Genomic DNA, 57,671 nt, shown 5'->3' with positions numbered 1-57,671 from the left:
TCCGGTGGCGTTCAATTCGTATGCAGCTATCACAGATATTATTGATGATGGGAAGAACGGATTGTTGGTTCCTCCGTTCTCGCATAAGGAGTTTGCCCGGAAGTTGGGCTCATTGATGAAAGATGAAGAACTGCGCAGGGAGATGTCAAAAAATTGTGTGCAGTATGTGAGGCGCTTTGACATACAGAATGTGGCGGACGAGTGGGAAAATGCCTTTGACCGACTGAAATCAACAGCTCGTCAATGATGCCTTTTCAGTATCCGGTGAGCGAATGCACGTATGCCCGGAGTGAAAAGATAGAGCAACGAGCAGGTCAATATCCCATAAGTGGAAATCAGAATCATTCCATAGAGAATCCAATGTGTAAAAGAGCTTTCCGGTGTAAAGTCATTGCTTGGATAGAGATGGTAGCATACTATTCCCGGCAGCAGTATAATCAGCAGATGCTTGATGTAGCCCATCCAATAGTGAAGAACGGGTATTTTGAATCCTTGCGAATAAAGAAAGTAAGGTTTCCAAATGACTATGATGAGAAATAGACTGGTTATGTTGCCCATCAAAATTCCCGGCAGTCCCCAAAAATGTCCGGCAATGATGGCAACAGTCAGGTTGATGATTACTTCCGCAATGGGAGCCCAAGTATCTTGAAATAAACCATACCCATAGGTAAATTGGTCTATGGCACCTCGGGTGTAGCTGATGAACGAGTTGATGATAATCAGATACAGAATATGTTGGGGCAATACGTATTCACTTCCTAGCCATAATGAAATAAAAGCGCCGGTCAGTCGAATCAGGGCAAATGAAATGGTTCCGGCTATCAAGAAACGGATACCCATCAACTCCCAGAATACTTGCTGGATACGTTTGGAATCACCTTCGGCTATCAGGTTACCTACTCCTGCATTGGTACTCCCTAATAGGTTGCTGATAAATATACTTATCTTATCAATAATGAGCGTATAGTTCCCATAGTAAGCCACAGTTTTGAGTGAGACGAAGGCATATACCAGAAAGGGAGTGGTTTGGAACTGTACGAAACTGCCCAGTTTATGGACAAAGAGCTGTTTGGTATACCGGGTTACTTCCGGATATTTCTTGAAAAGCAGCTTTCCTTGTTTCACTTCGCTTTTCAGCCAAGGGTATACCTGGTTGACTTTCCAGTTCAGGATAATGGAATAGACAATGCCCAGCAGAAGTTCCAGGCTAATCCATAGGTAATAGTTGCCCGTATAATAGACTAATCCCATTTGCAGACAAGTCTTTATCAGTACGGCACTTTGAAAATAGGCTGTCACTACATAGTTCTTCTGGTCTGCTCCCAAAAGGGTTTGCTTGTAATTGGCAAAATATCCTATTAGTGAAGTGGTCAGATACGAGAAAAATGCAAAATAGATGACGCCTAAATCAAAGACATTATTGGGGAATATCAAGGGCAGGAAGCATGCCAAGGCACATCCTGCACTTAGAATGATAAAACCGATACGGCGGTAGATGAAACCGAAAACGGAAATTATTTCATTGATTTTCTTTTCATCGTGTTCAAAGAGGGGTTTATACAGAACGTAGCCGATGGCTGTGCTGATACCCAATTCTGCAAGGTTCAGAAAACCCAAGAGATTGTTCAGTGTACCTATCAGCCCCATAAAGTCTGCGCCCAATGCATCCAGAAAGATTTTTCTGGAAAAAAATGATAGGGCTAAACTCAGGAAATAAAAAATGAGATTAACCCGCGCATTGAGCAATGATTTTTTAAGGCGTGACTCCTGAGGCATAAGTTTTTTGTTATTACCAGCAAAAGTACACAAAAAAATAGTATGCTCCCTTTTTTTGTGTATTTTTGTAGGTAAATGGTTGAATAATGAATTTATGGAGAAATGGCTGAGTTTTATTGTTCCGGTATACAATGTGGAAGATTATCTGTCTGAATGTGTAGATAGCTTGTTGAATCAGGATGTTCCGTCAGAGCTATATGAGATAATACTCTATGATGACGGGTCTACTGACGGAAGTCTGCGGATAGCACAGAAATATGGGGCTGATTATGCTAATATCCGTGTTTTTACCCATCTTAATTCCGGAGCGGCTGAAACTCGGAATGAAGCCATTGAAAAGGCGGTCGGCAAATACATCTGGTTTGTTGACAGCGATGATTTCATTGCTCCCGGCTTGTTGTCTCGTTTTTATGAGAAGACCCGCGAAAGCCATTTGGACATGCTGATATTCAATAATGTGGCTTTTGAAGACGGCAAATGCAGGCGTTTTGTCGGATTTGACGTACCTGAATCACCGATAAAGACGGGGATAGAGCTCTATCAGGATTTCTATTACAATCCGGTACTGACCAATCGCTTGATACTCCGTGACCTGCTGATAAAGCACCGTTTGCGTTATATTCCAGGGAATAAGGCAGAGGATTGTGTGCTGAATCCTCTTTGTTTTTATCATGCCAATGCTGTCTGTTCACTTCCGGTCGATGCTTATTATTATCGGATGCGTAGTCAGTCGGTGTCTCATCATGTTGATAATCAGAAAAGAATTATAGAGTCTTTATTGGAAGGGCTCGAAAACCACAGTGACTATGTGAAAGAACATCCGGCCCCTGATTTCTGGATGAGGGTTTGTGTACACGATATACGACGGGTACACATTTGGCTGGATACAGCTTGTGATAATAGAAAAGAGAAAGGCGAGTTCATTGGCCGGGAGAGATTGGCTCTAAGGTCGGCGTTAGAGCGATTGCCTTTCCGGTTGTCCATTGATTATGCTGTCTTATGTCTGGCTTCGCTTTCCCCTCTGTTGATACTGGATGTGCAACGTTTTTTACGTACAATGAAACGATGGATAAAAAGATGAATACTCTTCCGCTTATAACGCTGGGCATACCTATTTATAATGCTGCGGGTCTTATAGAGCGTACATTATTGTCTGCCCTTAACCAAACGTATCCGAACATTGAATTTATTTTTGTCGATGATAAAGGGGATAGTATGGATATAGTTCGCAGGGTAGCCGGGGAACATCCACGCGGAAGTGCTGTCCGTATTATCGACCAAGTGGTCAATCAGGGTACGGGGGCGGCACGTAATACCATTGTCGAGAAGGCGACGGGGGAATATCTGTTTACAATGGATTGCGACGATGTGCTTATACCGGAGTGCATTGAATTGCTGTATAATAAGATGCAGGAACATCCAGTGGATTTTGTGGCGGCATCCTTCGTCCGGCGTGATTTGGAAGGAAAAGTGTATCCCGGTGGATGCCAGTACGAGGATACTCTAATTACTGATGGAGATTATGCAGTGGCTAAATATCGTTACGGACGGGGGCAGAATATCTTTGTAGCTACTTGGAACAAGCTTTATCGGACGGATTTTCTGCGCAAAAATGAGGTTCGTTGTATTCCTCATTATCTGATTGATGACCCTTGGTTTACGTATCAAGTGATATTGCGGGCCCGTTCTTGCCGCTTGTTGCCGGATTGTACACTGTTCTTTACTTATAATCCTCAATCGGTCACCAGTTTGAAAGAGCTGCAAGGGTATTCAGAGTTTTTGACAGAACAATATATTGGTACGCAGTTGTTGAAGTCCGGGTATATACACTCTTTGACCGGCGAGTCTTTCTATAACGGACTGATGTTGGACATCATGAAAATGAGCCTTTATCATGCCAACCGGGTATATGCTTCTGCATGTATTTCGCCGGAGAAGAAGCGGCAATATCTGGAAAATCTTTTATCCCGCCATTTTTCTTATCCGTCACATTGGCATTTGGATAAAAATTTGATGAAGCTGCTTCCTTTTCTTCTGTTCTATATGATGCCTATGGCCGCTAAAAAGTGGTTGGTTGGCTTCATGGTCAATATAAATCTGAAGGATAAGGTGAAGCGCTGGCTTCATTTTTAGCAAGTGGCATTGTTGTTCATCTATTAATAGACGGATTCACTGTCCTTTATCGGCATGTAGTAGGGAACCAGGTATTTGATGAATCCTTCGGCCACTTCCTTGTTAGGGAATCCCAGCCGATAGATGTTGAATTCTTCGTCATATTCCTTTATCGTGAGGTAGCCGCTTTGGTAAATCACGGCAATGGGATTATCCTTGAACGACTCCACGTCTGTCAGTGTCTCTGCAGTCACTCCTTCACTCGTAAGGTCGGGCAGACAGAAGTTGTTGTCTTTCAGCAGTTTCACAAGGTAGGTGGGGGTGCCGGTCTCGAACCAGTAGCTGCCGAACTCCAGGGAACGGAAGGTATTCAGCAGGCTGAAGGGGTTATACAGATTGGTTCCGTTCTGGCGGAAGCGGTAGCCGTCGTACCGTTCTTTCAGTCGCAGGCAGACCTCGTCGTAGGTGATACCGTAGTTTTCGGCTATCTGGTGCAGCGGTTCTTCAAAATAGGTGTGTATCTCCTTGTCGGTCATTCCGCAGAGCGTCTGGAACTGTCGGTCCATGGAGAGGTCTATCAAGTTGTTCAGGTCGCTGAACACACTGACCTTTCCGAATTTCGTCCCCCCCGTCAGGAATCCGAAGCGGATATACCGGTCCTGCGTTTTCATTACGGAGTAGAAGGCTTTGAGTGTGTTGCGATATTCATTTTGCAGCTCTTCGTCACCAATGGCCTGGAGCATGGGTTTGTCGTATTCGTCCACGAGAATGACCACGCGCTGGCCGGTCTGCTCGTAGGCGCGGCGGATGATTCCCTTGAAACGCAGTTCGGGGTTGACTTCGCTGGGGACAGTTCCGTAGATGCTTTCCCACTGGCAGAGGGTATCGTTCAATACATTGATAAGGCTGTTCTTTTCATCGTATTTGCTTGTGTTTAAATCCAAATGCAGTACCGGATATTTCGTCCATTCTTTTTCGAGCCGTTCCATTTCCAGTCCCTTGAATAGTTCCTGCTGTCCGTTGAAGTAGGCTTCCAGTGTGCTGATGAGCAGACTCTTTCCGAATCTCCGTGGGCGGCTCAAGAAGTAGTAGTTACTTGTATTGACCAATTGGTGAATCAATGCAGTTTTGTCTACATAGGTGTACTCACCAAGACGGATTTTCTCAAAACTCTGTATTCCAATAGGGTACTTCATACGGCTGATTTTTTTTGATGCGCTTTTTGCTTAATCAAAACAAATGTATGAATAAAAAATGAGGTGGCAAAGCTTTTGTCCTTATAGGGCGATTTTTCTCATAATCTTCAATTCCAGTCCTGTTCTGTTTTTGAAATCCTGTATATGGCAGTTATAATTTGCACTGAAAAATGGCCGTTGCCTATTACATATATAGGCCTTTACGGAACAAAAATTCTTGAATGAAGAGGTTCTACTTATATGTTCTACGGTTGCAGCCAGTTGTTCACAGCCTGTCTTTACCCAACCTCTATATTGTCTGTCCTTCAATTCTACAAAAATCAGCTCATCGTCATAATGGAGCAACCCGTCACACACCTGTTGGGTTTCTTCCTCTTTCCCGGTTTTCAGGACCAAGCAATGGTCTATTCCATAGAAACCTATTGGTTTTGAATTAGGATTATCGACAATTCCTATCCATTTGGATTTATCTGTCTCGTCAATATAAGCGGGATTCCTCGCCGGTGGAGTATCATCACATAGCCCGAATAGCTCTTTATTGGAAACACTTCTTCCGTTATTTTCCATATTTATCTTCAAGTTGCAATAGTTCCGTAAACAAATAGCCGCTTTCTGCCAGAAGTTCATTCAGATAGTTCTCATCAGAAGGAAGTCCACAGTAATCTGCCAATTTGGATACAGTTCCCCGATTATTTATCTCGTATATTACCAGGTCATCCGGAGATAAAAGAGATTTTATCGGGACGATTCTGTCCAATTCCTTCAAATCGCTTTCTGTTCCGGCAACTCCCATCGTTGTGTCAACTTGTTTAGCCTTGACAGCCAATGACAAATCATTTATGATGTACGGGCTGTGGGTGGTTATAACCAGCTTGTTTTCTGCTGAATAATTATTGAACTCCAATAAGCTATACAACATATTCCGCTGTGAAACCGGAAACAGATTTTGTTCCGGCTCTTCAACGATATTGATAAAAGCCGTTTTATTGAACTGTGAAGATACTGCCGACAGAGCAATCCTTCTCTGCTCGTCGGTCAGAGTCGTATCAGCCCAAATGGATTTGACGGCATCATTAAAGCGTTGGGATTCATTATGGCTCATTTTTTGCGGATTCTCAACCTGTCTTCTTACAGCATTGGCCAGATAGTAGGAAACCAGATAGAGAGGAACCAGTGACTGGAATCCACTCGATGCTTCCGACAGTTCCACCTGATAATCGTTTCCGGTCACATTTATCACGTCATGCTGCTTGTCATATTTTATTTCTGCATCATTAATCGGCAGAGACAGGCCATCCTTGATTTCATCCTTAGCATTATTGAACTCTGTAATATATTCCAGCAGCGAATCCGGCAAAGACTTGAACGACTTGGCTTCTTTTATGATACTGATAAAATTTCTCTCGGCAGGCACGTACATTATCTGTGGCAGGAAATACTTCCGAGACTGCTTTTCGGATATCTGAAAGTCACCTTTCTGATATTTCATTGAATAAGCCTCACCTTCATATTCTATTTCGGCAGCATCGCTGTGGGCATTGTTAAAAAAGTAATTTGCTATACGGTGGTATCCGCAATAGGTCTTTCTGAACTTTACTGCGGAAAAGTCACTTATTGCATAATCGCCTCTGACCAATGCCTTCTCTATCCAAGTGAAAGTGGAAATCAATTTGGCGACACAACTTTTACCGCTTCCTTGATTCCCGATGAATACAGAAACTTTCTTTATGTCTATCCAACCGTCATCATCCGGACAGCCTTGCCTGATGGGGCCGAAATTCTTTATTCTTATTTTTGCCATATATTAGGTATGAAACACATTTGATAGCAAAGATACTATATTTTATTAAAAGAGAGGGTGTATACCCTCTCTTTTCTTGGTTACCACTTCTCTTTTTTTACTTCAAAACACGGGCATTGTTTCGTCCATTCCATCGGTTCCACCTCTCCGTTGTTGTTCAGGTCGGGGCTGAGGTCGCGATGTCCCGCCACTTTTGCTTCTGGATAGTCCATCAGTAAAGCGCGGACCAGTACGCGGAGTGAATGCCGTTGCCATTCGGTGCGCGTGTCTTTGGGATTTCCATAGTGGTCCAATCCGCCTTCGTAGGCGATTCCGATAGAGTGGGCATTGTAGCCGCGGGCGTGGGCGCCGGCCCTCTCGACCGGGCGTGTGGTCAGGATTTGTCCGTCACGGCGGATGTAGAAATGATAGCCCGTGCCGTCAAATCCACGTCGGCGGTGCGCGGCTTCCAGAGCCTGCCCGGTAAAGGGACGGTCCTCGCACGTGGCGCTGCAATGTATCACAATCAAGTCGATTTTTCTCATTTTTTTCTACTGTTTGCCTTTGGGGGCTGTTCGCTAAAGGGAACCACCACTGTTCATGGCGTGTGCGCTGAATGCACCCAAAAGTGCCGAAGCTACAGCGATGATTACTTTCAGAATCTTGTCCCAGGCTGATGATTTTGTACTCATGATGTTTGATGTTTAATCCTTAATCCCTCTTTTTTATCCCAGCGGATTCTCCCCCTGGTCTCCGTCGGAACCTCCGCCATCGGGATTATTGCCGCCGGAACCTCCGCCGGTACTATCCTTGTCGGCAGTTACAAGCTCAAAGATGAGGTTGTTTGCTCCACCTTTGGTGGTGGCGTTGCTGTCGTTCACCAGCCGCAGGGTGTTGGCTACCTTGAAGCGGATATTGACGCGTTCGATGTTTTTCACGGTGCAGTCTTTGGCCAGTTCGGTGGCACGGCATTTAAAGGTGGTGTGGAAGATGCCGAAGCCGTCCAGACGGACACTGTTGCCGTCCGTCAGCGTCTGGCGCATCTGTCGTACGATGGCTTTGCCTACGTGCTCCACGTCTTCGGCCGACATGGCTCCCAGTGCTTCAATGTCTTGCGCGATACGGGCAAGGTCGAAGATTTTGGCATCTTGGGGCTTGCGTTTCAGGGTGTAGACCATGGGGGAGCTACTGTCCCCGATTTTCTTGTGGCGCTGTGTGCGCACTACTAATGCTGTTGACATGATGTTTGATGTTTAATGGTTAATGTTTCATTCCGAAAGGGGAAAGGAGGTGTCTCCGCGGCGATGGCCTCTGCTCCGTTTCGTTGATACAAAGATAGGACATGGGGCAGGGAGGAAGGGAGGTTGGGGGAGGTAGGAGGAGGTTGGGAGAGGATAAGGGAGGTTATTGTTTCTTTTGTTTTGGATTTGTGACAAATAGGAGGTATATTTGTATTCGCATAGATGTGCGTAAACTGAATAAAAAGACATGGAATATGTTGGAAAACAGTAATCAGGATATGTGCTGTTTTAGCTCGTTTTGATGAAGTGCGTGAAGTGGTGGTATATGCCAATCTTGAAAACGAGGCATTGCGTGAGCATATAGACAGAGTGGGGGTGAGGATTTATGTGAAAAGGGGGGGAACCTTCTAAGAAGGCTCCCCGAAGACATTAATCATAAGCTGCACTTGTGCGGGCGTGTACCGTCGGCAATAAGGGTTCATGCCCGTGGCAAGCAGGCGTTGTTCCAGCCCCGGGGCGGTGCGTATCCATTCGTTCAGCCGGTTGACGGCAGTCTGCTGGGCAATGCCCGGAAGGTAGTACATGGCCAGTTCGCCTTTCCCGTAACTGCGGACGGGGAAGCGAGGCTCTGCAAAGGAATCATTCTGTTTCATCATATTCTTTAAAGTTCAGGTTGTATGTTTTCTTTAATAGGGATAACACGTGATTGCACAGTTTGCACATGCTTGCACCTATTCTCTTCTTTCCGTCTTGTAAAGATACGGATTTTTACTCGAATAACCTGCCTTGTTCTTCATTATTTTTCAACCAATTCTCATTGTCGAACTGCGTGTTCACCGGTCCCAGTTGCTCTCCTTGGGGGGTGTGGATGACGTCTTCCTCGCAGGGCCAGTAGCGTCCGTTCAGGTGGTTGTAGACGAATTTGGCCTCGGTGTGGGCGCTGCCCAGGTGTTTGAAGCGGACTTTCTCGATGTAGATGGTGGCTATCTGTTTCGTGTCGTTACGGTCTACCACGAGGCAGAAGTCGGACATGTTGGCGAAGTTGGCGGAGCCGTTGATGTCGTTCATCTCGACACGGCGCCGGGTGCCGTCCTTTTCGTTGCGGTTCACCTTGCGGGGGTGGGCCACGAGGATGACGAGGCACTGGTTGCGGGTGGCGAAGCGTCCCAGCTTGTTCAGCGTGTCGGTGATGTAGTCCATTTCCGTCTGCCCCGGTTCCAGACGTTGTTCCAGGCGGTTCATGGGGTCGATGACGAGGATGCGCACCCCTTTGCGGCGCACCACCTGGCGGGCTTTCTCCAGGATGTGGTCGATGCCGTAGCTCCCGTCGTCGGGCAGGATGTGCGACACGTTGCGGTCCAGCCAGCCCACTGCCTGCCCGTAGACGGCTTCCGTCATGCCCGGTCCGGGGGTGAAGCGGTGGCCGGTCAGCTTCTCCGCCAGCTTGTGCAGATGGTAGGCGATGGGCATGTTTTCGGGGCTGAAGAAGGCGATTTTCCACTCGTGGCGCAGGCAGAGGCGCAGCACCAGCTCGTCGGTGAATTCGGACTTGCCGTCGCCGGGGCGTCCGGTCATCACCAGCAGGCGGCGGGGCTCGAAGGTGCAGTGTTCGTCGAAGTTGTCCCAGCCGGTGTCGGCACCCCGCTGCAGGCCGTTCTCGTAGAGGGAGCGCAGGTCGTCGCGGCAGTCTTCGGCGGTGAAGATGCCTTCCAGGGGCACTTCTTCGGCTTGCTCGATGCAGATGCGGAGGCTTTCGGCGCCGTATTTCACCAGATGCTCGTTGGCATCCTTGCAGCCCTCGCCGAAGTGCACGATGCGGCAGCGTTCCACTCCGATGCGGCGCGTGAGTTCCTGCCGGAGCGACTGCCCTGCCGGGTCCTCGTCTACGGCGATGTAGATGGTCTGCTTGTCTTCGAAGTGCGACTCCACGAAGCGGTCCAGCCACGTGAGGTTGCTCTGGGCGCCGGCGGGCACGGAGACGACGTCCTTGCGTCCGGCGGCGATGACGGCTGCCGCGTCGAACTCGCCTTCGGTGATGATGCACTCCGGGGTGCCCAGGATGCTGTCCACGTTGTAGGGGATGAGCTCGGCCCCCTTCACCATCATGAAGTGCTTCAGGGCGCTGCGGTACTTGGTGTTGACGAGCGTCCCGTTCTCGAAGTAGTTGAAGCAGATGCAGTTCTCCTCCTGGCTGCTCTCCGGGAGGCGCACCGTCTCTTCGGTGATGCGCAGGGTGCGCAGCAGCTCCTGCGGCAGGCAGCGGACGGTGGTCCAGTAGCGTTCCAGGTTCTCGGAGAGTTGCATCCGGGCAGGGTTGAAGGTGGGACGGCGGAAGTGCTGGGGCGGTGCGGTGGGCTTCCGGTGCATGTCGCGGCGTTGCTGCTTGAGGCGTTCTTCGGCGTCGTCGGGCACGTAGAGCTTGTAGCCGCAGTGGTGGCAGTAGCACAAGCCTTTGTCCAGGTCTACGGAGAGTGACTTGTTGCCTTTGTGTCCGCGGGTGTCGTTACATTGCGGGCAGATGATCTTGATTTTGCCGCTGATGCGGCCGCGGGTATCAATGCCGTGTTGATGGAAATTTCTCATATAGGTTTGCTTTAGTAGTTTTCTGATAATTTTTTAGACGCAGATTTTAGTTTCAGGGCAGCCTGAGGGGTTGAAATGCCACACTTAGCGGGTTGAAATGCCACACTTCACGGGGGTAAATGCCACACTTGGGACGTGCTGAGGTGTGGCATTCGGAACGTTGACATGTGGCATTCGGAACGCTGACGTGTGGCATTCCGGATGCCGGAGTGTGGCGTTTCAGCCGGGTTTCTGTTTCGGCTTTTTCGATGAAGGCGGCGGGGTTTGCGACGTCCACGAACGGGCAGTTTCGTTCCAGAAGGCGGTATTGTCCGGTCGGGGTGGCGCTCCGTCGGGGATGGGGCAGCCCAGGTAGGTGCGCCGTCCGTCCACAAGCAGCTCGTAGCGGTAGGGGTCGGGAGGTGCAGCGGCGGACTGCTGCTTTTCGAGGCCCTGCAACAGCATATGCAGTTCCTGCGAGGTGCGCTGGCCGGCCCTTACGAAGTTGACGAAATATTGTCGGGTGTCTTTCATGTTCAGCAGCACATTGCCGTTGTCGTGCAGTATGACGTGCTGCCTGAATACCTCCACAGCCTCTTTGATGTGCGTCTTCAGCAAACTGCCATAGCCGCTGTGCATGCAGGCCACGTCCAGCCAGGCACTTTCTTCGGTGAGTTTGTCTATCAGCGTATGCCAGGGTTCGATGGGAGCGGGTGTTGTTTGGGGTGATGAAAGTGCATCGGCAGCAGCAGCTTCTTTTTCTTCTGTTGTTGCTGTTGTTGTTTTATTAATATCTATAGTCTTCTTATTAGTATTTGTGGCGTTTTTAGCTAAATACTTGTTGTTTAGTGTATTGCTTGACAAATCAGACTGTTTTTTGCTTTTATTCCTCGATACTTTTTGCTGTTTTTCGTCATTTTTTGCTTTGGAATCCGGCTTTTCTTGAGTAGTTTTTTCCGTTTTTTCGCCTTTTTTGTGTAGGGGATTCAACTCTTTGGGCATAAAGTATCCGTCTTCGTCCAGTTCAAAAAGGTCGTATTCCAGGATGATTTTCTTAAGGTAGCATAAGGTAATTTTCTTGCTGTCGCAGTAGGCACGGAGATAATCCAGTTGCGCGCGCGGTTCTGGCAAGATTGACAGTTTTTCGATGATAATCCAGTAGGCACCCAGTCCTCTGAGTCCTTCGTTGTCTACCAAGTGTTTCATTCTGGGGTCGAACATTGACATTAAGGAGTGTTGGAAATAAAAATTCTTTTTCATATATATTTTTTTAGAGGGAAAAAGTAGTGCGTAAAGCGGGGCTGCTTGTTGTGGCGACGGCGTTTTCCGTAGTATTTTTCTCTATGTTTAGTGATGCAAAGGTAGGGATAATAGGATAAGCCTGCAAATGGACTTTTGTAGGCTTAATGTATGCTTTGGCGTGTCCAGAAGCTATTGTATGGGTGTTCTGGCCTTCGTCTGGGGAACTGAAGCCTACAATGGTGAAATATGTGATTTTTTTATAGAAAGTAGCCGGTGGAGCTCGCTCTTTAGGCGGCCTTCTACTTGTTACATTCGTAAACATTTGACTCACAGTGGCTATTACTCTCCGGACTTTGTTTTGTGCATACGTGTCATCTGCCTTATGTGGGCCAGACTGCGCAGTTCGCTTTGGGAGAAAGACGATTTTCCTTCCAACAAGCCGCCAATTGCCTCTGCAATGATTTCCAACTGATCCAATAATGGATTTCTACTGTGTGCAGTATTCTTTTCGATGCTTACTGCGTTTTGACCTCCGCTTTGGAGGGTCAAGGTTGTTTTTTTATGTTCATTATTAGTTAAAAAATATCTTGGCAAAGATACTTAATTATTGGTATTCTACCATTTACTATACGAAAAAGAAAAGTGCACGAAAAAAATGGGGGAGAATTTGTAAAACATCTATAAATCATTAACTTTGTACATGATTATTTAAATCAAATGGAAAAAAATATTTTGCAATCAAGAGTTATAGATGTACTGCGGTTTCCTATGATTGTTGGAGTCGTTCTGTGGCATTCTTTTTTTGAAGGTATTATGGGATTGGATATTCCGGATTCAGGGATACCGATATATCATACTACTTCTTTTTTTATATCACGTATTTTGGCTTCAGTGGCAGTTCCTTTATTTTTTTTTATTTCAGGGTATCTCTTTTTCTTTCGCACTGCCTTTTCTGTTGATGTCTATAAAAAGAAGCTAAAGTCAAGGATTAAAACCTTATTAATACCATATTTGTTTTGGAACTTTGTAGTACTTGTGGGACATTGGATTGTTACAGTTTTATCACCGGTACAATTGACATCAGGTGCTTATAAACAAGTGAGCGATTATACTGTTTGTGATTATCTGATTAGTTTTTGGAATATTAATGGAATGCCGGTAAATGGAGCTTTATGGTTTATACGTGATTTAATGGTCATGTTGGCCTTTTCTCCATTAGTATACTGGTGTCTTCGTTATTTTCGTTGGTATATATTGGTAGTGCTTGGTTGTATTTGGCTGGTAGGGGGAACTTTGGAGATTCCAAGAATGGATGCTGTCTTTTTCTTTTTTGTGGGAGCATGGTTTAGTATTACCGGACGTAACTTTGTTGCTGACTTTAAATCTTTTTTTCCTTGGGGAGTAGCCTTGTACTTTCTTTTTGCTATAGGTACAATTGGCGTAAGAGGAGCAGATGGATTTCTATATGTAGCCAATGCCGGCATATTATTGGGCATTGTATCGATTATAGCTTTGACTGCTTACTTTGTGGAACGGGAAAGATGGAAATCTTCTTATTTTTTGATAAGCTCTTGTTTTTTAGTGTATGCATGTCACCAGCTTCCCTTGAATATGTTCGTCCGTATTCTGTTTAAGTTTATGTCTCCCGTTTCTGATTGGCAATTTATGCTTATTTATATTGTTAGTCCTTTGGTGATTATTCTTGTTAATCTTTTGTTATACGCTTCGTTGAAAAAACTTTTTCCACATTTTACAGCCATTATTACAGGTGGAAGAGGTTGAATGAGAGCTTAATTTGTTGCGCATCCTTATCATAAAACGCCGTAGCCACGGGAATGTTTCTCCCGACTTCAGGTTGTAGTACAACGATTTGGATTCATAAATCATCTGGAACGTTTCCGTACAGAGTACCGGTTTCTTGGTTAGGCGGTTGATTTCGACAGCTTGTGTCATGGAACTTTCTACAAACAGCATGTTGTCTGTGGATGAACCGTATTCTTTGGCTTTGAAGGAGGCGTGGCAATTCGCCCGTTGGCGTGCAGCCATATCCGGCAGGTTCAGCATGACGAGCTTATTGTATTTTACATGGTTCTTCTGGAGCCAGGCTTCCGTCTCCGGACGGTATTTCTCCAAGCGTGAAGTGACCAGTGTGCCGATGGTGACTTTGGGAATGAATAGCGGAGGAGCGTTCAGCAGGAAATGACGGTACTTCTCGCCGTCGTCGTTCTCTTCCGGAGTGGGGTCTGCGCAAAGCACGCCGTCAATGTCCATACACGTTTTTTGCAGGATGGAGTGGTTCATTATGTTCCATTGGAAGAAACGGGGATAATCGACTATTTCGAAAAAATAGTCTACGGAATGGGAGTGTAGTGGGACTGCATAAATGACGCAATATTGGATGTTGTATAAATGTTCTATGTCCTTCAGGAGCTCGCGGCATTTCTTCATGGCTTTTCCCGTGGCTATGCTATCATCCACAACCAATACATTATGTATATTGTTCATGTTGAAAGTTTTCCCCCGTTCTCCGGTCTGATAGATATGCCCGTTGCGGAAAGAGTCTATGTCCGTGACCGGCAGGTTCAGGTAGAGCGCCAGCAGGTTGGCGGGAAACATGCCACTGCGGGGCACGCCGACAATGAGGTCGAAATCCCGTGGCAGAATGCTGAGATGTTGCAGGATGCAATGGTTTAGGTCGTCTATGTTACGATAGTTCATGTAGCTTTCTCCTTCAAAAAATTATCGATTATGTCGTATATTTTCTTTACACTGTGCCCCCAGCTGTGGGTCTCGGCAAAGGCTATGCGCTGTTTGGCAAGTTCTTCGTCATCGGCTTCGGTCACAGCACGGTCTATGGCCGAAAGCCATTCTTCCGGGGTGGTGGCCAGGTGCGTGTGATTTGCGAATATGTGGCGCATGGTGTGGGTACTGGTTGCGACAGTGGGTTTACCCATAGCCAGGTATTCGTCTATTTTCAATGGATAGTTACCGTCGGTAATGTCGTTCACCATTTGCGGGTTGATACAGACATCGTAGGCTGTGATGTAAGCGGGCAACTCGTCCACCTTTTTCTGCCCGGTGAAATACACATTTTTCAGGCTGTGGATGTGGTGTTGGCGAAAACCGTCGTCCTCCGGTCCGGTGAACACAAAATTGTAATCGGGACGCTGGCTTATTATTTGATAGAGCAGGTCTCCGTCAAGGCGGGTACTGTTTATCGTACCCATATATCCGATGATAGGGCGTGGAATGTCTTGCATGTCACCGGGTGTTTCGTATTTCTTGGCCGGATTGTACAGCTTTAGGTTTACGCCGGTTTCGATGGGGTAGGTATGGGGATTGTAGGCTTGCAACTCTGCGGCAAAACGGGTGGAGTTTGCCAGAACAAGGTCGGCCGAAGCAGCCAGTTCCGGTTCAAGACGGGTGCCGTGCCTGCGCCAGTAGGCTTCGCCTATGACGTAGTCGCGCCGGTAATAGATGCTAACAGACGGATGGATATACTCCTTCAGATAGCGGCTGCGGTAAATGTCTGTATCGATGAGGTGGATGTAATTTTTGAAGTCGAGCGCGGCAGCCTGCTCTACAATCCATCGGGCTATGCGGGCATTGTTTTTTCTGTTGACGATATTGAAAAGCGGTGCAGGCAGGAAGTTGGCCGAGAACAACATGAAAGGACAGTCCAGCACCCACATGTTGGCGTTGATTTGCCGGAGCGGTGAAGTCTCTCCCTTGATGACAGCCATGCGCCGGATGTAGGACGGAGATTGTCTGTTCCCTCTCAGCCGGATGGAAATGTCCATCGGAGTGTTGATGTAGAGCACTCGGTTCTGCTTTGAAATTTCCAATGCAGTATTCTTGATGGTACTACCTATTTCGATGTCCCATGTTTGCAGGCTGGTGATGATGAAGTCTCTCATGATGTTTGCCGGTTACTGGTGAATACAGTGATATATCTTTACATATTCTTCTGCAGTGTGTTTCCAGGAGAACAGTTTTACACGTTCCAGACTGTAATTTACTTGTTGCTGATAGAGTGTCGCATCATTTTCCAGGCGTAGCAAGGCATCTGCTATTTTTTGCGGTTCTTGAGGGTCGACTAAAATGGCACCTTTACCGGCTACTTCGGGCATTGCCGAAACGTTGCCCGTCACTACGGGAGTGCCGCAAGCCATAGCCTCCAGTATCGGAATCCCGAAACTTTCACGCAAGGAAGGATAGAGAAATGCAAATGCTGCATTATAAAGGGTTGCTAAATCTTTGTTGCCGATATATCCCGGATAATACAGATGTTCTTTTATCCCGGTGATTCCTTCTTGCTGAAGAAGCTGGTCGATATATTCTTCTTTTAAATCGGCAATGAGAAGGGGGCGTTTCGTTTGGGATGCTTTCAGATACAACGCGTATGCTTTCAGGGTACGTGCCGCATTCTTTTTGGGGTCTGTATTTCCAAGAAAGAAAAGAAAGTCTGGGTGCGGTATGTATTTCTGCACAATACTCTCATCGGGTGTTTCCTGCATCGTAAAGTAAGCGCTGTAGCCGTTGTAAACGGCTTTAATGACTTCTTTGGGAAGTTGCAGCGCTTCGCGTATGCGGGTACACTCGAACTGAGAAACTGTAATAATATTTCTTGCTTTCTTCAGGATGCGGGGAACAATCAGGCGACGGTAATGCCATCCCATTTCCTGATAGAAGGAAGGACTGCGATGCTGACGCGGCTCCAAATAGATAATGTCATGAAGCGTCAGCACCAAAGGGACGGGACACCATAACGGGGCTGTATTCGATGTACAATGCAGCAAGTCCGCTTTCAGTTTCCTGACGGCCTGGGGCAATGCTATCTGCTCCCACAAAGGATAAGTAGGGCAGCGAAGCTCAATGATATGGAGGTTTTCCGATTCTTCCAGGCACCAGTCCTCCCCCGGAGCAACGAATACGTAATATTCATTACCGTCTTTCCGCTTTTGCAGTTCTTTCAGTGTCTCCAGGATGACAAAGTCCATGCCATGCTTGTCTTTGCGGAAAATGCGTTGGGCTTCGATGGCGATTCTCATTTTGCTGCCTTTCTTTTCTTTTTCCGTTTAAAGATTCTTGTGATGTGGCTCATGGAAGAGGTGACTACCAATATGGGCAGAGACCAGAAAGCGCTCCGGAATTTGCGGCTGATTTCCCCTTCGGGCATGGCCATCAAAAAAGTGATGAATAAAACGGCTAAAAGTGCATACCATTTTGTAGCAAGCGGCCACTCCAGAAACGTCATTGCCACGGCACATATCGTGATATATAAGATGAGCAGGAAACGGGATGGAAGTAGCCATTGGAATAATTTTTCGCATAAATCCCACTTTCCTTGTAAGAATGCTATCGGAAATTGTTGCAATGCCAGTATGGAGCTGCGATACTGTGAGCCCAACCAGCGCTGGCGTTCTTTGCTGTACCCCGATGTATCGTCCGTCTTTTTGCAATAGCAGACTATTTCTTCCATGTATTCGGTATATATGTTTTCCTTCAGAAGTTCCATTTCTGTAGCTTTGGCCAAATCGCTTCCTGATAATCTGGGAGCGATTTCCTGGAACATCTCAAAATCAAACATCATGCCCGAACCGATGAGGGCGGAGGAGAATCCCAGTGCCGTATGTGCCTTGCGGAAGAGGTGGTTGTTGATTTCTTCGCTGGTGGCGTTTAATACGGCGATGTTGGTATTCAGGTTTTCCGTCATGCGGTGGGCTTGGATGGCATCACATCCGGAGTAGTAGGCATTGTTGAAAAGCTCTAATGCGTTAGGAACAACTTTGTTGTCTGAATTGAATATGGTGATGGCATCGTACTCATGAGGAGAATAGCGCTCCATGACCTGCTGTATGGCATATATCTTTGTGCAATGTTCTTTATCGGGCACGACAATGTTGACCGGCATCTGGAGCAGCGTAACCAAATCTTCTTCGGACAGTTGTGTGGCAGCCACTGCGATGTCGTATTTTTCTCTCGGATACGTCTGCGTGTCAAGGAAATGATTGATGGACTCTATCACTTCCTTGCCGTTTTTCAGCACAACAAAGAGGACCAGGAACCGATGTCGCTTGGGGGACGGTGGATAGGGATTCTTGTATTTCCGCAAGGAGGCCAATGCATAGATAAACAAGTAGGCTACGGGGATGGCCAGCAATAAGAAAAGAACCGCGTCTGTCATTTGCAAGGCATTGTTGTTCTCGTCCATCCACCAGTCGGGATTGAATATGGAAAAAATGTCGTTCATATATGTTTTCTATTTAATATTTTCTATTTCTTTTTCATTTTTTGTTGGGTCAGCAGTTGGTCGATATGCTCCCCGTTAATCAGGACTGACAAAAATAAAATGATTATAAATCCTGTAGGGAATTGAAAGAAAAAGGCATTTCCATAGGCACTTATCATTAGTCCGAAAATACCGCAAGCAATGGCCGTGAGTATTCCACGTAGCTCGTTATTCTTAATCCGAAACATGATAAGATAGCAACCTCTTAACAATGTACAGACATATATGGTAAGAAAAAGCACTAATCCTACAATGCCGGTTTCCATCCATATCTTGACATAAAAAGAATCATGGGGAATGAGTGTTGTGAGACGGGAACCATATTTTCTGGCTTCTACCCCTCCCAAACCAAGTCCTTCTCCGAAAGGTTTGTATTTTAGATATTCAGCCAATCTTTTTTGGTTTTCTTTGCGGACAATGTATGAGGCGTCTTCTGTAGGTCTGAAAGCTGTACGCATGCGTCTGATGGAAGTGTTGCTTTCACCGATATAGGTATGGGCGAAAAAGACATAAAAAAACAATCCGAAGAAGACTGTAGCTCCCATGAGCTTGATATTTTTACTGAGGAAAGTTAACAATATGATTCCTCCGATGGGGACAAACAGTGCACCGCGGGTTCCGGAAATGAACAAGGCATATATGGAACAGACGGCAATAATTGCATAATAGATTCTTATGGAACGTTCTTTTATGAAGATAGCCGAGATACCGAACAGAATGGCGGCAAAGCCCATGTTGGAACCGAAATTTCCGGCATCTGTGAAAAAGGAAAAATATCGGGTGACATCGGATAAAAGGTGTGTCTTGTACATTTCCGTTTCAATCAGCATGGTTGTTTCTGTCTCATCAAAACCTGCATATTTCTGGTAAACAGCTTTGGCTACGGCTGTCAATGTGAATATGGACAGAAAAAGCATAATGACGCGCAACCGCTTGTAGGAGGTCATTGTTAAAACGCCAATTAATGACATGACAAGGGTACTGTATATGATTCCACGGGAGTAAATCCAAGCTTCCGTGAGAGCTGTTGGATTCATGATTTCAGCCGCAGTATATATGGCCCATATGCAACCTCCGAACGTCAGAATGTTTTTGGTGTATTTCCATGCAATCTTACCTTGTTGGTGATAGGAATATATCAGGAGCGTCACAAGCAGGGTGACGGTTGCGACATCATACCAGACACTCAACCCACTGCCCTGCGTGTATCTGTACCAGGGAATGAAAAAGTAATTGAATGTGAATAGGAAACATACACCGGCAAAAGGGTTTCTTAATGCTTGTATTGCTATTATCAGGAAGAAAGGGGAAAGGCAAACGTATGCAGTGATATCCCAAGTACTGAATAATATGCTATAGATGAGTGCACCCAGTCCGATGATGAACACTAATAATGTTACCGCCAAGGGAGATATGCTATGTCCTTTGATATCCGTTTGCATTTATTTGACAGCTGCTGATTTTGATGTTAAACCTAATTGTGCCAACCGGCTGAAGAAGCTGTGAACCGGGGTGTGAGGAGGCAATTCTCCGGTGAAGCTTTCAACCACTTCGCGGTCTGCATTGTTGAGATACATAAATAGAGGAGTTCCTTCCAATTCTTCCTTTAACGGTTTCAACCGGGTGTCGTCATCTCTGCCCCACAATCGGGCGGCGTTGGCTATCAGCAAATTGAAATCTGCTTTTTTCAATACCGACATAGGTAGAGTTGCGGTACTGACAGCAGGATATTCCACTAAAATGATGTCCGGTATTTCTTCTGCTTCATTCAGAACCCAGAAGTCAGACAATTCTTGAGCTTGTACATATCCCTTGTTTTGGGTATCGAAATCGTGGTCATATTTTACAAGGCGCACTTTTATCCCCTCAGTTTCCCAGTAATCAATGAAATATTTGGCAAGGAATGATTTTCCTTCACGTTTCTCCATGCTGAGCAGGTTTATGACAGTAGGACGGTCCGGGTGCAGGTAGTTGTTCAATTGCCGGCAACTATAGGCAGCGGCAAGCCGGTTACAGGCCTTGAGGAATCCACGATACTTCAAGTTGCTTACACCGTTGAATGCTGCAATGACAGAGAGTCCGGTCAGGCGTTTGCTGCGGTCCGGGTCGCGGAGAGTGCGGTCTAACAATTCAATCAGCAGGAAGTAGCCGCTTATGAATATCATACTGCCGAAGAATGCGGCAAGGACGTAGATAATTCTTTTTCTGCCATTGTCTGTCAGCGGATACTCGGGGGATGCTATGACCTGCAGGTTGGCAGTTGTCATCTTGATATTCTGCAAACGGAGGTGTGCTTCGGCAAGGCCTCCTATTTGTCGGCGATAATTGTCTTCGGCAATGCCTACGGCACGTTCTTTCCGCTTGATTTGAGTGCCTACGGGTGAGAATTCCCGGTATTGGTCGATAATGTCCCGTTGGCGGTCAACCAATACTTTCACTTCAGCTTTGGCTTTCGCCTCATTGATGCATGCCGTCAGCCATTCTGTCACCATTTCTTGAATGCCTACCCCTTCCTTGGAGAAACCATACTCGTTTAAATTATCGGAGAGATGGCTTATCTTTTCTTCTGCCTTTTGCAGAGCGTCTTTTTCTCTTTGAAGTTTATCACTATTCTGCTGGCTCTGTTCTGTGGTGAATATTTCTTGCTCAAGAATACTTTGGTTCAGGGTACTAACTTTTTCCAGTTCTTGCAACAAATTAGTATTTGTGCGTATAATCTTGGCACGTATGTCCATTTTATTCTCTAACATCTGGCGTAAAGCCACTGCGCTTCCATAGTTTCGCTGCACTTCTTCCATACGGTCGTCCGTCGCATATTTGGTCAAAGCTAATGCCTTGGATTGCTCGTCGTAGTTGATGACTTGTTTTTGAACACTATAGTCTGTCAAATCATCTTCTTCTGCAGTAAGTGCTTTTTTGGCTATGCGCACTTGTTCTTCAAAATAGGCGATGGCACTGTTCGTGGCACTGAACCGGAGTTGCTCATAAGCCTTTAACAGTTCATCTTCCAATATCTTGAGGGTGTTTTGCGTAATACCGGGATCGGAGGAGGTATATACCAATTCTATCAGGTCGCTGGTACCCAGTCGTTTAATGGTGATTGTGCTTAATGCGCTATAACTGTAATAAGGGTAGGGACGGTTGAATATGGAATAGACAAAATTACTGCTGTTCTCTTTCCGGTAATTCATCAGATTATTTGTAGTTTTATCCAAAGAGGAACGGTCTACCAAAGCCAGCACTTCTTTAGGAAGGATTTGGACGAGCTGCCTATAATGTTTGGCTTGAATGTACATGTTGTCTTTCCACTCATCACCGTATACGAGGCTGGTTGCAAGCAGACGTACCGAAACCTTTGCCAAAGTGTTTTTGGACTTGCCTATATTAATGATATTGTCGAAGGTACTGTTGATATTGATAAGCTGGCTTCCGTCCAGATTGGTGCTGTTGGTTACACCTGCATATAGACTGCTGTTTACCGTATAACTGTATGGTAAAAACTGTGTAAAGTATATGACTAATGCTGTAACAAGGAGGCTTCCCCACAATAACCAATAACGGATGCGGTAAAAGAAGCTTGCCAAAAATTGTACTATATTCATAATTAGTTTTACTTGTCTGTTATAACTTTAACATTAGTCAGCATCTCTAACAATACGATTGAATTGTGTAAAGCTACGCGGCTTTGCTCATAATTAGTCACGGCACCGGTGCGGCGTGCACGTTCCAAAGAAAGTGCAATGATATCAATGGCTCCTTGTATGAAATTATTTTCAGATATTTTCATCTGTGCGTTATACAATGCAGCCGTTTCCGCTTTGGCCTTTATGGTAGCCAGTTGCTCGGTAACCGCATTGTAGGCTTCCAGAACTTTTAGCCTTCGCTCCTCCATAACTCCTTCCTGCGTGTACTGCAATTGCTCTATCTGATAGCGGTAGTCTTTCAGTTTCAGTGGTCGGTTGAACAAGTCTCCTAAGGTGATGCCGAAGCTGGCCCCGACATTGAAGTTGTGCTGGGCACTCGACATGGTTGTCTGGTACATAGGGGTGAACTCGTCACTGGCATTGCCTATAATATTGTAGCGTCCGTAAGAATAGTTACCGTTCAGTCTGAAGTAGTTCCACCAACTCCTTTTTTCCAGGCGATATTGGTTCCTCACTTGCTCCACTTGGGACTGTGCTCTTTTTACTGACGCATTCTCTGTCACTGCATCAAGAAAGACCGATAGAGGAGGAAGCTCTAATTTTTCAATTTCTATAGATGCCTTCGGACTGATTAATCCTAATGTGTTGACTTCTATTTTTTTATCCTCCATCTTGAGTTGCTCCAATATCTTGATGCGCTCCTCCCGTGTCAACTCCTGCTGCGCAGCCACAGACAAAGGTACCCCCAACAATCCTAAAAGGATTACACTGTAAATGATGGACTTGATATATCTTTTTATCATCTCTAAAACCATATAATTCCTATTATCTTTTTATACATTCTCTTTTTGCACAAACGCTGTCAGCGTCTTGCACAGTATCTTCATGTCCAGCCAGAATGAAAATTCTTGGGCGTACTTAATGTCCAGTTGCTTTCGCTCTTCGGCCGACATCTTCCCGGTACCGCCTCGTTTCTCCACTTGCCACAGTCCCGTCAGTCCGGCGGGAGCCATGAAACGCTCGATATACGCGTCGCTGGTCAGCAGCTCGGCCTCGTAGAGGGGGAGCGGGCGGTTGCCCACGATGCTCATGTCCCCTTTGAGGACGTTGAACAGCTGCGGCAGTTCGTCAATGCTGTACTTGCGGATGAAACGGCCCACGCGGGTGACGCGGGGATCGTTCTCTATCTTGACAAACGTATTCTGTTTTTCTTGGGCCTTCTTTTTAAGGAAATCTTCTTCGGAGATGACGAAATCGTCCGAAATCAGCAGGGTAGCCTCCTCTTCGGAAGTGCCGGTCAGGTCGTCGAAGCGGATATCGGGCTGCTCGTCCGTAAGCTCTTCCTCTATCTTATATTGGTTGAGGGCGTTCAGCTCTTTCAGGCGCTTGTCGGCATTGGTGTACATGGAGCGGAACTTCAGGAAGTTGAATATCTGGTAGTTGCTGCCCACACGCTGGGACTTGTAAATCACTCTTCCCTTGCTTTCCACGCGGATGGCTATGGCTGTCGCGATGAGTATGGGAGACAGCACAATCAGTACGGCAACGGCAAAAAGGATGTCGAATATGCGCTTCCACATAGGCAGGTGGAAGGTGTTGAATATCTTACGGTGTGACTGGCTGAATTCCTGCAACTTATGCTCCTTGCGCAGTTGGAGGAATTTTGTCATTTGCTGGAGGCTCTCTTCGCTGGCCATGGGGGAAAGGGTGTTGTTGACACCTGCCTGCAGATAGAGCTTGCGGTGTTCCTTCTGCAGTCCTTCGGTGATGAGGATGATGTAGACACGGGGGAAGCGCTTGTGCAGGAAAGTGATATTCTGGCTGTCCTTTTGAGGGGTGCTTTCTTCGTAAAGAATGGATGTGTTGTACCGTTCGCGGATACCGTCGATGACTTTCGCCGCTTTGTTGCAGGATGAAACAGCCATGAACATGCCTCCCGCAATTTTGCTCAAGTGGTCGATGGTGACGCGGTTGCTACCTATGTAGATATAATATAACATATCCATTGATTTTGTCGTTTAGAGAAATTTCTTGATACGGGCCTTCAGCTCCATAGGATTGAAAGGTTTCAGTATGAAATCCTCGGCTCCGGCTTCGAGCAGGTTGATGCGCTCGGTGGTACTTTCCTCACTGGAAAGCATCACAACCGGAATGTCCTTGAAAAGTGAATTGCCTTTCAGATATGCCAGGAATTCACTGCCGGTCATCTTGGGCATGCGTATGTCCGAAATGATGAGAGCGGGTTCGTTCCCCTCATTCAGCCATTCTATGGCCCTGACGGGATCTTCGAAATAAACCAGCTCATTCTCTTTCCCTAAATAGACCGAGAGTACCTTGCCTATGGCAGGTTTGTCATCTACAAATAATATTTGTTTCATTGTTTATGATAGTTGTTTGCTATATTTATCTATATACATTTTCTTCTACCGGGTGTTCGTACCATTCCGTATACTGGGTTCTGTCTTGGGCCCAATAGATGAATTCCGGATATGCGCTTGCCTCGGGGATATCAGTACGTGACACATTGATTGTTTCTTTGGGATAGCGGAAGCCATACGGCACGCAGATTGCCCACGTGTTGTTGCCTGCTAAGTCAAGATTCTCTTGCTGTATGGTTCCGGCGGCAGTGGCGCCATATCCCCAAAATTCGTAAAGATGGACTTCCATGCGTTGTTCCATGCTTTTATATTGATAACAGATGAAGAAGTCCAGATTGTCTTTTGAGAATGGGGGCTCTGTCCGGGTTTGGTCTGCCAGTTCAATAATGACTTCATAAGTGTACTTTTTGGCGGTTACTCCAATGCCGGTATTTACCATCTCACCCGGTTCGACTCCAAATACATTGTGTACTTCGCCTGCGATGGGGATTACGACACTCGGATCGGAATCTTCCATATAAGTAACGTTATTGTACCTGAATTTGTTGTACGAGCTGTTGAATGACTCCTGGAAACGCGAATCGTCGCCTCCGGTCTTGACTTCCCGGATATCGGATTTATTGATTCCGGTAATCCGGAGCCCTACGCCCAACGGCTTGCTTGCTCCTGCTGCAGCAAGGGTCACGTCGAGCTGTATGCGCTTGATGTGGTTCGTCTTTTTCTCGCGGTGATAGTAGGTCTCCACGTCCAAGACCACGTCGTTGAAGTCATAGTCGCCTACCAACGGGAAGTTGTCTTCGAATACGTACGTATAGGAGACCGGGTCTGTAGGGGTTTCTGAGCCGGACTCGTCCGGAGTATTGCCTTCGCCCGTACAGTCTCCGGCAGGAATGGTGATGGGGGATTCTCCCCATTTGGATATGGTTCCTTCGGTGTTCTTGATGGCATCAAGGAATTTGGCTTCCCACCAGATGTCCTCGGTGATATCATCGTCAATTTCTTTCACTTCATAATGAATGTTTCCCTGGCTGGAGAAATTCCCTATATCTTCAATTTTATTGATTTTTACCAGTGCATATTCATTGTTTGGACCCATAAATTGTGCTTGTGACAATTCTGCTTCATCAAGTACGGTTATCATGGAGTTGTCACCCATCGTGATTTGGGTGTTGTAATTGTTGCTATGGTCCCCGAAATCCTCTATCTCTGCAGAAGAGGTGTCTCCCATGTTCAGTGTGCCTACAAATTCTTCCGCATATAGATAGCATCCGTTGTCTATAGTGATGTTGCTGTCGGTTTTCCCGATATAGGCTTTGCCCTGGTTGATGAATTTGCATCCGCTGTCGAAATTCATTTCATCGACACGTACGGTACCGCAATTATAGAATGCTCCTCCCTGGCTGACATGGAAATCATCTATTTCCATAGTGCCGGCATTGTAGTTGTAGCTGCCTCCGGATGCATTGGTCAATTCGATGTCGTTCCCTTTGATGGTTCCACCCGCGTAGACGATAAACCGGCTGGATTGCACTAAAGTGAAGGTGTGCTCGTCCGGTATCACGATTTCCCCTCCGTCAATCACATAGAATTCGAAGCCTCGTTCAACGGTCATGTTGTTTCCATTGGGTTCCCAGCTGCCTTCAATGATGATGATGGCCGGATTGTCACTTCCCATGCCGTCCTTGCTGATTTTATTCCTATATATATTGTCTTTGGAGATTTTGTAGGCTTTTCCGTTTTGAAAATCGGTATTCGGCCTTATTTCTTCGGCACTTGATAGCATTGCGGTGATTTCCGCCTCAGACTTTTCCGGTGAATAGGTCTCGATGCTGACACTGCGTGTCCATGCGGCACGTGTAGTTGCAGGGGAACTGCCGAAAGCGGCGTGGAGCTGACCGTTTTGGATGGATACGTATTTTACTATGTTGCGGCTGTGTGCATCGGTGCGGCACACAAAAGCGCTCGTCAGCACAGAAGGGCAGTCCATGACGGTAGTAAATACTGTTGTATTATTGGCGGTGCCTTCTGCCAGCAGTTTGGCAGATGACCGGCTGATTAAGGGGTTCTTGTCGTAAATACGTATGGTATAGTCGATGCCGGTATCTTCGGATACAGAAACATTGACCCGGACCTGCTGAGTCATTTTCCAATCCATAGCCGGATCTATGTTCTTGACCGGAAACCTGTCTTGATAGGCTGCTTTCACTTTTTCGGGGTTAAAAACATCGTCTTTACAACCCTGCAGCAGTATGCCTACTGTAAGAATAACAAGCGGCAGAAAGCGTTTGTATAGGGTATTTTCTCCCATATTTTACATTTGTTTTGCTTGATTGTAAGCAAAAGTACGTTTATTTAAACTAATAAGCTTTATTAATGGGGGATAAAAGCGTGTTGGTTAACGCTTTTTAACGATTTTGTATGGATAGATAATGCAAGTTTGTCTTGAAAATTATCAATATTACTAAATGCCCTCTGTATTGCCGCTTTACTAAATCTTGGTGATTTCTCCTGCCAGGTCGGAATTCATGCGGTGGCGGATTTCGGCTTGGTCCAGTCCATGCCCCAGGAGGAACATGAGTTTGGTGACGGCACATTCGGGGGTACTGTCATAGCCGCTGATGACACCTGCCTGGAGAAGTTGCAGACCGGTTTCGTAACGTCCCATCTCGACGGCGCCACTTTGGCATTGGGTGATGTTGACGATGACAATGCCACGTTCGCTGGCTTCTTTCAGCTGGCGGATGAACCATTCTTTCTGGGGGGCATTGCCGGAACCGAAAGTCTTGAGGACAACAGCTTTCAGGCCGGGAACATGAAGCACGGAGTTGATGATGCTTTCCTGGATGCCGGGAAAGAGGGTGAGCACTACGACATTGGTGTCGAAAAGGTAGTGCGGCTTCATGGGGCGTGACGGGTCGGGACGGTGGATGAGGTGCTCGTTATAACGGATATGGATGCCTGCCTTTGCCAGTGCGGGATAGTTGAAGGAGCGGAAAGCATTGAAATTCTCGGCATTGATTTTGGTGGTACGGTTGCCCCGCATCAGCTCGTTCTCGAAGAAGATGCACACTTCGGGGACGATAGGGGTGCCGTCCGGATGCTTGGCGGCGGCTATTTCAATGGCGGTGATGAGGTTCTCTTTCCCGTCGGTGCGCAGGGTGCCGATGGGAAGCTGGGAACCGGTGAGGATGACCGGCTTGGAAAGGTTCTCGAGCATGAAACTGAGGGCGGAGGCTGTATAGGCCATCGTATCGGTACCGTGCAGGATGACGAAGCCGTCGAAATTGTCGTAGTTGTAGTTGATGATTTTTACAATCTTTGCCCAGAGGGAAGGCTCCATGTCGGAAGAGTCGATCGGTGGGTCGAACTGATAGGAAGAGATGCGGTAGTTGAAGCGCTTCAGTTCGGGAACATGCTGTAGCAGTTGGTCGAAGTTGAAGTTCTCAAGCGCACCGGTCTCGGGATTTTCTATCATTCCGATAGTTCCGCCAGTGTAAATCAATAGTACGGAAGGGCAATCGACTTTCATGATATTCGTATTAGAGCTTTTTTCGGGCACAAAGATAGTGAAATATGAGATGGGGAGAAAATAAAAGAGACAAGTCTTTGCAGATTTTGTCTCTTTTATTTTTTCATTGCGAAAAATATATTGTATGAAATTTGAATAAGCTCACTGTTTCAAATCTTCCTTCAACTGCCTGATAGCCTTTTCCGCATCTCCTTCCTTCTCGTTGAGCAGCGTGACGAAGCGGCTGCCGATGATGGCACCGGATGAGTGGGCGCAAGCGGCATCGAATGTCTGCTTGTTGCTGATGCCGAAGCCTACCATGCGTGGATTGCGCAGGTTCATATCCTCTATCTTCTTGAAGTAGGCTTGCTTCCGGGTGTCGAAGTCTTTTTGGGCACCGGTGGTAGCGGCACTGGACACCAGATAGATGAATCCGTCGGTGTGGGCGTCTATTTCGCGGACGCGGGCTTCGCTGGTTTCGGGGGTAATGAGCATGATGACACGGATGTCATACTTCGAGGCGATGGCTTTGTAACTCTCTTCGTAATCGCGGAAAGGGAGGTCGGGAATGATGACGCCATCGATGCCGCATTCCACGCACTTCTGGCAGAAGGCTTCGAAGCCGAACTGCATGATGGGATTGAGGTATCCCATAAGGACAAGCGGGATGCGGACATCGCGACGGATGTCGCGCAATTGTTCGAAAAGCAGACGGAGGGACATGCCGTTATGCAGGGCGCGGGTGGCGGCATTCTGGATGACAATGCCGTCGGCCATGGGGTCACTGAACGGAATTCCGATTTCAATCATGCTGACTCCGTTTCTTTCGAGGGCACGGATAACGTCGGCTGTACCGTCGAGGGTGGGACAGCCTGCACAAAAGTAAATGGACAGCAGATTCTTGGGGCTGTCCTGGAAAAGTTGGTTAATGCGGTTCAACATACTATTTCTATTTACAATTTTACAATTTACAATTTACTATTTGGCTGCGCAATATATGCTGCATGGTACGATTTACAATTTTACGATTTACAATTTTACAATTTACTATTTACTATTTACTATTTACCATGTACAATGTACAATTTGCCATGTGGCGTATATTGCGCAGCCAAATAGTAAATAGTAAATCGTCAAATCGTACCTCCCTTGAGTTCTTTCAGGAAGTTTGCGATGCGTTCCACATCCTTTATTCCCGGTGCCGTTTCGAAGCGGCTGTTGATGTCGATACCTGCGAAATAGGGATGGCGGAACTCCCGGAGGGCTTTTACGCTGTAGGGGTTGATGCCACCGCTGAGCAGGAACGGGGTGGGACCGTTGTAGCGGTGCAGGAGGTTCCAGTCGAACTGGTTGCCGGAACCGCCGTACTGCGGGGTCTTGGTGTCGAAGAGGTAATAGTCGCACAGACCATTGTAGGCAGATACGGAAAGCAGGTCCTTGGGCAGCAAGATGGAGAAAGCCTTGATGAGGTGCAGGCCTGCATTGCGCAGGGAACGGCAGTACTCGGGAGCCTCATTGCCATGCAGCTGGATGTAGTCCAGGCTGAAACGGTCGGCATACATCAGGATGTTTTCCTTACTTTCGTTGACAAAGACGCCGACACGCTTGGCGCAGGCTGGCAGATACCCGGGCATCTGGCACAGACAACGGGGAGATTTTGGGTAGAAGATGAAACCAATCATATCTACACCTTGCAGTTCTACATTGCGGATGTTTTCTGCTTCGGTCATTCCGCATACTTTGATGAGAGGAGACATTTTATTTACGATTTACAATTTACTATTTACAATTTGGCTGCGCGATGTAACGCTGTATGAGAGACTTTTGTATTTACAATTATCAACTTTCAACTTTTAATTATCAATTAAGAGACTGTCTTGGATGAACTCTTTCAGGGTTTCGCCCGGATTGGCTGTTTTCATGAAGGTTTCGCCGATGAGGAAACCGCGGAAGCCGGCGGCACGCAGGCGGCAGATGGTTTCGGGGTCGGAGATGCCGCTTTCGGAGACAAGGAGCGGGGATGCCGGTCCGTGGGTGGCTTCGCGCAGTTGCCGGGCTATCCGGAAGGAGTTCTCCACATCGGTGACGAAGGAGCCGAGGTTGCGGTTGTTGACACCCACCATGTCGACCTCCTTATTTATATAGGAGAGTTCCGAAGGGCTGTGGATTTCGAGCAATACCTCCAGCCCGAGTTCGTGGGCTTGGGCGGTGAGGGTGCTGCACTGCTCCGGACTGAGGCAGGCGGCAATGAGCAATACGGCGTCGGCACCTACGATGCAGGCTTGCAGAAGCTGGTACTCGTCGATGATGAAGTCCTTGCGCAGAATGGGGATGCGGACGAGCGGACGGGCCGTGCGGATGTCGCGCAGCGTACCGCCGAAGAACTTCTCATCCGTCAGGATGGAGAGGGCGGCGGCGCCGGCGGCTTCGTAGGAGGCGGGTATTTCCTCTGCTTGGGCAGCCTCGTTTATCCAGCCTTTAGAGGGTGAACGGCGTTTGAACTCGGAGATGATTCCTGTAGAAGAAGCGGCAAGGGCCTGCTTCATGCTGCGGTGGTGGGCCGCATTCTCCCGGATGATGATTCCGGCCTGCTCCTGCAACTGTTCCGGAGAGACGGTCTGCTTTTGCAGTTCAATCTCTGTTTGCTTATGGGCGATGATTTCGGACAGTATATCTTTCATTGCTTCATTTATTAATCTCGATAAATTTTTTCAGTGTCGCCAGCGCCCGTCCGCTATCCAGTGATTCGCGTGCGATGGCGATGCACTCTTCAATCTCTTTCTGCGGCTCCATCACCTGGATGGCAAAGGCGGCGTTGACAATGACGCATTGCGTTTGTGCAGGTGTGGCATGCCCCGTAAGGATATTGTCGAAGATGCGGGCGGCATCTTCCTTGCATACGCCGCCGAAGAGTTCTTCGGGACGGGCATCCTTGAAGCCGAGAGCCTGCGGACGGTAGATGCGCTCGTAGTTGCGGGTCATCACCTTGAACTCGTCCGTCAGGGAGATTTCGTCGTAGCTGTCGAGGCTGTTGACCACGGCAAAGTCAATGCCGAGCTTATAGAATACGTTGGTGTATAGGCGCATCTGCGAGAGGTCTGCCACACCGAGCAGCTGGTATGCCGGACAGCATGGATTCACCAACGGGCCGAGCAGATTGAACAAGGTGCGCACTCCCAACGTCTTGCGTACGGGACCGACAAACTTCATCGCCGGATTGAAAAGCTGGGCATGAAGGTAGGCGATGTTGCACTCCTCCATGCTGCGTTTCAGCGTGTCGGGGTTGTTGGTGAAGCGTACGCCGTGCTGCTCGATGACATTGCTGGCTCCGCTCACGGAAGTGGCTCCGTAGTTGCCGTGCTTGGCAACCTTGTAGCCGGCGCCCGCCACCACGAAACAAGCGCAGGTGGAGATGTTGAAGGTGTTCTTTCCGTCGCCGCCCGTACCCACAATGTCGATGGGGCGATAGGGGGCGAAGTCGATGGGAAGGCGTGTCTCCATCAGTGCTTCGCGGAAACCGATAAGCTCGTCCACAGTGATGCTCCGCATCTGGAAGGCAGTGAGCAAGGCTGCTATCTGCGCCTCAGGATACATTTCCTTGGTGATGTTGAGGAGGATTTGTTTGGTTTCCTCCGACGTAAGCTCTTCGTGGTTGAAGAGACGGGTGAGTATTGCTTTCATCTTTTTATTTACGATTTGACGATTTACGATTTGACGATTGAATTTACTCTTTTTCTGAAGTGCCTCATTTGAAAAGCCAGTTTTTTACGATTGTTTTTCCGTCGGGTGTCAGTACCGATTCAGGATGGAACTGGATGCCGTGTATGTCATACTCCCGATGTTTCAGCGCCATGATTTGTCCTTCGGGGCTGATGGCGGTAATGGCCAGCGCTTCGGGAAAGTCCTTCGTATCCACTACCCAGGAGTGGTATCGTCCGACGGGAATCCTATCGGGTAAACCGCAGAAGATATAGTCTTCTTCGAGAGAAATACCTTCATAATCCTTTCCCCCCAATCCTTCATCACTAATTCCTAATCCTTCCTCCCTCGTCCCTAATCCCTCACTCCTAATCCTTATCTCCGTCTGTACCCCATGGAACACCTCTTCCAGATTGACCAGCTTTCCGCCGAACGCTTGTCCGATGGCTTGTTCGCCCAGACAGACACCGAGTATGGGTTTCCGTCCGGCATAGGTGCGGATGACATCCAGCAGCAGTCCGGCTTCCTCGGGGACACCGGGGCCGGGTGAGAGGATGATTTTATCGTATGGCTCCAATTCTTCGAGCCGGAATTTATCGTTGCGCAGCACATCCGTTTCTGCGCCAAGCTCTTTCACCAGATGGGCAAGGTTGTAGGTGAAGGAGTCGTAATTGTCTATGATAACTGTTTTCATCTTTTGTATTTACAATCTATTTTATTTACTATTTGACGATTTACGATGTACGATTGAAGTTACTTTATTTACGATGTACGATTTGGCTGCGCAATGTACGCCGCATGGCAAATCGTACATCGTAAATCGTCAAATCGTACATAAACTCACATTTTTTCTGCCATCTCAATCGCCTTTTTCAGTGCGCCGAGCTTGTTGTTCACTTCTTGCAGTTCGTACTCGTCGTTGCTCTTGGCTACGATGCCGCCGCCTGCCTGGAACCAGAGGACACCGTTGCGGCTGACAAAAGTACGAATCGTAATCGCCTGGTTCAGCGAGCCGTTCAGTCCGATGAAACCGATGCAGCCGCCGTAGGCTCCACGGTTGTGCGGTTCCAGCTGGCTGATGAGTTGCATGGCGCGTACCTTGGGGGCGCCGCTCAGGGTACCGGCAGGGAAGGTGTCGATGAAGGCCTTGACGGGGTCGGCCTCTTCGCGGAGCGTTCCGCTGACACGGCTGACGAGGTGGATGACATGGCTGTAATACTGCATCTCCTTATAGAAGTCCACCTTTACATCGTGGCAGTTGCGGGAGAGGTCGTTGCGGGCAAGGTCCACCAGCATCACGTGTTCGGCGTTCTCTTTGGGGTCGTCGTGCAGGTACCGGGCATTGAGGGCATCCTGCTCTGCATCGCCGGTGCGCTTCGTGGTTCCGGCAATGGGGTCGATATAGGCATGGCGGCCTTCGATGCGGCAATGGGTTTCGGGGGACGAGCCGAAAATGCGGAAGCCTCCGAAGTCGAAATAGAACAGATAGGGAGAAGGGTTGATGCTGCGCAGGGCACGGTAGAGCTTGAAGTCATCGCCTGTGAAACGCTGCTCGAACCGGCGGGAGAGGACTATCTGGAAAACGTCGCCGCGCAGACAGTGGGCGATGCCCCGGCGGATATTCGCCTTGTGCTCCTCGTCCGTAAGCGGAGAGGTGGTGGGGCCGATGGCACGGAAATCGTAGGCGGTGTAGTTACGGTTATGGATGGCCTTCTGCACCTGGTCCAGTCCGCTGGTCTCGCCGGGCGCCAGCATCTCGAGAAGCAGCATCTCATTCTTGAAGTCGTTGAAGACGATGAGGTACTTATATAATATGTACAGCATGTCCGGCGCATCGTTGGTAGCTTCGCGGCTGTCCTTCACGGGGATATTCTCGAAGTAGCGGACAGCATTGAAGGAGGTGTATCCGTAGAGTCCGCAGTAATTGCTGTATTCGCCCTCCACGCGGAAGCGGCAGAGGAAATCGTTCAGTGCGTTTTCCACCCGGTATGCATCGGTTATGGGATGCTCTTCGCGGCTGTCGTCCGGCAGGCGGAAGATAGCCGTGCCGTGGTCTATGCTGACACTTGCCAGCGGACACAGAGCGATGAACGAACGGTTGTTCTCACTGCCGTGATAGTCGGAACTCTCCATAAGTGCGCTCTGCGGAAAGATGTCACGCACCTTCAGATACGTGCTCACCGGCGTATGCAAGTCGCCGAGCATGGTGCGGCTGATTGTTTTATAATCATATTGTTTCATTGTATCTTGTATTTTATTTCATTGCATCTCGTATTTTCAAATAGCTCATCACTTATAACTTATAACTCATCACTCAAATACGTCTCTATATCCTTATCCCCCCGTCCCGACACCGTCAGCACCACCACGTCCGTCGGCTTGAACTTCATCTTCTCCAGCGCACCCAGTGCGTGGGCGCTTTCCAATGCGGGGATGATGCCCTCGAGCCGGGTCAGTTCGTAGGCGGCACGGATGGCTTCGTCGTCGTTGACGGCGAGGACGATGGCACGCTTCTGCTTGGCAAGGTTGGCGTGCATGGGGCCGATGCCCGGATAGTCCAGTCCGGCAGAGATGGAATAGGGCTCTTCTATCTGTCCGTCCTCGTTCTGGATGACGTAGGTGCGCGAGCCGTGGATGATGCCCATCTTGCCGAGGGCGATGGTGGCGGCTGTCATTCCCGTTTCAATGCCTTTTCCGCCGGCTTCGGCGAGGACGATTTGCACGTGCGGGTCGTTGACGTAGTGATAGATGGTGCCGGCTGCATTGCTTCCTCCACCTACGCAGGCGATGAGGTAGTCGGGGCATTCGCGTCCCTCGTGTTCAAGGAGCTGCTTCCTGATTTCTTCGCTGATGACGGACTGCAGGCGTGCCACCATGTCGGGGTAGGGATGCGGGCCGACGGTGGAACCTATCACGTAGTAGGTGTCCGACGGATGGCAGCACCAGTCGCGGATGGCTTCGTTGGTGGCGTCCTTCAACGTCATATTGCCGCTGGTGACGGGAACGACGGTGGCGCCGAGCATCTTCATCTTCTCCACATTGACGCGCTGGCGCTCTACGTCGGTCTTACCCATGTAGACGATGCATTCCATATTCATCAGTGCGCAGACGGTGGCTGTGGCCACACCGTGCTGTCCGGCTCCGGTTTCGGCGATGATGCGGCGCTTGCCCATGCGGCGTGCCAGCAATACCTGCCCGATGCTGTTGTTGATTTTGTGGGCACCGGTGTGGTTCAGGTCTTCACGCTTGAGGTAAATCCGGCAACCGTACTTCTCGGACAAGCGGTGTGCCAGGTAGAGTGGGGAAGGGCGTCCCACGTAGTCGCGCAGCAACTGGTCGTATTCACGCTTGAAGTCCTCACTTTGCAGCACCTTGAGGTAGGTGTTCTGCAACTCTTCTACACATTTGTGGAGGATTTCGGGAACGTATGCCCCGCCGAACTCTCCGTAATAACCTTCTTTGTCAACTAAGAAATTCATCATGTTATTTACTATTTGACGATTTACTATTTACTATTTCAGAAATCAAAACGCATTATTGCTTAAACGAAAAAAGCCCCGTCGCTTGGTGCGACAGGGCTCTTTTTGTTTTTTACTATATATTACATATATACATACGAGCGCTGCTCCCTTACGACTGTCGGAGTTGTAACGGGTGCCACCACCAATATGTATTTACGAACATTGTTTTCATTGACTTTTTTTGTTTTATCAGCGGCAAAGACAGTGCAAACCGAATGTATAATAAAATGAACTCGTTCATTTTTTATGCTGAGGTGCAGCCTGTCTTCGTTTTCGCGACAAATATAAGCACTTTGTTTTAACTGCCAAAATAAATATGACTTTTTTTCCGGATTAAAACATTTTTCTTGAAATATTGTTCTTATAGGTGTAGTAAAAACGAATATTCATTCAAAAAAAGAAAGGAACAAACTATGAATAGAAAACATTTAGTTGCCATAGGCGTGGTTATTGCTGTACTATTGTTATTATACTGGCTCTTTGTGGCCGAAGATATGAATGCCTGGCTGAATGTAAACTGATTTTTCGGGATTTTCGTGTGGAGTTATTCGGATAAAGATGTATCTTCGCAAAAAAACATAGACTCATGAAAGGATTAAGTTATTCATTTTTGCGCGCGATATGTGCGCTGGTTATCGGTTTGGTGCTGGTAATGTTTCCCGACCAGGCCGGTGATTACTTGGTGATTACGATAGGCGTCATCTTTCTGGTGCCTTCGCTTATCAGCATCATAGGCTACTTTGCACAGAGCACGGAGATGCGCCGCCGCTTCCCTATCGAGGGGGTGGGCAGCCTGCTGTTTGGCTTGTGGCTGATTATCATGCCCGGTTTCTTTGCCGACCTGCTGACATTTGTATTGGGATTTATCCTGGTGATGGGAGGAGTGCAACAGATTGCCTCGCTTTCCGCTGCCCGTCGCTGGATGCCGGTACCGGGAGGTTTTTATGTGGTTCCGGTATTGATTCTGCTTGCCGGCTTGGTTGCGCTGTTCAATCCTACGGGAGTACGCTCCACGGCATTTATCATTATCGGTATCAGCAGTCTGGTCTATGCGGCTTCGGAACTGCTGAACTGGTTCAAGTTTACGCGTCGCCGCCCGAAGACACCGGATGCTTCTGTAAAGGCAGTGGACGATATTGAGGATGCACAAATTATAGAATAAAAAAACAGACCATCTGTTGAGGTTGAACAGATGGTCTGTCAGGAGTAAACGGATGGTCTGTTCATGCCACACGGACCATCCGTTTTTATTGTTTCAACCATTCATTTATCAGCTCCATCACTTGCTTCTTTTCCTCTTCGGGCAGTGTGCCGATGCGTGCCCGATGGCTTCCACCGGGCTCTACGAATACATGGATGTTCTTCTTCCCTTTCAGCCAGGTCACTCCGGCAGCCGTCCACGGGTCGTTCTGTCCGTAGATGAATATCATTTTCGGGTCATTCTCTTTCAGGAACTTCGTGATTTTCTTGCTTAGGGTCTTGTCGAAGGGCATGTCTTTCAGCTCTTCGGGAAGCATCAGGCGATGCAGGTAACCCTTGCTCGATTGGATGGAAAGATACTTCTTGAAAGGTTTCGTATCGTAGCCATAATAGCCCAGCTCGCGGGCGGCCTGCACGAAGAATGAGGCTGTGGGACTGTCGGCAATGAAGTAGTCGGGATTACTGATGTCGAGCAGATGGGCAAATATCTCATCGTCCGAGGCCGTGGTGGCAGGGATGCTGCTGACGGGAGTTCCCCACTGCCAAAGGGCAAAAGAATACTCCAGCACGCAATAGTCGTATATCTCTTCAACGGGTGCACGGAACTTGAGTCCTTTTTCATCGCAATATTTCTTAAAGCGGGGGAGCAGTGCGGCTTTCCGTTTCAACACTTCCAACTGGAAGTCCTCAATCCGTTTGCGGTCCTCCGGAGTAGACACTTTCCTGAGGAAAGGCTCGTGGCGTCCGTCTTCCGCCCCGTAGCAGAGCGGAGCTACATAAGGCACGGAAATATCCACGTCGTCCGGATAGAACGTGCGGTAGAGCAGGGTAGTCTGCCCGCCCTTGCTGATGCCGGTCGCAATCCATTTGCCGGGATAGATGCTTTTAAAGGCGTTGCGGACGGCGTGCAGGTCGTCTGCGGAATTCTCGGCGGTGAGGTATTGCCAGTCTTTAGGCTCAGGGGTGGATTCCAGGAAATAACGGTATTCCACAAAAATCATGTTGGCATCGAGCAGCTCGGAAAGTTCCTCGCGATACTTGGGATTGAGGGCATAGGCGGCTCCATAGCCTTCGGTTACAATCACCGTGGGACGGTCGAAGCCGACGTGGGAGACAATCACACGCTGGCGGAAACTGCCCTTTTCGGGACGACGGTGGTCCAACGGCTGGGTAAAATAGGTTACATACTTCTCGGAGAACCGGGTGGACTCCAACGGACGGGTTTCCGTAATGGCGGAAATCCGACCCAGTTTTTGCTGCAGATCGGTTTGTGCCGGGGCAGCAGCCGAAACGAACAGCAAGGCAAACAGCAGGAACGCTGCATAGCAGTTACGTAAATTCTTCATGATGACAGGATTGTTTTATCTGACGGGCAAAGATAGGTTATTTCCCGCTTACCGCCAACAGTTGGCATGGACGAAAAAAGAGAGAGAACTGCCTCGCGGCACCTCTCCCCCCTGCAAACTTAAAACAACCAACAAAAGAATGAGATAGGGATTAAGGATTCATCCTTCATCCTTCATCTTATAAACAGCAACTCGCGATATTTGGGCAACGTCCACATTTGATTGTCGACGATGAGTTCCAGCTTGTCGATGTGGTAACGGATTTCCTCCATCATCGGTACGATGTTGTCGTGGTAGGCGATGGCTTTTTCACGTTCACTCTCAATTTTGTTGGCAACTTTACGCGCCTCGATCATGGCATCCACATGCTCCTTGATGAAAGCGGTGCGGTCGGCAATCTCTTCGATGAGTTCCAGATTCTTGGCAGACAGTTTTGCAGCCTTCTCTGCCGGGAACAGATCCTTCATCTTGTAGACATTGTCCACCAAATCGGTCTGATACTGTGTGGCTACGGGGATGATATGGTTCATGGCCAAATCTCCGAGCACACGGGCTTCGATTTGGATTTTCTTGGTATAGGTTTCCCATTTCACCTCGTTGCGAGCTTCCAGTTCCTTCTGCGTCATGACTCCGATTGTCTCGAACATCTTGATGCTTTCCGGCTTCAGGTAGTTGTCGAAGATAACGGGAACGCTGGTTTCGCAATCCAGACCACGACGGGCAGCTTCAGCTTTCCATTCGTCACTGTAACCGTTTCCATCGAAGTGGATGGGTTTACAAATCTTGATGTACTTGCGGATAACGTCGAGGATGGCGGAGATTTTCGGCTCCCCCTTTTCAATCAGTTCGTCCACATCTTTCTTGAATTCCGTTAATTGCTCGGCAAGGGCAGAGTTCAGCGCAATCATGGCACTGGCGCAGTTGGCTTCGGAACCCACGGCGCGGAACTCGAAGCGGTTGCCGGTGAAGGCGAACGGGCTGGTGCGGTTGCGGTCGGTATTGTCTATCATCAGTTCCGGAATCTGCGGGATGTCCAGCTTCATGCCTTGCTTGCCGCTGAGGCTGACGAGGTCGTCCTTGGTGCTCTCTTCGATGTGTTCCAGCACCTGGCTCAACTGCTTGCCCAGGAAGGAAGAGATGATGGCCGGAGGCGCTTCGTTGGCACCCAGCCGGTGGGCGTTCGTCGCACTGGAGATGGAGGCTTTCAGCAATCCGTTGTGACGGTATACGGCCATCAGCGTATTCACTACGAAGGTGATGAAACGCAGGTTCTCTTCGGGCAGTTTGCCGGGTGCGTGGAGCAGGATACCGGTGTCCGTACCCAGCGACCAGTTATTATGCTTGCCGCTACCGTTGACACCCTTGAAGGGCTTTTCGTGCAGCAGTACGCGGAAACCGTGGTTACGTGCCACTTTACGCATCAAGGCCATGATGAGCATGTTGTGGTCTACCGCCAGGTTGCATTCCTCGAAGACGGGAGCCAGCTCGAACTGGTTGGGAGCCACTTCGTTGTGACGGGTCTTGACGGGGATGCCGAGTTTCAGCGCTTCGATTTCCAGTTCCTTCATGAAAGCGGCCACACGGCTGGGGATGGCCCCGAAGTAATGGTCTTCCAGCTGCTGGTTCTTGGCGCTGTCATGGCCCATCAGCGTGCGTCCGGTCATCAGCAGGTCGGGACGTGCGGCGTACAACCCTTCGTCAACCAGAAAATATTCCTGCTCCCAGCCCAGATAGGCAACCACTTTCTTTACTTCCGGATTGAAATAGTGGCATACGTCGACGGCAGCCTTGTCTACGGCACGCAGGGCTTTCAGCAACGGTGCCTTGTAGTCCAGAGACTCACCGGTATAGGCGATGAAAATAGTCGGGATGCAGAGCGTGTCGTCTACGATGAATGCCGGGGAGGAGGGGTCCCATGCCGAGTAGCCACGTGCCTCGAACGTATTGCGGATACCGCCGTTCGGGAAACTGGAAGCGTCCGGTTCCTGCTGCACGAGCAGTTTGCCGGTGAATTCCTCCATCACGCCGCCTTTGCCGTCGTGTTCCACAAAAGCATCGTGCTTTTCGGCAGTACCTTCGGTCAGCGGATGAAACCAGTGCGTATAGTGGGTCGCCCCCATTTCAACCGCCCATTTCTTCATACCTGCGGCAACCTCGTCGGCTATGCTGCGGTCCAGCGGAGCTCCGTTGTCAATCACATCCGTCAGTTTGGCATACACCTTGCTCGGCAGATAGCGGAACATCTTCTCCTTGTTGAATACATACTTGGCAAAATACTCTGACGGACGTTCCGCCGGGACTGCCACTGCAACGGGTTTCTTCTTGAACGCCGTTTCTACTACTCTGAATCTCAATTTTGACATAATACCTTAGAGTTGTAATTGTTGGTTTAATAAAACTATGTTAGAGTGAAAAAACTTCTTGTTTCGTTGTTCCCGGGAAGGCGGTCAGACCTGCCCGGGATAAAATCATTATGCACCGTAGGCCGATTCGCCGTGTTCGTAAATGTCGAGTCCTTCTTCCTCCACACGTTTGGAAACGCGGAGGCCGTGGATTTTGTCGAGTCCTTTGAAGATGATGAATCCCATGCCTGCTGCCCATGCGCCTACTACGAGTGCACCGAATACCTGCGCTCCGAGAAAGCTCCAGCCTGCACCGTAAAACAGTCCCTCACTGGTGGAAAACAGTCCGGTGAGGATGGTTCCCGTGAAACCGCAGACGCCGTGTACGGAACTGGCCCCTACGGGGTCGTCAATTTTCAGTGTCCGGTCGATGAATTCCACCGAATAAATCATCAGGATGCCGCAGATGGTGCCGATGATTACCGCCCCGAAGGGAGAAACCATGTCACAACCGGCCGTGATGCCTACCAATCCGGCCAGAATGCCATTCAGTGTCAGAGACAAGGAGGGTTTGCCATATTTCATCCAGCTTACCGCCAATGCAAAGAAACCGCCTGCGCAGGCTGCCAGATTGGTGGTGAGGAATACATGCGAGATGGCCCTTGCATCGTCCGTAGTGGCTGCTGCCAACTGTGAACCGGGGTTGAAGCCGAACCATCCGAACCAAAGGATGAATACACCCAGTGCCGCAATCGTGAGGTTATGTCCCGGAATGGCTCTTGACTTGCCGTCTTTGCCGTATTTCCCGATGCGCGGGCCGAGGATGGCCGCACCTACCAGGGCAATCCAGCCGCCTACGGAGTGGACGATGGTGGAACCTGCGAAGTCATGGAAAGTTGTTCCGAATGTTTCCATCATGAAGGAACCTGCCTCACCGTTCATCAGCCAGCCGCCGCCCCAAGTCCAGTGACCGGAAACGGGATAAATCAGCACACTGATGAAGATGGTGTAAACCAGGTACATGGAGAATTTGGTACGTTCTGCCATAGCGCCGGACACGATGGTGGCAGCCGTTGCGCAGAATACAGTCTGGAATACCAGGAAACCTTCCGTGGGAAGCCCGCCTCCGTCGTAGAACGAGAGGTCGAAGAAATGGGGCATTCCTATGAATCCGCCTGCACCGAACATCAGTCCGAAACCGATGAACCAGTAGAGCAGGCTGCCAAACATGAAGTCAACGAAGTTCTTCATCAGGATATTGGCCGTATTTTTTACTCTGGTGAAACCGGCTTCGACCAGTGCAAAGCCCGGTTGCATGAAGAATACCAGCATGGCTGCAAGCAACATCCATACAGTGTTCAGTCCGTTGGTCAGTTCACTTAAAATAAGTTTATCCATAATTTCTTGTTGCTTTTAGTTGTATTGTATTTTCTTGGTTGTGGTTTGTAGCTGCCCGTTATCTTTCTTGTTCGGCATTGTAGAGTGCGATGTCGCCTCTCTCTGCAGTACGTATGCGTATGGCATCCTCAATGGGGATGACGAAGATGCGTCCGTCGCCGATTTCACCGGTTTGTGCAGATTTGATGATGGCTTGTACGGTCTTTTCCGCATTCTTGTCGCGCACCACGATGGAGATAAGGATGCGCTCGATGGAACTGGTGTCGTACATGACACCACGGTAGATACGGGCTTGTCTGGATTTCCCGATGCCCCGTACATCATAATAGGAGAACCATTCGATGTCCGCTTCGAGCAGCGCGTCCTTCACGTCCTCGAACTTGGTCTTTCGGATAATAGCTTCAATCTTTTTCATACCTTAAATAATTTACGATTAGACAATTTACGATTTACTATTTGCCTTTCGGTGTGTGTAAATCATAGGTTTTTCATCTTAGAAACTTAGTCCGACTACGAAATAGGCACCTTCAGACCTTGGATTCCAGGTTGCTTTGGCAAACAACGGGAGGGAGAAGGAATCGGTGATTTTGATGTCTTTTGATACTCCCAGGCTGACGTCGCATACGGCAAATCCGTTGGCTCCATAGAAGTCCGTGGCCCAAGGGGTAGCGCCTATCTCGGCCGTCCAGTCCAGTCCGCCCAGTGTGAAGGGAGCTGCTACGGAGATGTAGGATGAATAAGCACGGTCACCGTCTTTGTCAACACCGTCGTCGCCTGCAAAGTTGGTGTACCAGTTTACGGCTACGGGGCCGAAATCATAGCCGATTTGCGCTTCGAACAGATGTGAGTTGGCAGCATTGTGTGCGCCGTACTGGAAGTATTTGGCTGTCACCCCATCTCCGGTCACATTGTACCAGTAGTCCGTCACTGATACGCTGAAGCCTCCGGTTGAATATCCCAGTATGAGGTCGAACTCTTTCGTGTCCGAACTCTCGATGCCTACGGAGCCCCAAGCTCCCAGAGAGAAACCTTTGTAGGCGATGGATGCGCTCGGCTGGAGGCTTACCCCTCCCAAATCCTGGCCACGCCACACGTAACCGCTTACGAGGTCGACGCCTGCCGACGCTTCCACTTTATCCTGAGCCTTTGCCGTGAAAGGCATTGCCATTGATAACAGCGCCATTGCCATTATTCCCCATTTTACACTTCTTGTTTTCATACCTTTTTACCTTTAAGTTTAGAAAAATTCCGGATGATCAGTCCGACTAGATTATAGCAAGTACCTCGCTAATTCAATTGTTTTTTTATTTCAGCCACTTCCGGATGCGCTTCATGGCTTCCACGCAGTCTTCGTGCTTGCCGAAGGCCGTCAGCCGGATATATCCTTCACCGCTGGGGCCGAAACCTACACCCGGTGTGCCCACTACATTGGCTTCGTACAGCATCTGTTCGAAGAACCGCCAGGAGCTTGTTCCGTCGGGCGTTTTCAGCCAGATGTAAGGAGCGTTCACACCACCGTAGACTTTCAGCCCGGCCGTTTCAAGGCCCTGCTTCATGGTCCGGGCATTGTCCATATAATAATCTATCGTTTCCTTTATCTGCCGCTGTCCCTCCGGTGTGTAGATGGCTTCTGCCGCCCGCTGGGTGATGTAGCTGGTGCCGTTGAACTTGGTAGATTGGCGGCGGTTCCAGAGCTTGTTCAGTGGGATGCGTTCGCCTTCCAGCGTGGCGGCAGTGAGTTCTTTCGGCACAACGGTGTAGCCGCAGCGTACTCCCGTGAATCCGGCAGTCTTCGAGAAGCTGCGGAACTCGATGGCGCATTTCTTCGCTCCCTTTATCTCATAGATGGAGTGGGGTACGTCATCTTCGCGGATGAAGGCTTCGTAGGCGGCATCGAACAGAATCAGCGTGTCGTTGGCGAGCGCATAGTCCACCCATTTCTTCAGCTCGGGCTTGGTCAGGGTAGTGCCCGTGGGGTTGTTGGGGTAGCAGAGGTAGACGATGTCGATGCGCTTGTCTGGAATCTCCGGGATGAAGTCGTTCTCGGCGGTACAAGGCATGTAGGTGACGTTGCTCCACTGGCCGTTTTCCTCTAGTACTCCGGCACGTCCGCACATCACGTTGCTGTCTATATAGACCGGATAAATCGGGTCGGTCACTCCCACGCTGTTGTCGTGGCGGAGAATGTCGCCGATGTTTCCCGTGTCGCTCTTTGCTCCGTCGTTCACGAAGATTTCCGTAGGACCGAAATGGATGCCTCGCGGAAGGTAATCGTGCTTGAGGATGGCTTCTATCAGGAAGTCGTATCCCTGCTCGGGACCATATCCACGGAATGTCCGTGCGTCAGCCATCTCCTCCACTGCCTTGTGCATCGCTTCGATGCAGACCGGTGGCAGTGGCCGGGTAACGTCTCCGATACCCAGACGGATGACCTCTTGCTTGGGATGTGTTATCCTGAAAGTATTTACCTTCTTGGCTATGTCTGAAAACAGATAACTACCCGGTAGCTTTAAAAAATGTTCGTTTACTAATGCCATAATCTTTTCTTGGTTGATAGTTGGTGATTAGTCAATTAATTCAATTTTGCCGTCGAATACTTTGGTGGCTTCTCCCGTCATCAGTACATGCCTGGTGGCGATGTCCCATCGGATGGTGAGTGAGCCTCCGTCCATGATGATGATGGATTCCCTTCCTGCGCGTCCGGTGAGGAAGGCTGCCACGGCGGTGGCACAAGCTCCGGTTCCACAGGCTTGGGTGATGCCCGAGCCTCGTTCCCAGACACGCATCCTTATTTTTCCTTCTCCCAATATCTGGGCAAATTCTACATTGATGCGTCCGGGGAAGAGAGGGTGATTCTCCAGTTTGGGACCGATGACTGTAAGGTCGATGGCTTCAATATCATTGACAAAGATTACCAGATGCGGGTTTCCCATGGATACGGTAGTCCCTACATATCGTTCTCCGTCCACTTCGATGGGCTGTTCTTTCATCGGTTTGGCTCCTTTGCCGTCGTAGTCTGCCGGTTCGTCGGCAGGTATGCCCATGTCTACGGTTACAGAGTTGACCTTTCCGTCTGCCAAGTGCAGGTTTAGCATCCTTATACCTGACAGTGTATCGAGTGTGATTTCTGTTTTGGAGGTCAGTCCGTAGTCAAAAAGATATTTTCCGATGCAGCGGCTTGCATTGCCGCACATCCGGGCCTCCGAGCCGTCGGCATTGAATATCCGCATGCTGAAATCGGCCTTGTCCGAAGAACCGATAAGTACCAGACCGTCACTTCCAATTCCCGTATGCGGTGCACTCCATGCCCTCGCAAGCTCTTCCGGATGGCTGATAGGATATTGGGTCGTATCTACATAAATGTAGTCGTTTCCGGCACCGTGCATCTTGGTGAATTTTATAGCTCTTGTCATTTTGTCCTTTATTGGTTGGTTAGTATGTCCTTTTGTTCTATTTCGATGCAAATATACGACGTTTTGTTTTATAATTAACTGTAAAGCATATCTATTTTCTATTATTTTTTAGCAAAACTTTCATTCAATGAGAATATCTACTGTCAGGCTTTCAATTTAAAAGCATATGGCTTTGTTTTTATATAAATTGTAATCCATGTGAAAGTTTAGTTTGATTCAAAATAAGAAAAAAGATTTTTTATAAGACTAATTGCTATCTTTTTGAAAACAAAAAACCGCTCCATTGCGGACATAATGAAGCGGTTTGTTTGGTTTTTGTTTCTAAATGTATAAGGAGCGGCTATTTTTTCTTTAAAATTTCTTCCAGCACTACCGGTTCATTGGTTGTGATGAAATCTACTCCTTGGCTGATGAGCCATTCCATGTCTTTGGCTTCGTTTACGGTCCAGGCGTTTACTTTCATGCCGAGGTCGTGGCATTCCTTTATCCATTCAGGATGTTTTTGGAAGACACTGAAGTGATAGTCGGGACCGGCACAACCCCATGCTTTCAACTCCTTGGGGGTAAGGTCACCGGTCAGGTAGTAGACGGGGGTGCCTTTGGGTGCCAGACGGATAAACTCCTTGGTGGCATGTTGGGAGAAGGTGATATATTCCGTACGGTCCTCCAGCCCTTTGTCCTTTATCATTTTTACGATGCCCTCTACGGCTCGTGTTTCCTGTTCGGGGGTCTTGTGGGCTTTCAGTTCGAGGATAAGGCGGGTTTTCAGGCTTTTTGCCTTGTCCAGATACTGTTGCAGGGTAGGGAGTTGTTCGCCGTTGTCCAGTTGTACGGCGGTGCATACCTTGGCTGTGGCATCTTGCATAGTCACGCCTTTAAAGGTGGCGTCATGATTGACAACCAGCTGATTGTCTGTGGTGAGCCAAACGTCGAACTCGGAGCCGTAGCAGTGGATAGAATCAGCCTTTACAAGTGCGGCAAGGGAGTTCTGGGCCGAGCCGTCCGTAGTCCAGAAACCACGGTGGGCAATGACTTCCTGGGCCTGGATAGTGCCGCATGCAGCAAAGAGCAGGGCAGAAGCAAAAAATTGTTTTTTCAGATTCATAATGATTAGGGTGTTTTGTTTTGAACACAAAGATAAGTATTATATTTCTTTTATTAAATCTAACCCCTGAGTAATTTCAGTATGTACTTTCCGGGCATCACGATACGGGCTTTCAGTTGGGGTGAGCTGTTCAACTCATATAGGATTTTCCAGATTTTCCCTCCCAGTTTTCCAAAATCCGTCAGTCTCAGGATGGCATTCAAATCGTGGATGTCGGTTACTTTCTGCCTTGCCAGTTCTTCCATCAGGCCTTGGTAATTATGCGTCTGTCTGTTGAGCGTGTACTCCGGTGGAGTCAGAAGAATCTCCTCCTTCCTTCTTCCCGTCTCCCCTTGGGGAGATAGAGAGGGGTTTTCTTTATTCTCTTTATTTAGTTTATTTGCTAAAGCGCTGCTTGTCTTGGCATCCCTGATTCTCTGCTGGTTAACCAGTCCACCGCGACGTCCGGCTTCCTTTTTAGCTTCTTGTTGGGCGTCCCATGGCTCCATGCGGCGGCTTAGTCCGGGGGATGAGAAGCTTGTCTCGTTCACCTCGAACAGTGCATAGTCATAGATGATTCGCTTCAGTGTGGCGGTTGTCACCCTTGCTTTTTGTGCCAGTATGGGAATCACTTTCAGGCTGGCTTTATATTCATTCTGCAATCTGAGGAATTCGAGCACTGTCCAGTAAATGCCATATCCTTTCATACCTTCTTCTTGTATCATAATCATTAATTTTAGGTTGCTGCCGGCATTGGCATCATGTAGTAAATAAGCCTCCATAGCTTTTGATATTGGTGTTTTTTGTTAGTTTACTATCGGTCTCCACTCCATAAAATTCTCAATCAGAAAAGTCCGCCAGCCTTGTTGTTCCGCGTCCCAATAGGCTACGTGAGCTTTAATGCTTGTCATGTCATGTTTCTTTTTGAAGTCGCTTTCGTAGGAAACAAGGGTTCCTCTTCCCATGTAGAAGCTGCCGTCCTGCTTTCGGTAGGCTATCAATGCATATCCGTATCGCATGTATTCCAATAGGGAATTTATGCGTTGTGCCATCCATTGTACAGACTCCATGCTCAATGTCGTGTTTTCCGTAATCCGTTTTTCCCATAGCTTTTTTGTTTTTTCTGTTTTGGATACAAATTTCTCCTCAAATTCAGTTTTTTCTTTTCCCATTTTTTATGTTTTTAGGGTTAGTAAATGTATGATAATCAGCAATGAAAAAGGGCTACTCCTTTCAGTACGGATGGCTACGCCCTTGCCTTGTTGAGGCTACACCATCCGACGAGAAAGGTGTAGCCCTTCTGTCCGGTTGCTGACGGCGGCAAAATTACTGCCTTTCCAGGTACTGAACTATCAGTGATTTATCCTTACATCATATCCGTATGGGTCAATCAGTGTGGTATCTTCCCGTTTTATGATGGCCCATACCTTCTCCAATTCGGTGATTATGGTGCTGTAAGTCAAAGGCTTTTGCTCTCCTCTGGCTCTCTTTGTGAAGTTTTCGGATGCTACGAGCAACTTGGCTATATCCGTTATTTTTCTAATTTTTGTGCCTTCAAAATAGCCTGATTTAAAGGCTCTTAAGTAACCTACATAAACATGGGTCTGGTCTCCGTAGTAAACCCGTTCTGACAATAGCTTTTCATCCACTATGGAACTGTGTTCTTTTACTTTTGTTACTTTTAGTTTCTGTGTATCAGATTGATACGACATGCTTCTCTGTTCGTTACTGTTGAGATGCTTCTTTTTTTGAGTTCTTTCATTTGTGTAATTCTTTGTTCGTTTAACTGTTTTTTATTCTGGTTAAAAAATGCGAAAGTATAAAAAGTGAGGGAGAAATAAGGGAATTTTGGTGGGAAATGTGAAGGGTGAGTTGTAAATGGTTGATATATAAGATGATATGCTGTTTAAAAAACGTACGTTTAATGAACGCAAAGATAGAGACGTTTTTTGTAATGGCAAAATGTTTGATAGAAAAATGTTCCTAATAATAAATAATGATAAGTATATTGCATTGAATTTCAGTAGTATATACAATATATGTAATCAGTTAAAATCTTCTTATTTTTAGCTCTTTGAGTATGTCTTGTATAAGTTCGAAATAGCTGTTTTTTAAACGTACGATTAAAAAACGCTTTTTTGTTTCTAATGCGTTCGTTTATAGTCTCTTACCAAAAGGTAATGAACAACCGCAGAGAATTTGTTGACAAGAAGAGCATAGTGCTTGTCAAACTTCCCATAAAATGCTCGCAAGTGATTGAACTACAGTTCTGTAATGGTAGTTCAAAGCCCCCAAGGAATACCTTTTTCTAAGTAAAATCAGCAAGAATAGAAATGGATAAAGAGACCGAAGTTTGGTTTGCCATGCGTGCCACATACCGCAGGGAGCTTGAAGCTATGCATCTTCTCGAAAAGGCAAATCTTGGCTGTTTCATTCCCATGCAATATAAGATAAGTATCCGTAGGGGCAGGAAAGTCCGTGCTTTGGTTCCCGTCATCCGTAACCTGGTTTTTGTCCACGCACGTCCTTCCGAAGTGCAGCGATTTAAGTCTCAAATTACTTATTTGCAATATATTACTGATACCCGTAGCGGTCAGAAAATAATCATTCCCGACCATGATATGCAGCGTTTCATAGCCGTCGCCGGTACCTACAATGACCATCTTCTCTATTTCCAACCCGAAGAACTGAATCTCTCCAAAGGTACGAAAGTTCGTATCACCGGTGGCGACTTCGAGGGTCAAGAAGGTGTTTTTCTAAAGGTAAAAGGTGCCCGTGATCGTCGTGTAGTGATTGCTATACAAGGTATCATCGCCGTTGCCATGGCGACCATCCATCCGGACCTCATCGAAGTAATCAAATAATCGTCGATAATCAATGATTAGTCATTGGTGATAGATAAATCATAACTCTGAAATCATAAATCAAAATAGCATGTCTCTTTTAGAAGAAGCACTCCTCCTTCAGCGTGCCGCGCACGATCTGATGTATTTGGGTATGGACGGCAGTCCTATCTATAGCGATGACTTGTCTCGTCGTAACAGCGAAGTCTATCGCTTGACCACAACTTTGTATAATTCCGGCACTTGGGGCACCACGGTGGAGGAGCAGGCAAATGTATGTCTTGCGCTCTTGAAGGGGTATAGTGCCTCGTTCATTGACCATGGTGAAAAACAGCAGCATGTGCAGGAGGTATTGAGGAGTTGCTGGGATACCCTTGATTCCCTTCCTTCCTCTTTGTTGAAACTCCGTTTGCTTACGGCTTGTTATGGAGAGGTTTTCGATGAGCCTTTGGCCGACGAGGGCCGTTCTATCATTGCTTCCTGGAATTCCGCATCGCTCACGGCAGAGCAGCAGGAAGCAGTTGCCGAGTTTCGGAATGTGGTGGATAATCCTTATCCGTGGGAAGAAATAGAGGAGTAAAAGCAGAGATAAAGCTGAAGAAAGACAGAAATATGAGAAACTTTGAAGATTTGCAAATAGCAGTAGCCGGTACCGGTTATGTAGGTTTGAGCATTGCTACTTTGTTGTCACAGCATCACAAGGTGACAGCCGTCGATGTGATATCTGAAAAGGTAGAGAAGATAAATAATCGTATCTCTCCGATTCAGGACGAATACATTGAGAAGTATTTTGCGGAGAAAGAACTGAATCTTACTGCCACTCTTGATGGGGCATCAGCTTACAAGGATGCCGACTTTGTGGTCATTGCAGCTCCCACCAACTATGATCCGGCAAAGAACTTTTTCGACACACATCATATAGAAGACGTCATTGACCTTGTGCTGTCTGTTAATCCGGAGGCGACAATGGTAATCAAGTCCACCATTCCAGTTGGTTACTGCCGTTCCCTCTATGTGAAGTATGCTCAGAAGTTCGCACAGATGCCACCATTAGCGGATGGCAAGCGTCGTGAGTTCCGTCTTTTGTTTTCACCGGAGTTTCTTCGCGAATCAAAAGCACTTGAAGACAATCTCTATCCTTCACGCATCATCGTAGGCTATCCCAAAATGATGTCTGCTGAATGGGAGGAGGAGAATGAAGCAATCCGCAAGATTCAAGGCAATCACATGAAAGAGTCTGCTGAGATATTCGCTAAGCTTTTGCAGGAAGGTGCCATTAAAGAGAACATCGATACACTCTTCATGGGATTAAAGGAAGCCGAGGCAGTAAAGCTCTTTGCGAACACTTATCTTGCCCTTCGTGTAAGTTATTTCAATGAGCTTGATACCTATGCCGAAGTAAAGGGTTTGGATTCAGCTGCCATCATTCAAGGCATTGGTCTTGATCCTCGTATTGGCACTCACTACAATAACCCATCATTTGGTTATGGCGGTTATTGCTTGCCAAAGGACACCAAACAGCTCCTTGCCAATTATGCAGATGTTCCTCAGAACATGATGACTGCTATTGTAGAGAGCAATCGTACCCGTAAGGACTATATTGCCGATGCTGTTCTTCGCAAAGCTGGCTATTACAATGAGAACGCCGTATGGGATGCGAACAAAGAGCACGAGTGCGTAGTAGGTGTCTATCGCCTGACCATGAAATCCAATTCCGATAATTTTCGCCAAAGTGCCATTCAAGGCATCATGAAACGCATAAAGGCGAAAGGTGCGGAGGTTATTGTTTACGAGCCTACCCTTGAGAACGGCACCAGCTTTTTCGGCAGTCAGGTTGTCAACAACCTTTATGAATTCAAGCAAAAATCGAAGGCTATCATTGCCAACCGCTATGACTCTTGCCTCGATGACGTGCTGGAGAAAGTATATACTCGTGACATCTTTAAGCGCGATTAATCTATGGTGACATATAATGTGAATTTGGAGGGCAAGACAGTCCTCGTAACAGGTGCTGCCGGTTTTATAGGTTCTAATTTGGTAAAGCGCCTTTTCAAAGATATACATGACATCAAAGTTATCGGCATTGATAGCATTACCGATTACTACGATGTGAATATCAAGTATGGACGTTTAAAGGAGATTGAAGCTTTGGGGTGCGACTGGCAGTTCTATCAGGCTTCGATTGCTGATAGAACATCATTGGAGAATATCTTTACAGAGCATAAGATTTCCGTCGTTGTAAATCTCGCAGCTCAGGCAGGGGTGCGCTATAGCATTACTAATCCCGATGCCTATATTGAGAGCAACCTCATCGGTTTCTATAATATTCTTGAGGCATGCCGTCATCATGAGGTGGAGCATCTGGTATATGCTTCTTCGAGTTCGGTTTATGGCTCGAACAAGAAAGTACCATATTCTACTGACGATAAGGTGGACAATCCGGTGTCGCTTTATGCGGCCACGAAGAAGAGTAATGAACTGATGGCGCATGCGTATTCAAAACTGTATAATATTCCGAGTACGGGTCTGCGTTTCTTTACAGTCTATGGTCCCGCAGGTCGTCCTGATATGGCATACTTTGGCTTTACAAATAAGTTGCGTGAAGGCAAGACGATCCAGATATTCAACTACGGTAACTGCAAGCGTGATTTTACGTATGTGGATGACATAGTGGAGGGTGTGGTTCGTGTGATGCAACATGCTCCTGAGAAACAGAGTGGGGAGGACGGACTGCCAATCCCGCCATACAAAATATATAACATCGGTAACAATAATCCGGAGAATCTTTTGGATTTTATGACTATTCTTCAGGAAGAATTGATTCGTGTGGGTGTGCTGCCTACGGATTATGATTTTAAGTCACATAAGGAATTGGTACCTATGCAGGCGGGTGATGTGCCTGTGACTTTTGCAGATACTACTCCGCTGGAGGAAGATTTTGGGTTTAAACCATCGACTTCGCTTCGAGTTGGTTTGAGGGCGTTTGCTGAGTGGTACGTTAAGTATTATGGTACGTGCGAATAAACATTTGATTAAGATTTATAGATATACGGGAAGAACCCTGCGTTAATATATGTTAGAGAAAAATTCGAAAATATACGTTGCAGGCCATAGAGGGCTTGTAGGATCAGCAATATGGAACAACCTCCTTCAGAGAGGCTATACTAATCTTGTAGGCCGCACTCATAAAGAACTCGACCTCACTAACCAAGTAGCTGTTAAGAATTTTTTTGATGAGGAGCAGCCTGATGCTGTAGTCCTTGCCGCAGCTTTCGTTGGTGGCATAATGGCTAATTCACTCTATCGTGCCGACTTCATTATGATGAACATGAAAATCCAATGTAACGTCATTTCCGAGGCATATGCACATGATGTAAAGAAGCTTCTCTTTCTTGGTTCTACTTGTATCTATCCAAAGAGTGCACCTCAGCCTATGAAAGAAGATTGCCTTCTTACCAGTGAACTCGAATACACTAACGAGGAGTATGCCATTGCCAAGATTGCGGGGCTCAAGATGTGTGAGTCGTATAACCTACAATATGGTACCAACTACATTGCCGTAATGCCTACCAATCTCTATGGCCCTAACGACAACTTCCACTTGGAGAACTCGCACGTAATGCCTGCTATGATGCGTAAGATTTATTTAGCTAAGCTTATTAATGATAGCAATTGGGAAGCAATTCGCCAAGATCTCACTATCCGTCCTGTAGGAGCCAATATCAAGGAGAATGGCGAAGCTGTTCGTTATGTGATTAATGGCAATAGTTCAGAGACTGAGATTCTCAAAATCCTAGCCTTTTATGGTATTGAGAATAATAAAGTATCTCTTTGGGGCACAGGCAAACCTCTCCGCGAGTTCCTTTGGAGCGAGGATATGGCTGACGCATCTGTTCATGTTCTCCTTAACGTCAATTTCTCAGACATCATAGGTGTCGAAAAATATTCAAGTGTTCATTATGGTAACAAAGCAGATGGCATCGTTGACCGCAACCACTCCACAGGCCGAGGAGGTGCCATTCCAAGCCTTGGTGAAATTCGCAATTGTCACATTAATGTCGGTACAGGTAAAGAGCTCACCATTCGTAATCTCTCCGAACTTGTAGTGAAGGTCGTTGGCTTTACAGGAATCGTGGAGTTCGACACTGCCAAGCCCGATGGTACCATGCGTAAACTCATTGATGTCAGCAAGCTCCATTCTCTCGGCTGGACGCACAAAGTTGAGATTGAGGAAGGTGTGCAACGCCTGTTCTCCTGGTACACAGAGAGCTTGAAGGTTTAAATATAATCAGTAACAAAGAAACATAGCATATTTATGAAACAAAACATAGCATTAATCACCGGTGTTACCGGTCAGGACGGTAGCTACCTTTCGGAATTCCTTCTTGCCAAAGGGTATGAGGTTCATGGTATTATCCGTCGTTCGTCTGTGGATTATCGTGAGCGCATCGCTCACCTTGAAGGCGCTCCTAACTTTCACCTGCATTATGCTGATATGGGAGACTCTATGTCACTTGTTAAACTTGTGGGTAAGGTGCAACCTACTGAGATTTATAACCTTGCAGCGCAATCTCACGTTCAAGTATCGTTTGATGCTCCAGAGTTTACAGCTGACGTTGATGCTGTTGGCGTACTCCGTATCCTTGAGGCCGTTCGTACCAACCATTTGGAAAAGACTTGCAAAATCTATCAGGCATCTACCTCGGAACTTTATGGTAAGGTAGAAGAAGTGCCTCAGAACGAAAATACTCCCTTCCACCCATATTCACCATACGCTGTAGCCAAACTCTACGGTTTTTGGATTGTCAAGGAATATCGTGAGGCTTACGACATGTTCTGCTGCTCAGGTATACTCTTCAATCATGAGTCTGAGCGTCGAGGTGAAACTTTTGTAACTCGTAAGATTACCCTTGCAGCTGCACGCATCGCTCAGGGCAAGCAGGATTGCCTCTATCTTGGTAACCTCGATTCGTTGCGTGACTGGGGTTACGCCAAAGACTATGTAGAGTGTATGTGGCTCATCCTCCAGCATGATAAGCCTGAGGACTTTGTTATTGCTACCGGTGTTCAGCATACTGTTCGTGAGTTTGCTACACTTGCTTTCCATCACGCAGGCATAGAACTCCGTTGGGAGGGCGAAGGCGTGAACGAGAAAGGAATCAATGTAGCTACAGGTAAGGTCGTTGTAGCAGTGTCTGAGGACTTTTATCGTCCTACTGATGTGGTGAACTTGTGGGGTGATCCAACTAAAGCAAAGAAAGAACTCGGTTGGAATCCACAAACAACCTCTTTTGAACTGCTTGTTGAACTTATGGTAAAGCATGATATGGCCAAAATTGCTGCTGATAATGCTGCTGCAGATGTTCGCAAGATGAATCTTGTTGAATATCTTGAGAAAGGTATAGTCAAATAATATCTATAGTTCATATATAATTTGCAACAATTCGCTTGCAATCTTTTAAACAGGTAATGAAGCACTTCTTTTTCTAAAACGAAATGTACTATTTAAGATGTTATGATTGAAATTATTGATAAAGTAGATTGCTGTGGGTGTAATGCATGTGGTGATATATGTGCACAAAAGGCTATAACTTTCAAGAATGATGAAGAGGGTTTTGGGTATCCAGAAATCAATAATGAGCTATGTACCGATTGTCATCTTTGTGAAAAAATTTGTCCAATTTTAAATATCAAGGAACTTAAAAAAAATGACTACGAAAAGCCATTATGTTATGCTGCACAAACTAAAAATTTGGAGTCGTTGTTTAATAGTACTTCCGGTAGTGCTTTTGCAACATTAGCCGAAAAGATGTACAAATTGGGTGGATATGTAGGTGGTGCAATTTTTAATGATGACTATTCTGTAAAGCAGTTTATATCTTCAAATAAGGCGGATTTAGAAAAACTACGAAATTCCAAGTATGTACAAAGTGATTCTCAAGGTTTTTATAAACAAGTTCGTGACTTACTTAAAGCTGGTGAAAAAGTTCTTGTTTGTGGTTTGCCTTGCCAGATGGCAGGTCTTCGCTCTTTCTTGCGTATTGATTATGAAAACTTGATAATCATAGATTTAATTTGTTTAGGCATTAATTCTCCAAAGATTCTCCGTGGTTACCTTGATTATATGGAGGAAAAACATCAAAGTAGGATAATATACTATAAAGCTAAAAACAAGGAATTGGGATGGCGACAACTTACTACTAAGATCGTTTTTGAAAATGGTGATGTTGAGTATGATAAGAAAGATACTAACTATTTTACTCATGGATTCATTGCTACTCATGCTTACGAACGTCCTTCATGCTATGAATGTAAATTCAAAGGATTCCCAAGAATAGCAGATATAACAATTGGTGATTTATGGGGTGCTGAGAAGATTGTTGGACCAAGTTATGATTATGATTTAGGTACATCAGTAATTATGATCAATTCAGCGAAAGGAAAACGGTTTTATGATAGTTCAAAGATTTCAATGAAAGATAAAGAAATACCCTTTGAAACTATATTACCAGGAAACAGAGCATTAGTAAGTTCTGTCCCTAAACCTGATATTGACAGAAATCAGTTTTATAATGATTTAAACACAATGCGCTTTGAAGAATTTGCAAAGAAATATATAAAATTGCCTGATTCAGAAACTACATTCAAATTTGTATGTAAGAATGTTGCGAAATACGTTTATTATATAGCTAAAGCATCGGGATTAAATTGTAAAACGCTCTTTCAAAATGTGTTTTACAATTTGTTTTCTAGACAGTTTAAATGTAATATTATTAGAGGTGAATTTGTGGTATTTAATAAATATTGTATATTAAATATTGATAAAACTGCCCAAATTAACGTTTCTGGAATCTTATTCTTAGGAAGAAAGGAAATCAAAGGTTCTAAGAAAGAGACTTTATTGGCTGTTCGCCGAGGTGCAACGTTAAATGTAAAAGGAGGAACGATTAATTATGGGGCAGATATTGAAATTTTACCAAATGCAGAATTATCCCTTGGAAAAGGAATTGCTTTTAATTTGAACACAACAATTATTTGCGGTTTCAAAACTACTATAGCAGATGCAGTATGTTTAGGTCGTGATGTAACTATCCGCGATAATAATGGTGGACACTTTATATCTCGAAGAACATTTAAAGATAAACGAGCTGTAACTATTGGTACTCATACGTGGATATGCGAACATAGTATTGTAATGCCAGGAGCCAAAATAGGAGCAGGTGTAATAGTTGGTGCTAACTCTATGGTGTCAGGTAAAATTCCCAATTTTACTCTTGTTATAGGTTCTCCGGCTGAGGTCGTTGACGAAGATATTTACTGGAAAGTATAATCAAAATGATAACATTCAAAGAACTTAAACGCAACTTGAAGAAGGACGTTTCTGACCTCTCTCCCGTCAAGGTGTCACTTCTCGGTGATTCGGCTACTCAGTTCCTTGCTACTTCCATTAAGGGCATGGGCGTTGAGAGAGGTTACAATATCCACCTTTTTGAAGCGGAATACAATCAGGTGGAGCGTCAGGTACTCGATCCGACAAGTGACCTTTATCAATATGGGGCGAAGTACACCATCGTTTTTCAATCGACTCACAAGCTGTTGGAGAAGTATGCAATGATGTCTGCCGATGAGCAGGATCATATGGCAGACAATCGTCTTGATTTTATCCGTACCATTTGTGCGCAGGTCCCGGGGCATATCATCTACTACAATTATCCTGAGATTGAAGATACAGTCTTTGGCTCGTATGCCAACAAGGTACAGAACAGCTTCACCTATCAGCTTCGCAAACTCAATTATGAGTTGATGAATTTGGCCCAGGAGTGTCAGAATCTTTTTATCTGCGATCTTTGTGGATTACAGAACAAGTTTGGTCGCGATATGATGTTCGACTCTACCGTTTATGTTGGCACTGAAATGCTTCTCTCGCTTGATGCGCTTCCATATGTTGCCTCTCGCACAATGGATATCATTAGTTCCATTGAGGGAAAGTTCAAGAAGTGCTTGATTTTAGATCTTGACAATACCGTATGGGGCGGTGTCGTAGGTGATGATGGTTGGGAGAATATTCAAGTTGGTCACGGGTTGGGTATCGGTAAGGCTTTTACTGAGTTCCAGGAGTGGGTGAAGAAGTTGAAAAACCGTGGAATCATTGTGTGCGTGTGTTCAAAGAACGATGAGGATAAGGCAAAGGAACCATTCGAAAAGAATCCTGAGATGGTCTTGAAACTGGACGATATTTCGGTTTTTATTGCTAATTGGGAGAACAAGGCAGACAACATCCGTACCATTCAGAGCATATTGAATATCGGTTTTGATTCTATGGTCTTCCTTGATGACAATCCTTTTGAGCGTAATATGGTTCGTGAGAATGTTCCTGAGGTGACGGTTCCTGAACTTCCAGAAGATCCGGGAGAATACCTTGAATTCCTTTACACGCAGAATTTGTTCGAGACAGCATCCTACAGCAATGCCGATAAAGACCGCACAAAACAGTATCAGGTAGAGGCAAAGCGTGTGACAGCAGCCAAGGCATTCACGAATGAGGTGGATTTTCTCAAGTCACTCAATATGGTGAGTGAAGTGAAGAACTTTGACAAGTTTAACACCCCTCGTGTGGCTCAACTATCACAGCGAAGCAACCAGTTCAACCTTCGTACAATTCGCTATACAGAAGATCAGATAACTGCCATTGGGCAAAGCGACAAGTATGCTACCTTCAGCTTTACTCTCAAAGATAAGTTTGGAGATAATGGCTTGATTGCTGTCATTATTCTGGAGAAAAAGGACTCTGAAACTCTCTTTATTGATACATGGCTTATGAGTTGTCGTGTGTTAAAGAGAGGTATGGAGAATTTCACTCTTAATACTCTTGTTGAATATGCTCGCCAGAATGGCATTAGGAAGATTGTTGGAGAGTACCTTCCAACAGCAAAGAACGGTATGGTGAAGGAACATTATCCTAATCTTGGCTTTGAGACAATTGAAGGGGTAGAGACTGCTCAGTGGGTACTTGAAGTTGAAAAGTATCAAGATAGAGAATGTTATGTTGAAAAAAGTAATATATGACAAGAGATTCTTATTTTGATATACTTCG

General features: G+C 47.1%; 53 protein-coding genes and 1 pseudogene (2 of these 54 only partly in view). 14 read left to right on the top strand and 40 right to left on the bottom strand.

What is annotated here, in order from left to right; genetic code table 11:
- Window positions 1-247 carry the end of a glycosyltransferase gene (locus DW947_RS08000; RefSeq protein WP_009038295.1) on the top strand. 938 nt of this gene lie to the left of the window's left edge, so the window shows 247 of its 1,185 coding nt (coding positions 939-1,185); its start codon lies beyond the left edge, outside the window; its stop codon occupies window positions 245-247.
- Here DW947_RS08000 and DW947_RS07995 read toward each other — a convergent pair.
- Window positions 241-1,776, bottom strand: coding sequence for a lipopolysaccharide biosynthesis protein (locus DW947_RS07995; protein ID WP_005827464.1), 1,536 nt, complete (start codon window positions 1,774-1,776; stop codon window positions 241-243). The two genes, DW947_RS08000 and DW947_RS07995, sit on opposite strands and share 7 nt — an antisense overlap.
- 94 nt (window positions 1,777-1,870) lie before the next feature.
- On the opposite strand from DW947_RS07995, the gene DW947_RS07990 reads away from it, so the two are divergent.
- Window positions 1,871-2,857: a glycosyltransferase gene (locus tag DW947_RS07990; RefSeq protein ID WP_005827468.1), complete on the top strand. Its 987-nt coding sequence runs from the start codon at window positions 1,871-1,873 to the stop codon at window positions 2,855-2,857.
- Window positions 2,842-3,909, top strand: a complete 1,068-nt coding sequence (locus tag DW947_RS07985) for a glycosyltransferase family 2 protein (protein ID WP_005827470.1) — start codon at window positions 2,842-2,844, stop codon at window positions 3,907-3,909. Before DW947_RS07990 ends, DW947_RS07985 begins: the two co-directional genes overlap by 16 nt.
- Window positions 3,910-3,935: 26 nt before the next feature.
- Here DW947_RS07985 and DW947_RS07980 read toward each other — a convergent pair.
- The 10 genes and pseudogenes from DW947_RS07980 to DW947_RS07930 all read right to left on the bottom strand — a co-directional run.
- Window positions 3,936-5,084 (bottom strand): annotated as a pseudogene (locus DW947_RS07980) (AAA family ATPase); the annotation flags it as partial.
- Window positions 5,085-5,165: 81 nt separating this feature from the next.
- Complete coding sequence (locus tag DW947_RS07975) at window positions 5,166-5,651, bottom strand: hypothetical protein (protein ID WP_133302937.1); 486 nt, start codon at window positions 5,649-5,651, stop codon at window positions 5,166-5,168.
- Window positions 5,641-6,885 carry an AAA family ATPase gene (locus DW947_RS07970; RefSeq protein WP_057089603.1) on the bottom strand — a complete coding sequence of 415 codons (1,245 nt, stop codon included), beginning with the start codon at window positions 6,883-6,885 and terminating at the stop codon, window positions 5,641-5,643. The genes DW947_RS07975 and DW947_RS07970 overlap by 11 nt, the downstream gene beginning before the upstream one ends.
- An 80-nt stretch (window positions 6,886-6,965) precedes the next feature.
- Window positions 6,966-7,409, bottom strand: a complete 444-nt coding sequence (locus tag DW947_RS07965; protein ID WP_005827473.1) for an N-acetylmuramoyl-L-alanine amidase — start codon at window positions 7,407-7,409, stop codon at window positions 6,966-6,968.
- Between the two features lie 33 nt (window positions 7,410-7,442).
- On the bottom strand, window positions 7,443-7,556 hold the full coding sequence (locus DW947_RS21565) for a smalltalk protein (RefSeq protein WP_016273911.1): 114 nt from the start codon (window positions 7,554-7,556) through the stop codon (window positions 7,443-7,445).
- 33 nt (window positions 7,557-7,589) lie between these two features.
- The gene (locus DW947_RS07960; protein WP_022401197.1) at window positions 7,590-8,105 is read right to left on the bottom strand and encodes an HU family DNA-binding protein; all 516 of its coding nucleotides are present in this window, start codon (window positions 8,103-8,105) and stop codon (window positions 7,590-7,592) included.
- Between the two features lie 407 nt (window positions 8,106-8,512).
- The gene (locus DW947_RS07950) at window positions 8,513-8,761 is read right to left on the bottom strand and encodes a DUF4248 domain-containing protein (RefSeq protein WP_005827481.1); all 249 of its coding nucleotides are present in this window, start codon (window positions 8,759-8,761) and stop codon (window positions 8,513-8,515) included.
- 112 nt (window positions 8,762-8,873) lie between these two features.
- Window positions 8,874-10,688: a bifunctional DNA primase/helicase gene (locus DW947_RS07945; RefSeq protein WP_117963445.1), complete on the bottom strand. Its 1,815-nt coding sequence runs from the start codon at window positions 10,686-10,688 to the stop codon at window positions 8,874-8,876.
- Between the two features lie 219 nt (window positions 10,689-10,907).
- Window positions 10,908-11,927 carry a DUF4373 domain-containing protein gene (locus DW947_RS07940; protein WP_117681380.1) on the bottom strand — a complete coding sequence of 340 codons (1,020 nt, stop codon included), beginning with the start codon at window positions 11,925-11,927 and terminating at the stop codon, window positions 10,908-10,910.
- Window positions 11,928-12,248: 321 nt separating this feature from the next.
- Window positions 12,249-12,458 carry a hypothetical protein gene (locus DW947_RS07930; protein WP_229031894.1) on the bottom strand — a complete coding sequence of 70 codons (210 nt, stop codon included), beginning with the start codon at window positions 12,456-12,458 and terminating at the stop codon, window positions 12,249-12,251.
- Window positions 12,459-12,626: 168 nt separating this feature from the next.
- Here DW947_RS07930 and DW947_RS07925 point away from each other — a divergent pair, with 168 nt between their 5' ends.
- A complete protein-coding gene (locus DW947_RS07925) occupies window positions 12,627-13,691 on the top strand; it encodes an acyltransferase family protein (protein WP_057256462.1) in 1,065 nt (354 codons plus the stop codon).
- Here the strand turns inward: DW947_RS07925 and DW947_RS07920 are convergent.
- The 18 genes from DW947_RS07920 to trpB all read right to left on the bottom strand — a co-directional run bounded on the left by DW947_RS07920 (window position 13,626) and on the right by trpB (window position 34,909).
- Window positions 13,626-14,627 carry a phosphoribosyltransferase gene (locus tag DW947_RS07920; protein WP_005827492.1) on the bottom strand — a complete coding sequence of 334 codons (1,002 nt, stop codon included), beginning with the start codon at window positions 14,625-14,627 and terminating at the stop codon, window positions 13,626-13,628. The two genes, DW947_RS07925 and DW947_RS07920, sit on opposite strands and share 66 nt — an antisense overlap.
- On the bottom strand, window positions 14,624-15,826 hold the full coding sequence (locus tag DW947_RS07915) for a glycosyltransferase (RefSeq protein ID WP_057256463.1): 1,203 nt from the start codon (window positions 15,824-15,826) through the stop codon (window positions 14,624-14,626). Before DW947_RS07915 ends, DW947_RS07920 begins: the two co-directional genes overlap by 4 nt.
- 12 nt (window positions 15,827-15,838) lie before the next feature.
- Entirely contained in the window at window positions 15,839-16,960 is a 1,122-nt protein-coding gene (locus DW947_RS07910; protein WP_005827496.1) for a glycosyltransferase family 4 protein, read from the bottom strand.
- Window positions 16,957-18,162: a glycosyltransferase family 2 protein gene (locus tag DW947_RS07905; protein ID WP_005827498.1), complete on the bottom strand. Its 1,206-nt coding sequence runs from the start codon at window positions 18,160-18,162 to the stop codon at window positions 16,957-16,959. The genes DW947_RS07910 and DW947_RS07905 overlap by 4 nt, the downstream gene beginning before the upstream one ends.
- 23 nt (window positions 18,163-18,185) lie before the next feature.
- Entirely contained in the window at window positions 18,186-19,643 is a 1,458-nt protein-coding gene (locus tag DW947_RS07900; protein WP_005827499.1) for an O-antigen ligase family protein, read from the bottom strand.
- Window positions 19,644-21,803, bottom strand: a complete 2,160-nt coding sequence (locus DW947_RS07895; protein WP_005827501.1) for a GumC family protein — start codon at window positions 21,801-21,803, stop codon at window positions 19,644-19,646.
- Between the two features lie 8 nt (window positions 21,804-21,811).
- Window positions 21,812-22,648 carry a TolC family protein gene (locus DW947_RS07890; protein ID WP_165859464.1) on the bottom strand — a complete coding sequence of 279 codons (837 nt, stop codon included), beginning with the start codon at window positions 22,646-22,648 and terminating at the stop codon, window positions 21,812-21,814.
- A 30-nt stretch (window positions 22,649-22,678) separates the two neighbouring features.
- Window positions 22,679-23,845, bottom strand: a complete 1,167-nt coding sequence (locus DW947_RS22010; RefSeq protein WP_118940781.1) for a sugar transferase — start codon at window positions 23,843-23,845, stop codon at window positions 22,679-22,681.
- 18 nt (window positions 23,846-23,863) lie between these two features.
- On the bottom strand, window positions 23,864-24,223 hold the full coding sequence (locus tag DW947_RS07880) for a PleD family two-component system response regulator (protein WP_005837322.1): 360 nt from the start codon (window positions 24,221-24,223) through the stop codon (window positions 23,864-23,866).
- Between the two features lie 25 nt (window positions 24,224-24,248).
- Window positions 24,249-26,531: an LruC domain-containing protein gene (locus DW947_RS07875; RefSeq protein ID WP_035448692.1), complete on the bottom strand. Its 2,283-nt coding sequence runs from the start codon at window positions 26,529-26,531 to the stop codon at window positions 24,249-24,251.
- 180 nt (window positions 26,532-26,711) lie between these two features.
- Entirely contained in the window at window positions 26,712-27,752 is a 1,041-nt protein-coding gene (gene ansA, locus DW947_RS07870; RefSeq protein ID WP_005827512.1) for an asparaginase, read from the bottom strand.
- 141 nt (window positions 27,753-27,893) lie between these two features.
- Window positions 27,894-28,673, bottom strand: coding sequence for a tryptophan synthase subunit alpha (trpA, locus tag DW947_RS07865; RefSeq protein WP_009038310.1), 780 nt, complete (start codon window positions 28,671-28,673; stop codon window positions 27,894-27,896).
- Window positions 28,674-28,864: 191 nt separating this feature from the next.
- A complete protein-coding gene (locus DW947_RS07860) occupies window positions 28,865-29,488 on the bottom strand; it encodes a phosphoribosylanthranilate isomerase (protein ID WP_061412379.1) in 624 nt (207 codons plus the stop codon).
- Window positions 29,489-29,584: 96 nt separating this feature from the next.
- Window positions 29,585-30,412 carry an indole-3-glycerol phosphate synthase TrpC gene (gene trpC, locus DW947_RS07855; protein ID WP_117952015.1) on the bottom strand — a complete coding sequence of 276 codons (828 nt, stop codon included), beginning with the start codon at window positions 30,410-30,412 and terminating at the stop codon, window positions 29,585-29,587.
- A gap of 4 nt (window positions 30,413-30,416) precedes the next feature.
- Window positions 30,417-31,412, bottom strand: a complete 996-nt coding sequence (trpD, locus tag DW947_RS07850; RefSeq protein ID WP_005827521.1) for an anthranilate phosphoribosyltransferase — start codon at window positions 31,410-31,412, stop codon at window positions 30,417-30,419.
- 64 nt (window positions 31,413-31,476) lie between these two features.
- The gene (locus DW947_RS07845) at window positions 31,477-32,124 is read right to left on the bottom strand and encodes an anthranilate synthase component II (protein ID WP_117963443.1); all 648 of its coding nucleotides are present in this window, start codon (window positions 32,122-32,124) and stop codon (window positions 31,477-31,479) included.
- Window positions 32,125-32,270: 146 nt separating this feature from the next.
- Complete coding sequence (locus DW947_RS07840) at window positions 32,271-33,671, bottom strand: anthranilate synthase component I family protein (protein WP_117963442.1); 1,401 nt, start codon at window positions 33,669-33,671, stop codon at window positions 32,271-32,273.
- 59 nt (window positions 33,672-33,730) lie between these two features.
- Window positions 33,731-34,909 carry a tryptophan synthase subunit beta gene (gene trpB, locus DW947_RS07835; protein ID WP_182012160.1) on the bottom strand — a complete coding sequence of 393 codons (1,179 nt, stop codon included), beginning with the start codon at window positions 34,907-34,909 and terminating at the stop codon, window positions 33,731-33,733.
- 628 nt (window positions 34,910-35,537) lie between these two features.
- Here trpB and DW947_RS07830 point away from each other — a divergent pair.
- Complete coding sequence (locus DW947_RS07830) at window positions 35,538-36,113, top strand: HdeD family acid-resistance protein (RefSeq protein WP_117963441.1); 576 nt, start codon at window positions 35,538-35,540, stop codon at window positions 36,111-36,113.
- Between the two features lie 85 nt (window positions 36,114-36,198).
- Here the strand turns inward: DW947_RS07830 and DW947_RS07825 are convergent, their stop codons facing one another.
- The 11 genes from DW947_RS07825 to DW947_RS07775 all read right to left on the bottom strand — a co-directional run bounded on the left by DW947_RS07825 (window position 36,199) and on the right by DW947_RS07775 (window position 47,446).
- A complete protein-coding gene (locus DW947_RS07825; RefSeq protein WP_117963440.1) occupies window positions 36,199-37,497 on the bottom strand; it encodes a S28 family serine protease in 1,299 nt (432 codons plus the stop codon).
- A gap of 173 nt (window positions 37,498-37,670) precedes the next feature.
- Window positions 37,671-39,860 (bottom strand): glutamine synthetase III, encoded by a 2,190-nt coding sequence (locus DW947_RS07820; RefSeq protein ID WP_117963439.1) that lies wholly within the window; start codon window positions 39,858-39,860, stop codon window positions 37,671-37,673.
- A gap of 108 nt (window positions 39,861-39,968) precedes the next feature.
- Window positions 39,969-41,237: an ammonium transporter gene (locus DW947_RS07815; protein WP_005837308.1), complete on the bottom strand. Its 1,269-nt coding sequence runs from the start codon at window positions 41,235-41,237 to the stop codon at window positions 39,969-39,971.
- Between the two features lie 58 nt (window positions 41,238-41,295).
- Window positions 41,296-41,652, bottom strand: coding sequence for a P-II family nitrogen regulator (locus DW947_RS07810; RefSeq protein ID WP_005827548.1), 357 nt, complete (start codon window positions 41,650-41,652; stop codon window positions 41,296-41,298).
- Between the two features lie 78 nt (window positions 41,653-41,730).
- Window positions 41,731-42,456, bottom strand: a complete 726-nt coding sequence (locus DW947_RS07805) for a hypothetical protein (protein ID WP_005827550.1) — start codon at window positions 42,454-42,456, stop codon at window positions 41,731-41,733.
- Window positions 42,457-42,541: 85 nt separating this feature from the next.
- Window positions 42,542-43,774: an LL-diaminopimelate aminotransferase gene (locus DW947_RS07800; protein ID WP_008664381.1), complete on the bottom strand. Its 1,233-nt coding sequence runs from the start codon at window positions 43,772-43,774 to the stop codon at window positions 42,542-42,544.
- 27 nt (window positions 43,775-43,801) lie between these two features.
- On the bottom strand, window positions 43,802-44,650 hold the full coding sequence (gene dapF, locus DW947_RS07795) for a diaminopimelate epimerase (protein WP_005837304.1): 849 nt from the start codon (window positions 44,648-44,650) through the stop codon (window positions 43,802-43,804).
- Window positions 44,651-44,990: 340 nt separating this feature from the next.
- Window positions 44,991-45,755: a glycerophosphodiester phosphodiesterase family protein gene (locus tag DW947_RS07790; RefSeq protein WP_044468831.1), complete on the bottom strand. Its 765-nt coding sequence runs from the start codon at window positions 45,753-45,755 to the stop codon at window positions 44,991-44,993.
- 59 nt (window positions 45,756-45,814) lie between these two features.
- Window positions 45,815-46,516: a Lin1244/Lin1753 domain-containing protein gene (locus DW947_RS07785; RefSeq protein ID WP_005827562.1), complete on the bottom strand. Its 702-nt coding sequence runs from the start codon at window positions 46,514-46,516 to the stop codon at window positions 45,815-45,817.
- Window positions 46,517-46,540: 24 nt separating this feature from the next.
- Complete coding sequence (locus DW947_RS07780) at window positions 46,541-46,906, bottom strand: SH3 beta-barrel fold-containing protein (protein ID WP_009038322.1); 366 nt, start codon at window positions 46,904-46,906, stop codon at window positions 46,541-46,543.
- A 180-nt stretch (window positions 46,907-47,086) separates the two neighbouring features.
- Entirely contained in the window at window positions 47,087-47,446 is a 360-nt protein-coding gene (locus tag DW947_RS07775) for a hypothetical protein (RefSeq protein WP_117588873.1), read from the bottom strand.
- A gap of 615 nt (window positions 47,447-48,061) precedes the next feature.
- On the opposite strand from DW947_RS07775, the gene DW947_RS07770 reads away from it, so the two are divergent.
- From DW947_RS07770 to DW947_RS21985, 9 genes are all read left to right on the top strand, one after another.
- Complete coding sequence (locus DW947_RS07770; protein WP_034532860.1) at window positions 48,062-48,598, top strand: UpxY family transcription antiterminator; 537 nt, start codon at window positions 48,062-48,064, stop codon at window positions 48,596-48,598.
- 70 nt (window positions 48,599-48,668) lie between these two features.
- On the top strand, window positions 48,669-49,157 hold the full coding sequence (locus DW947_RS07765; protein WP_117963438.1) for a UpxZ family transcription anti-terminator antagonist: 489 nt from the start codon (window positions 48,669-48,671) through the stop codon (window positions 49,155-49,157).
- 32 nt (window positions 49,158-49,189) lie between these two features.
- The gene (locus tag DW947_RS07760; RefSeq protein ID WP_117963437.1) at window positions 49,190-50,533 is read left to right on the top strand and encodes a UDP binding domain-containing protein; all 1,344 of its coding nucleotides are present in this window, start codon (window positions 49,190-49,192) and stop codon (window positions 50,531-50,533) included.
- A 3-nt stretch (window positions 50,534-50,536) separates the two neighbouring features.
- Window positions 50,537-51,601 (top strand): NAD-dependent epimerase/dehydratase family protein, encoded by a 1,065-nt coding sequence (locus DW947_RS07755; RefSeq protein WP_117652652.1) that lies wholly within the window; start codon window positions 50,537-50,539, stop codon window positions 51,599-51,601.
- A gap of 49 nt (window positions 51,602-51,650) precedes the next feature.
- Complete coding sequence (locus DW947_RS07750; RefSeq protein ID WP_117963436.1) at window positions 51,651-52,859, top strand: GDP-L-fucose synthase family protein; 1,209 nt, start codon at window positions 51,651-51,653, stop codon at window positions 52,857-52,859.
- A gap of 33 nt (window positions 52,860-52,892) precedes the next feature.
- Entirely contained in the window at window positions 52,893-53,990 is a 1,098-nt protein-coding gene (gene gmd / locus DW947_RS07745; RefSeq protein ID WP_117652654.1) for a GDP-mannose 4,6-dehydratase, read from the top strand.
- 102 nt (window positions 53,991-54,092) lie between these two features.
- Complete coding sequence (locus DW947_RS07740) at window positions 54,093-55,907, top strand: Coenzyme F420 hydrogenase/dehydrogenase, beta subunit C-terminal domain (RefSeq protein WP_117652655.1); 1,815 nt, start codon at window positions 54,093-54,095, stop codon at window positions 55,905-55,907.
- Window positions 55,908-55,912: 5 nt separating this feature from the next.
- Window positions 55,913-57,643, top strand: coding sequence for an HAD-IIIC family phosphatase (locus tag DW947_RS07735; RefSeq protein WP_117652656.1), 1,731 nt, complete (start codon window positions 55,913-55,915; stop codon window positions 57,641-57,643).
- Window positions 57,640-57,671, top strand: partial view of an acyltransferase family protein gene (locus DW947_RS21985; RefSeq protein WP_119958478.1) — the 5' portion only. The gene runs 415 nt beyond the window's last position; the window shows 32 of its 447 coding nt (coding positions 1-32); the start codon lies at window positions 57,640-57,642; its stop codon lies off the right edge, out of view. The genes DW947_RS07735 and DW947_RS21985 overlap by 4 nt, the downstream gene beginning before the upstream one ends.

The sequence above is a fragment of the Bacteroides sp. AM44-19 genome (assembly GCF_003603395.1).
Taxonomy (GTDB): domain Bacteria; phylum Bacteroidota; class Bacteroidia; order Bacteroidales; family Bacteroidaceae; genus Bacteroides; species Bacteroides uniformis.
This window is presented reverse-complemented; position numbering and strand designations above follow the sequence as displayed.

What these genes read in the sequence shown, in the direction of transcription:
- DW947_RS07875 (WP_035448692.1), bottom strand. Translation starts at nt 26,531, where the DNA reads ATGGGAGAAAATACCCTATACAAACGCTTTCTGCCGCTTGTTATTCTT.
- DW947_RS07990 (WP_005827468.1), top strand. Translation starts at nt 1,871, where the DNA reads ATGGAGAAATGGCTGAGTTTTATTGTTCCGGTATACAATGTGGAAGAT.
- DW947_RS07760 (WP_117963437.1), top strand. Translation starts at nt 49,190, where the DNA reads ATGAGAAACTTTGAAGATTTGCAAATAGCAGTAGCCGGTACCGGTTAT.
- DW947_RS07905 (WP_005827498.1), bottom strand. Translation starts at nt 18,162, where the DNA reads ATGAACGACATTTTTTCCATATTCAATCCCGACTGGTGGATGGACGAG.
- DW947_RS07740 (WP_117652655.1), top strand. Translation starts at nt 54,093, where the DNA reads ATGATTGAAATTATTGATAAAGTAGATTGCTGTGGGTGTAATGCATGT.
- DW947_RS07800 (WP_008664381.1), bottom strand. Translation starts at nt 43,774, where the DNA reads ATGGCATTAGTAAACGAACATTTTTTAAAGCTACCGGGTAGTTATCTG.
- DW947_RS07780 (WP_009038322.1), bottom strand. Translation starts at nt 46,906, where the DNA reads ATGGGAAAAGAAAAAACTGAATTTGAGGAGAAATTTGTATCCAAAACA.
- DW947_RS07820 (WP_117963439.1), bottom strand. Translation starts at nt 39,860, where the DNA reads ATGTCAAAATTGAGATTCAGAGTAGTAGAAACGGCGTTCAAGAAGAAA.
- DW947_RS07785 (WP_005827562.1), bottom strand. Translation starts at nt 46,516, where the DNA reads ATGGAGGCTTATTTACTACATGATGCCAATGCCGGCAGCAACCTAAAA.
- DW947_RS07735 (WP_117652656.1), top strand. Translation starts at nt 55,913, where the DNA reads ATGATAACATTCAAAGAACTTAAACGCAACTTGAAGAAGGACGTTTCT.
- DW947_RS07805 (WP_005827550.1), bottom strand. Translation starts at nt 42,456, where the DNA reads ATGAAAACAAGAAGTGTAAAATGGGGAATAATGGCAATGGCGCTGTTA.
- DW947_RS07960 (WP_022401197.1), bottom strand. Translation starts at nt 8,105, where the DNA reads ATGTCAACAGCATTAGTAGTGCGCACACAGCGCCACAAGAAAATCGGG.
- DW947_RS07765 (WP_117963438.1), top strand. Translation starts at nt 48,669, where the DNA reads ATGTCTCTTTTAGAAGAAGCACTCCTCCTTCAGCGTGCCGCGCACGAT.
- DW947_RS07815 (WP_005837308.1), bottom strand. Translation starts at nt 41,237, where the DNA reads ATGGATAAACTTATTTTAAGTGAACTGACCAACGGACTGAACACTGTA.
- DW947_RS07975 (WP_133302937.1), bottom strand. Translation starts at nt 5,651, where the DNA reads ATGGAAAATAACGGAAGAAGTGTTTCCAATAAAGAGCTATTCGGGCTA.
- DW947_RS07830 (WP_117963441.1), top strand. Translation starts at nt 35,538, where the DNA reads ATGAAAGGATTAAGTTATTCATTTTTGCGCGCGATATGTGCGCTGGTT.
- DW947_RS07860 (WP_061412379.1), bottom strand. Translation starts at nt 29,488, where the DNA reads ATGTCTCCTCTCATCAAAGTATGCGGAATGACCGAAGCAGAAAACATC.
- DW947_RS07845 (WP_117963443.1), bottom strand. Translation starts at nt 32,124, where the DNA reads ATGAAAACAGTTATCATAGACAATTACGACTCCTTCACCTACAACCTT.
- DW947_RS07750 (WP_117963436.1), top strand. Translation starts at nt 51,651, where the DNA reads ATGTTAGAGAAAAATTCGAAAATATACGTTGCAGGCCATAGAGGGCTT.
- trpB (WP_182012160.1), bottom strand. Translation starts at nt 34,909, where the DNA reads ATGAATTTCTTAGTTGACAAAGAAGGTTATTACGGAGAGTTCGGCGGG.
- DW947_RS07895 (WP_005827501.1), bottom strand. Translation starts at nt 21,803, where the DNA reads ATGAATATAGTACAATTTTTGGCAAGCTTCTTTTACCGCATCCGTTAT.
- DW947_RS07965 (WP_005827473.1), bottom strand. Translation starts at nt 7,409, where the DNA reads ATGAGAAAAATCGACTTGATTGTGATACATTGCAGCGCCACGTGCGAG.
- DW947_RS22010 (WP_118940781.1), bottom strand. Translation starts at nt 23,845, where the DNA reads ATGTTATATTATATCTACATAGGTAGCAACCGCGTCACCATCGACCAC.
- DW947_RS21565 (WP_016273911.1), bottom strand. Translation starts at nt 7,556, where the DNA reads ATGAGTACAAAATCATCAGCCTGGGACAAGATTCTGAAAGTAATCATC.
- DW947_RS07880 (WP_005837322.1), bottom strand. Translation starts at nt 24,223, where the DNA reads ATGAAACAAATATTATTTGTAGATGACAAACCTGCCATAGGCAAGGTA.
- gmd (WP_117652654.1), top strand. Translation starts at nt 52,893, where the DNA reads ATGAAACAAAACATAGCATTAATCACCGGTGTTACCGGTCAGGACGGT.
- DW947_RS07925 (WP_057256462.1), top strand. Translation starts at nt 12,627, where the DNA reads ATGGAAAAAAATATTTTGCAATCAAGAGTTATAGATGTACTGCGGTTT.
- DW947_RS07790 (WP_044468831.1), bottom strand. Translation starts at nt 45,755, where the DNA reads ATGAATCTGAAAAAACAATTTTTTGCTTCTGCCCTGCTCTTTGCTGCA.
- DW947_RS07995 (WP_005827464.1), bottom strand. Translation starts at nt 1,776, where the DNA reads ATGCCTCAGGAGTCACGCCTTAAAAAATCATTGCTCAATGCGCGGGTT.
- DW947_RS07945 (WP_117963445.1), bottom strand. Translation starts at nt 10,688, where the DNA reads ATGAGAAATTTCCATCAACACGGCATTGATACCCGCGGCCGCATCAGC.
- dapF (WP_005837304.1), bottom strand. Translation starts at nt 44,650, where the DNA reads ATGACAAGAGCTATAAAATTCACCAAGATGCACGGTGCCGGAAACGAC.
- DW947_RS07915 (WP_057256463.1), bottom strand. Translation starts at nt 15,826, where the DNA reads ATGAGAGACTTCATCATCACCAGCCTGCAAACATGGGACATCGAAATA.
- DW947_RS07970 (WP_057089603.1), bottom strand. Translation starts at nt 6,885, where the DNA reads ATGGCAAAAATAAGAATAAAGAATTTCGGCCCCATCAGGCAAGGCTGT.
- DW947_RS07985 (WP_005827470.1), top strand. Translation starts at nt 2,842, where the DNA reads ATGGATAAAAAGATGAATACTCTTCCGCTTATAACGCTGGGCATACCT.
- DW947_RS07840 (WP_117963442.1), bottom strand. Translation starts at nt 33,671, where the DNA reads ATGAAACAATATGATTATAAAACAATCAGCCGCACCATGCTCGGCGAC.
- DW947_RS07920 (WP_005827492.1), bottom strand. Translation starts at nt 14,627, where the DNA reads ATGAACTATCGTAACATAGACGACCTAAACCATTGCATCCTGCAACAT.
- trpD (WP_005827521.1), bottom strand. Translation starts at nt 31,412, where the DNA reads ATGAAAGCAATACTCACCCGTCTCTTCAACCACGAAGAGCTTACGTCG.
- DW947_RS07950 (WP_005827481.1), bottom strand. Translation starts at nt 8,761, where the DNA reads ATGATGAAACAGAATGATTCCTTTGCAGAGCCTCGCTTCCCCGTCCGC.
- DW947_RS07940 (WP_117681380.1), bottom strand. Translation starts at nt 11,927, where the DNA reads ATGAAAAAGAATTTTTATTTCCAACACTCCTTAATGTCAATGTTCGAC.
- ansA (WP_005827512.1), bottom strand. Translation starts at nt 27,752, where the DNA reads ATGAAAGTCGATTGCCCTTCCGTACTATTGATTTACACTGGCGGAACT.
- DW947_RS07755 (WP_117652652.1), top strand. Translation starts at nt 50,537, where the DNA reads ATGGTGACATATAATGTGAATTTGGAGGGCAAGACAGTCCTCGTAACA.
- DW947_RS07910 (WP_005827496.1), bottom strand. Translation starts at nt 16,960, where the DNA reads ATGAGAATCGCCATCGAAGCCCAACGCATTTTCCGCAAAGACAAGCAT.
- trpC (WP_117952015.1), bottom strand. Translation starts at nt 30,412, where the DNA reads ATGAAAGATATACTGTCCGAAATCATCGCCCATAAGCAAACAGAGATT.
- DW947_RS07890 (WP_165859464.1), bottom strand. Translation starts at nt 22,648, where the DNA reads ATGATAAAAAGATATATCAAGTCCATCATTTACAGTGTAATCCTTTTA.
- DW947_RS07900 (WP_005827499.1), bottom strand. Translation starts at nt 19,643, where the DNA reads ATGCAAACGGATATCAAAGGACATAGCATATCTCCCTTGGCGGTAACA.
- DW947_RS07775 (WP_117588873.1), bottom strand. Translation starts at nt 47,446, where the DNA reads ATGTCGTATCAATCTGATACACAGAAACTAAAAGTAACAAAAGTAAAA.
- DW947_RS07810 (WP_005827548.1), bottom strand. Translation starts at nt 41,652, where the DNA reads ATGAAAAAGATTGAAGCTATTATCCGAAAGACCAAGTTCGAGGACGTG.
- trpA (WP_009038310.1), bottom strand. Translation starts at nt 28,673, where the DNA reads ATGTTGAACCGCATTAACCAACTTTTCCAGGACAGCCCCAAGAATCTG.
- DW947_RS07825 (WP_117963440.1), bottom strand. Translation starts at nt 37,497, where the DNA reads ATGAAGAATTTACGTAACTGCTATGCAGCGTTCCTGCTGTTTGCCTTG.